The 55,260-nt window shown below is 63.2% G+C and carries 57 protein-coding genes and 1 tRNA gene (1 of these 58 cut by a window edge); 30 read left to right on the forward strand and 28 right to left on the reverse strand.

Annotated features, from left to right (window positions below; all coding sequences use genetic code 11):
• Positions 1–271: the beginning of a glutamate synthase large subunit gene (gene gltB / locus NKH04_RS05270; RefSeq protein ID WP_352918243.1), read on the reverse strand. Its footprint begins 4,460 nt before the window's first position; 271 of the gene's 4,731 nt are visible here — the first part of the coding sequence; it begins with the start codon at positions 269–271; the stop codon falls past the left edge of the window.
• A gap of 475 nt (positions 272–746) precedes the next feature.
• Here gltB and NKH04_RS05275 point away from each other — a divergent pair, with 475 nt between their 5' ends.
• Entirely contained in the window at positions 747–1,799 is a 1,053-nt protein-coding gene (locus tag NKH04_RS05275) for a threonine aldolase family protein (RefSeq protein ID WP_352767672.1), read from the forward strand.
• 90 nt (positions 1,800–1,889) lie between these two features.
• Here the strand turns inward: NKH04_RS05275 and NKH04_RS05280 are convergent, their stop codons facing one another.
• Positions 1,890–2,354 carry an Hsp20 family protein gene (locus NKH04_RS05280; RefSeq protein WP_352918245.1) on the reverse strand — a complete coding sequence of 155 codons (465 nt, stop codon included), beginning with the start codon at positions 2,352–2,354 and terminating at the stop codon, positions 1,890–1,892.
• A gap of 472 nt (positions 2,355–2,826) precedes the next feature.
• Between NKH04_RS05280 and NKH04_RS05285 the strand changes: the two genes are divergently transcribed.
• Complete coding sequence (locus tag NKH04_RS05285) at positions 2,827–3,801, forward strand: alpha/beta fold hydrolase (RefSeq protein ID WP_352918247.1); 975 nt, start codon at positions 2,827–2,829, stop codon at positions 3,799–3,801.
• Positions 3,802–3,934: 133 nt separating this feature from the next.
• The gene (locus NKH04_RS05290; RefSeq protein ID WP_352469520.1) at positions 3,935–4,393 is read left to right on the forward strand and encodes a styrene oxide isomerase; all 459 of its coding nucleotides are present in this window, start codon (positions 3,935–3,937) and stop codon (positions 4,391–4,393) included.
• 145 nt (positions 4,394–4,538) lie between these two features.
• Here the strand turns inward: NKH04_RS05290 and hisN are convergent, their stop codons facing one another.
• Together hisN and NKH04_RS05300 are read right to left on the reverse strand one after the other, a co-directional pair.
• Entirely contained in the window at positions 4,539–5,312 is a 774-nt protein-coding gene (gene hisN / locus NKH04_RS05295) for a histidinol-phosphatase (RefSeq protein WP_352564879.1), read from the reverse strand.
• A gap of 327 nt (positions 5,313–5,639) precedes the next feature.
• A complete protein-coding gene (locus tag NKH04_RS05300) occupies positions 5,640–6,581 on the reverse strand; it encodes an N-formylglutamate amidohydrolase (protein ID WP_352539364.1) in 942 nt (313 codons plus the stop codon).
• A gap of 153 nt (positions 6,582–6,734) precedes the next feature.
• Here NKH04_RS05300 and cpdR point away from each other — a divergent pair, with 153 nt between their 5' ends.
• The gene (gene cpdR, locus NKH04_RS05305) at positions 6,735–7,097 is read left to right on the forward strand and encodes a cell cycle two-component system response regulator CpdR (protein WP_006199474.1); all 363 of its coding nucleotides are present in this window, start codon (positions 6,735–6,737) and stop codon (positions 7,095–7,097) included.
• A gap of 104 nt (positions 7,098–7,201) precedes the next feature.
• Positions 7,202–7,276 (forward strand) — tRNA-Val (locus NKH04_RS05310).
• 67 nt (positions 7,277–7,343) lie between these two features.
• On the opposite strand, the gene fcl is transcribed toward NKH04_RS05310, so the two are convergent.
• Together fcl and NKH04_RS05320 are read right to left on the reverse strand one after the other, a co-directional pair.
• Positions 7,344–8,306, reverse strand: a complete 963-nt coding sequence (gene fcl, locus NKH04_RS05315; protein WP_352767123.1) for a GDP-L-fucose synthase — start codon at positions 8,304–8,306, stop codon at positions 7,344–7,346.
• 162 nt (positions 8,307–8,468) lie between these two features.
• Entirely contained in the window at positions 8,469–9,623 is a 1,155-nt protein-coding gene (locus tag NKH04_RS05320; RefSeq protein ID WP_352918248.1) for a dihydrodipicolinate synthase family protein, read from the reverse strand.
• 28 nt (positions 9,624–9,651) lie between these two features.
• Between NKH04_RS05320 and NKH04_RS05325 the strand changes: the two genes are divergently transcribed.
• The 14 genes from NKH04_RS05325 to NKH04_RS05390 all read left to right on the forward strand — a co-directional run bounded on the left by NKH04_RS05325 (position 9,652) and on the right by NKH04_RS05390 (position 24,547).
• Positions 9,652–9,909 carry a hypothetical protein gene (locus NKH04_RS05325; RefSeq protein WP_353012714.1) on the forward strand — a complete coding sequence of 86 codons (258 nt, stop codon included), beginning with the start codon at positions 9,652–9,654 and terminating at the stop codon, positions 9,907–9,909.
• Positions 9,866–10,921 carry a LacI family DNA-binding transcriptional regulator gene (locus tag NKH04_RS05330; protein WP_352448238.1) on the forward strand — a complete coding sequence of 352 codons (1,056 nt, stop codon included), beginning with the start codon at positions 9,866–9,868 and terminating at the stop codon, positions 10,919–10,921. The genes NKH04_RS05325 and NKH04_RS05330 overlap by 44 nt, the downstream gene beginning before the upstream one ends.
• Positions 10,918–11,934 (forward strand): Gfo/Idh/MocA family protein, encoded by a 1,017-nt coding sequence (locus tag NKH04_RS05335; protein ID WP_352918249.1) that lies wholly within the window; start codon positions 10,918–10,920, stop codon positions 11,932–11,934. The genes NKH04_RS05330 and NKH04_RS05335 overlap by 4 nt, the downstream gene beginning before the upstream one ends.
• Complete coding sequence (locus NKH04_RS05340; protein ID WP_352918250.1) at positions 11,931–13,532, forward strand: acyl CoA:acetate/3-ketoacid CoA transferase; 1,602 nt, start codon at positions 11,931–11,933, stop codon at positions 13,530–13,532. The genes NKH04_RS05335 and NKH04_RS05340 overlap by 4 nt, the downstream gene beginning before the upstream one ends.
• On the forward strand, positions 13,525–14,301 hold the full coding sequence (locus tag NKH04_RS05345; RefSeq protein ID WP_352918252.1) for an enoyl-CoA hydratase/isomerase family protein: 777 nt from the start codon (positions 13,525–13,527) through the stop codon (positions 14,299–14,301). The genes NKH04_RS05340 and NKH04_RS05345 overlap by 8 nt, the downstream gene beginning before the upstream one ends.
• A 15-nt stretch (positions 14,302–14,316) precedes the next feature.
• Positions 14,317–15,828 carry an aldehyde dehydrogenase family protein gene (locus tag NKH04_RS05350; RefSeq protein ID WP_352682494.1) on the forward strand — a complete coding sequence of 504 codons (1,512 nt, stop codon included), beginning with the start codon at positions 14,317–14,319 and terminating at the stop codon, positions 15,826–15,828.
• A 59-nt stretch (positions 15,829–15,887) separates the two neighbouring features.
• Positions 15,888–17,141: an ABC transporter substrate-binding protein gene (locus NKH04_RS05355; protein ID WP_352918253.1), complete on the forward strand. Its 1,254-nt coding sequence runs from the start codon at positions 15,888–15,890 to the stop codon at positions 17,139–17,141.
• A gap of 144 nt (positions 17,142–17,285) precedes the next feature.
• Positions 17,286–18,245, forward strand: a complete 960-nt coding sequence (locus NKH04_RS05360) for a carbohydrate ABC transporter permease (protein ID WP_023675368.1) — start codon at positions 17,286–17,288, stop codon at positions 18,243–18,245.
• On the forward strand, positions 18,242–19,186 hold the full coding sequence (locus NKH04_RS05365) for a carbohydrate ABC transporter permease (protein WP_023675367.1): 945 nt from the start codon (positions 18,242–18,244) through the stop codon (positions 19,184–19,186). The genes NKH04_RS05360 and NKH04_RS05365 overlap by 4 nt, the downstream gene beginning before the upstream one ends.
• A gap of 4 nt (positions 19,187–19,190) precedes the next feature.
• Positions 19,191–20,306, forward strand: coding sequence for an ABC transporter ATP-binding protein (locus tag NKH04_RS05370; RefSeq protein WP_023675366.1), 1,116 nt, complete (start codon positions 19,191–19,193; stop codon positions 20,304–20,306).
• Between the two features lie 5 nt (positions 20,307–20,311).
• Complete coding sequence (locus NKH04_RS05375; protein WP_352767108.1) at positions 20,312–21,826, forward strand: GMC oxidoreductase; 1,515 nt, start codon at positions 20,312–20,314, stop codon at positions 21,824–21,826.
• On the forward strand, positions 21,823–22,584 hold the full coding sequence (locus tag NKH04_RS05380; RefSeq protein ID WP_352767106.1) for a 3-ketoacyl-ACP reductase: 762 nt from the start codon (positions 21,823–21,825) through the stop codon (positions 22,582–22,584). Before NKH04_RS05375 ends, NKH04_RS05380 begins: the two co-directional genes overlap by 4 nt.
• Before the next feature lie 12 nt (positions 22,585–22,596).
• Complete coding sequence (locus NKH04_RS05385) at positions 22,597–24,225, forward strand: GMC family oxidoreductase (protein ID WP_352918255.1); 1,629 nt, start codon at positions 22,597–22,599, stop codon at positions 24,223–24,225.
• Positions 24,226–24,235: 10 nt separating this feature from the next.
• Positions 24,236–24,547: a Dabb family protein gene (locus NKH04_RS05390; RefSeq protein WP_352918257.1), complete on the forward strand. Its 312-nt coding sequence runs from the start codon at positions 24,236–24,238 to the stop codon at positions 24,545–24,547.
• Here the strand turns inward: NKH04_RS05390 and NKH04_RS05395 are convergent, their stop codons facing one another.
• The 13 genes from NKH04_RS05395 to NKH04_RS05455 all read right to left on the reverse strand — a co-directional run bounded on the left by NKH04_RS05395 (position 24,548) and on the right by NKH04_RS05455 (position 39,489).
• Positions 24,548–25,393: an EamA family transporter gene (locus NKH04_RS05395; RefSeq protein ID WP_352918259.1), complete on the reverse strand. Its 846-nt coding sequence runs from the start codon at positions 25,391–25,393 to the stop codon at positions 24,548–24,550.
• Positions 25,394–25,400: 7 nt separating this feature from the next.
• Positions 25,401–26,315, reverse strand: a complete 915-nt coding sequence (locus tag NKH04_RS05400) for an endonuclease/exonuclease/phosphatase family protein (protein WP_352918261.1) — start codon at positions 26,313–26,315, stop codon at positions 25,401–25,403.
• A gap of 89 nt (positions 26,316–26,404) precedes the next feature.
• On the reverse strand, positions 26,405–27,955 hold the full coding sequence (locus tag NKH04_RS05405) for a cation:proton antiporter (RefSeq protein ID WP_352918263.1): 1,551 nt from the start codon (positions 27,953–27,955) through the stop codon (positions 26,405–26,407).
• A gap of 148 nt (positions 27,956–28,103) precedes the next feature.
• Positions 28,104–29,168, reverse strand: coding sequence for an ABC transporter ATP-binding protein (locus NKH04_RS05410; protein WP_352469503.1), 1,065 nt, complete (start codon positions 29,166–29,168; stop codon positions 28,104–28,106).
• 16 nt (positions 29,169–29,184) lie between these two features.
• Positions 29,185–29,976, reverse strand: coding sequence for an ABC transporter permease (locus tag NKH04_RS05415; RefSeq protein WP_352454042.1), 792 nt, complete (start codon positions 29,974–29,976; stop codon positions 29,185–29,187).
• The gene (locus tag NKH04_RS05420; RefSeq protein ID WP_023675356.1) at positions 29,973–30,887 is read right to left on the reverse strand and encodes an ABC transporter permease; all 915 of its coding nucleotides are present in this window, start codon (positions 30,885–30,887) and stop codon (positions 29,973–29,975) included. The genes NKH04_RS05415 and NKH04_RS05420 overlap by 4 nt, the downstream gene beginning before the upstream one ends.
• Positions 30,888–30,951: 64 nt before the next feature.
• Complete coding sequence (locus tag NKH04_RS05425; RefSeq protein ID WP_352918265.1) at positions 30,952–32,058, reverse strand: ABC transporter substrate-binding protein; 1,107 nt, start codon at positions 32,056–32,058, stop codon at positions 30,952–30,954.
• 242 nt (positions 32,059–32,300) lie between these two features.
• Positions 32,301–33,473, reverse strand: coding sequence for an iron-containing alcohol dehydrogenase (locus NKH04_RS05430; protein ID WP_352469501.1), 1,173 nt, complete (start codon positions 33,471–33,473; stop codon positions 32,301–32,303).
• A 38-nt stretch (positions 33,474–33,511) separates the two neighbouring features.
• Complete coding sequence (locus tag NKH04_RS05435) at positions 33,512–33,997, reverse strand: DUF2569 domain-containing protein (RefSeq protein WP_352918267.1); 486 nt, start codon at positions 33,995–33,997, stop codon at positions 33,512–33,514.
• 42 nt (positions 33,998–34,039) lie between these two features.
• The gene (locus tag NKH04_RS05440) at positions 34,040–35,428 is read right to left on the reverse strand and encodes an aldehyde dehydrogenase family protein (protein WP_352918269.1); all 1,389 of its coding nucleotides are present in this window, start codon (positions 35,426–35,428) and stop codon (positions 34,040–34,042) included.
• 180 nt (positions 35,429–35,608) lie between these two features.
• Entirely contained in the window at positions 35,609–36,979 is a 1,371-nt protein-coding gene (locus NKH04_RS05445) for a glutamine synthetase family protein (protein ID WP_352918271.1), read from the reverse strand.
• 100 nt (positions 36,980–37,079) lie between these two features.
• Complete coding sequence (locus tag NKH04_RS05450; RefSeq protein ID WP_352539379.1) at positions 37,080–38,642, reverse strand: amino acid permease; 1,563 nt, start codon at positions 38,640–38,642, stop codon at positions 37,080–37,082.
• A gap of 22 nt (positions 38,643–38,664) precedes the next feature.
• Positions 38,665–39,489, reverse strand: a complete 825-nt coding sequence (locus NKH04_RS05455) for an N-formylglutamate amidohydrolase (protein WP_352918273.1) — start codon at positions 39,487–39,489, stop codon at positions 38,665–38,667.
• A 146-nt stretch (positions 39,490–39,635) separates the two neighbouring features.
• On the opposite strand from NKH04_RS05455, the gene NKH04_RS05460 reads away from it, so the two are divergent.
• The 3 genes from NKH04_RS05460 to NKH04_RS05470 all read left to right on the forward strand — a co-directional run bounded on the left by NKH04_RS05460 (position 39,636) and on the right by NKH04_RS05470 (position 42,319).
• A complete protein-coding gene (locus NKH04_RS05460) occupies positions 39,636–40,463 on the forward strand; it encodes a MurR/RpiR family transcriptional regulator (protein WP_352469495.1) in 828 nt (275 codons plus the stop codon).
• A 506-nt stretch (positions 40,464–40,969) separates the two neighbouring features.
• Positions 40,970–41,785 carry an SDR family oxidoreductase gene (locus tag NKH04_RS05465; protein WP_352918275.1) on the forward strand — a complete coding sequence of 272 codons (816 nt, stop codon included), beginning with the start codon at positions 40,970–40,972 and terminating at the stop codon, positions 41,783–41,785.
• A gap of 39 nt (positions 41,786–41,824) precedes the next feature.
• Positions 41,825–42,319, forward strand: coding sequence for a MaoC family dehydratase (locus NKH04_RS05470; protein WP_031211357.1), 495 nt, complete (start codon positions 41,825–41,827; stop codon positions 42,317–42,319).
• Between the two features lie 41 nt (positions 42,320–42,360).
• Here the strand turns inward: NKH04_RS05470 and NKH04_RS05475 are convergent, their stop codons facing one another.
• Positions 42,361–43,062 carry a hypothetical protein gene (locus tag NKH04_RS05475; protein ID WP_352469493.1) on the reverse strand — a complete coding sequence of 234 codons (702 nt, stop codon included), beginning with the start codon at positions 43,060–43,062 and terminating at the stop codon, positions 42,361–42,363.
• Between the two features lie 189 nt (positions 43,063–43,251).
• Between NKH04_RS05475 and NKH04_RS05480 the strand changes: the two genes are divergently transcribed.
• Entirely contained in the window at positions 43,252–43,893 is a 642-nt protein-coding gene (locus NKH04_RS05480; protein WP_352469491.1) for a TetR/AcrR family transcriptional regulator, read from the forward strand.
• A 177-nt stretch (positions 43,894–44,070) separates the two neighbouring features.
• A complete protein-coding gene (locus NKH04_RS05485; protein ID WP_352469490.1) occupies positions 44,071–44,310 on the forward strand; it encodes a DUF680 domain-containing protein in 240 nt (79 codons plus the stop codon).
• A gap of 101 nt (positions 44,311–44,411) precedes the next feature.
• Here the strand turns inward: NKH04_RS05485 and NKH04_RS05490 are convergent, their stop codons facing one another.
• Genes NKH04_RS05490 through NKH04_RS05515 form a run of 6 tightly spaced genes read right to left on the reverse strand, consistent with a single transcriptional unit; the run spans position 44,412 to position 50,219 of the window.
• Positions 44,412–44,636, reverse strand: coding sequence for a hypothetical protein (locus tag NKH04_RS05490; RefSeq protein WP_023675341.1), 225 nt, complete (start codon positions 44,634–44,636; stop codon positions 44,412–44,414).
• 53 nt (positions 44,637–44,689) lie between these two features.
• Positions 44,690–45,268, reverse strand: a complete 579-nt coding sequence (locus NKH04_RS05495; RefSeq protein ID WP_352918277.1) for a sarcosine oxidase subunit gamma — start codon at positions 45,266–45,268, stop codon at positions 44,690–44,692.
• Entirely contained in the window at positions 45,261–48,254 is a 2,994-nt protein-coding gene (locus NKH04_RS05500) for a sarcosine oxidase subunit alpha (RefSeq protein WP_352918279.1), read from the reverse strand. The genes NKH04_RS05495 and NKH04_RS05500 overlap by 8 nt, the downstream gene beginning before the upstream one ends.
• Positions 48,251–48,547: a sarcosine oxidase subunit delta gene (locus NKH04_RS05505; RefSeq protein WP_023675338.1), complete on the reverse strand. Its 297-nt coding sequence runs from the start codon at positions 48,545–48,547 to the stop codon at positions 48,251–48,253. The genes NKH04_RS05500 and NKH04_RS05505 overlap by 4 nt, the downstream gene beginning before the upstream one ends.
• Complete coding sequence (locus NKH04_RS05510) at positions 48,547–48,957, reverse strand: hypothetical protein (RefSeq protein WP_352767718.1); 411 nt, start codon at positions 48,955–48,957, stop codon at positions 48,547–48,549. Before NKH04_RS05510 ends, NKH04_RS05505 begins: the two co-directional genes overlap by 1 nt.
• Positions 48,958–48,965: 8 nt before the next feature.
• Complete coding sequence (locus tag NKH04_RS05515; RefSeq protein WP_352448264.1) at positions 48,966–50,219, reverse strand: sarcosine oxidase subunit beta; 1,254 nt, start codon at positions 50,217–50,219, stop codon at positions 48,966–48,968.
• A 199-nt stretch (positions 50,220–50,418) separates the two neighbouring features.
• Here NKH04_RS05515 and NKH04_RS05520 point away from each other — a divergent pair, with 199 nt between their 5' ends.
• The 3 genes from NKH04_RS05520 (at position 50,419) to NKH04_RS05530 (ending at position 52,153) form a co-directional block, all read left to right on the forward strand.
• The gene (locus NKH04_RS05520; protein WP_352501931.1) at positions 50,419–50,793 is read left to right on the forward strand and encodes a DUF2568 domain-containing protein; all 375 of its coding nucleotides are present in this window, start codon (positions 50,419–50,421) and stop codon (positions 50,791–50,793) included.
• A gap of 106 nt (positions 50,794–50,899) precedes the next feature.
• Complete coding sequence (locus tag NKH04_RS05525; RefSeq protein WP_352814416.1) at positions 50,900–51,658, forward strand: SDR family oxidoreductase; 759 nt, start codon at positions 50,900–50,902, stop codon at positions 51,656–51,658.
• Positions 51,659–51,766: 108 nt separating this feature from the next.
• The gene (locus NKH04_RS05530) at positions 51,767–52,153 is read left to right on the forward strand and encodes an SET domain-containing protein (protein ID WP_352454023.1); all 387 of its coding nucleotides are present in this window, start codon (positions 51,767–51,769) and stop codon (positions 52,151–52,153) included.
• 134 nt (positions 52,154–52,287) lie between these two features.
• On the opposite strand, the gene NKH04_RS05535 is transcribed toward NKH04_RS05530, so the two are convergent.
• Both NKH04_RS05535 and NKH04_RS05540 read right to left on the reverse strand, forming a co-directional pair.
• Positions 52,288–52,578: an addiction module antidote protein gene (locus NKH04_RS05535; RefSeq protein WP_352448268.1), complete on the reverse strand. Its 291-nt coding sequence runs from the start codon at positions 52,576–52,578 to the stop codon at positions 52,288–52,290.
• 1 nt (position 52,579) lies between these two features.
• Entirely contained in the window at positions 52,580–52,867 is a 288-nt protein-coding gene (locus tag NKH04_RS05540) for a type II toxin-antitoxin system RelE/ParE family toxin (RefSeq protein ID WP_352448269.1), read from the reverse strand.
• A gap of 207 nt (positions 52,868–53,074) precedes the next feature.
• On the opposite strand from NKH04_RS05540, the gene rpsU reads away from it, so the two are divergent.
• The 3 genes from rpsU to NKH04_RS05555 all read left to right on the forward strand — a co-directional run bounded on the left by rpsU (position 53,075) and on the right by NKH04_RS05555 (position 54,964).
• The gene (rpsU, locus tag NKH04_RS05545; protein WP_023675331.1) at positions 53,075–53,347 is read left to right on the forward strand and encodes a 30S ribosomal protein S21; all 273 of its coding nucleotides are present in this window, start codon (positions 53,075–53,077) and stop codon (positions 53,345–53,347) included.
• A gap of 161 nt (positions 53,348–53,508) precedes the next feature.
• Positions 53,509–54,354 carry a tetratricopeptide repeat protein gene (locus NKH04_RS05550; protein ID WP_352469482.1) on the forward strand — a complete coding sequence of 282 codons (846 nt, stop codon included), beginning with the start codon at positions 53,509–53,511 and terminating at the stop codon, positions 54,352–54,354.
• A 136-nt stretch (positions 54,355–54,490) separates the two neighbouring features.
• Positions 54,491–54,964, forward strand: coding sequence for a DUF992 domain-containing protein (locus NKH04_RS05555; protein WP_352918282.1), 474 nt, complete (start codon positions 54,491–54,493; stop codon positions 54,962–54,964).
• Positions 54,965–55,260: the final 296 nt, after the last annotated feature.

Genomic DNA, 55,260 nt, shown 5'->3' on the forward strand with positions numbered 1-55,260 from the left:
CGTCACCCATCAGCGGATCGGCGCCGACCGCGCCGCGATGCGTCAGGTTTTCGAGCACGGCAAGGCCGTCCTCGACGATCTGGTGCGACTTCACGCCCTTCATGTTGACGATGAAGCCGACGCCGCAGGCATCATGCTCGTTGCGCGGATCATAGAGGCCGTGCGCGGCATAGCCGGTGTTGGTTCGCCGAATATTGGTCAGGGACGGATTTTTGACGGCTGCCGCTGTCGTCTGCGCGGCCTTCGTCGCAGATGGCGTCATGTCCGTCATCGTCCTGTCCTCCGTTCCGTCCCCTTCGGGCGCTGGTTTCCGTCGGGAAGCGCGTGGCTCCCCTTTCAATCTGCGGCACGTCTTGCGAAATTCTTGCCGACCGTGCGGCTTTCCGCATGGTTCGCATATGGTATTCGTACAGGCCGGAGCCAGACTGTCTAGCTGTCGCTCGCGGCAATGGCCGCAGAGGCGCAATCATATGCCAATGCGGCCAGTTTTGTGCGACAAAATAAGACAGCACTACTGTCCTAAATTTTTATGACAGAAATTTTGGATGCACACAAGACCGATTCACAAATTTCTTGAAGCTTTCGCGACAGAAAATTGCGCGGAACGCCGTGTCAGCGTAACCTTCCGTCGCTGCATCTACGCTCATGCGTTTCACTGGCTTTAGCGGATTTTCGGTATCTGCCCCTTGCGGCCGGCATGCGAAAGCGGCCAAGCTCGCACCGATTTCCCCAGCATAGGCAGACGCATGATTTTCGCTTCCGACAATTGGGCAGGCGCCCATCCCCGTATCGCTGCCGGCCTGTCGGCCCATGCCGACGGCTTCTCCACCGCCTATGGCGACGGTGCCCTCGACAAGACCGTTTACCAGCGCTTCAATGAGATCTTCGAATGCGAAGTCGCGGTGTTTTTCGTCGCCACCGGCACCGCTGCCAATTCGCTGTCGCTGACTACCTATAACAAGCCAGGCGGCATTTCCTTCTGCCATCGCGAATCGCACGTCATCGAGGACGAATGCGGTGCACCGGAATATTTCACCGGCGGTTCGCGGCTTTATACAGTCGAAGGCGCACTCGGCAGGATCGATGCCGGCAATCTGGAACGGGCGGTGGACCGTTTCGCACCCGAAAACGTCCATTCCGGGCGGCCGGTTGCCGTTTCGATCACCCAGTCGACCGAAGTCGGCACCGTCTACACGCTGAACGAAATCGCCAGGATTTCGGCGATCGCAAAGCAGCATGGACTGCCGCTGCACATGGATGGGGCCCGCTTTGCCAATGCGCTCGTCGCGCTGGAAACGACGCCGGCCGAAATGACCTGGAAGCATGGCGTTGACATCCTCTCCTTCGGCGGCACCAAGAATGGCTGTTGGTGCGCCGAGGCGATCGTGCTGTTCGACCTCGAGCGAGCCAAGGAATTGGCCTTTTTGCGCAAGCGCGCGGCCCAACTGTTCTCGAAATCGCGCTTCATCGCCGCGCAATTCGATGCTTATTTCAGGGGTGGACTGTGGCTCGACACAGCACGGCACGCCAATGCGATGGCGGCACGGCTTGCCGCGGCGATAGAAGATTCCCCTTCGGCCCGGCTGGCCTGGCTGCCGCAGGCGAACGAGGTCTTCGCAGTCATGAAAAAGGCCGAGGCCGAAAGAATGCAAGCGGCAGGGGCGGCCTTCCACGACTGGCACAGGCCGCTCGGCTACGACGGCTACATTGGCGAAGACGAAGCGCTCTATCGGTTTGTCACCAGCTTCGCGACCACGCCCGACGAGGTCGACCGTTTCGGCTACCTGCTCGCCGGATAGCAAGCCTTGCCCACCAGCAAAAAGAGCGGCGCATTGCTGCACCGCCCTTTCTTCCCGGGGAGTTGGCGTCCCGGAGTTTAGCTGCCTGGCTTAGGCGGCAGTCTTGGCCTCGATCTGCTTGGCCTTGGTCGGAGCCGAGGTGATCGCGATCTTGCGCGGCTTCAGCTCTTCGGGGATGTTGCGCTTGAGGTCGACGAAGAGCAGGCCGTTCTTCAGCGCGGCGCCGACAACCTCGACGTGATCGGCAAGCTGGAAGCGGCGCTCGAAGGCTCGGCTGGCGATACCGCGATAGAGCAGTTCGGAGCCTTCGCCATTGCCTTCCTCCTTGCGCTCACCCTTGACGGTCAGCACATTGCGGTGAGCTTCGATCGAAATCTCATCTTCCGAGAAGCCGGCCACAGCCATCGAGATGCGATAGGCATCCTCGCCCGTGCGCTCGATGTTGTAAGGCGGATACGTCTGGCCTTCCGGCTGCGCAAGCGAATCGAGCATGGTGAACAACCGGTCAAAACCGACGGTCGAACGGTAGAGCGGGGAAAAATCAACGTGACGCATGGTGTGTTCTCCTGTTGAGCAACAAGGTTGCGTATGGCCGGTGCGAAACCCGTGACGGCGTTCCGGATGGGCCAGCGGCCCCGACATTGGCGACCGCATGACAAATTTGGGAAGCCGACGACGGCATTTCAAGATTTTCCCGCGCCCGAACGGGACCGGTCCCGGCCCATGTCCCGCCGATGAACGGCAGATGAACCGTGGCTTCGGCGAGCGTTCAGCCAGGCGGCATTAAAACTGTTCTCGAGATCACGAACAGGTCGCCGGAAAGGGCGACACGACGAGGCCGAACCGGGTGTAACGTCCCTTCCTCCCGGTCGACAGAGGCCGGAAGCACGCCAAGGCTGCTTCCGGCCTTACTTGTTCGCTGCCTGGCGGTCGACCTCCCCGGCGTCCCGAATTCCTTTGCTTTTGGCGCATGGGCGTTTATGCCTGACTTGCGCCCACGCCGGCACCGACACCAACCAAAAACCGCATGACCGATCTACTCCACCAGCCCCCTCTCTTCCAGGAAACTCCGGGCAATCCGCTGCCGGAAAACGCGGCCGGCGGCTTCTTCACCACGCGCGACGGCAAGAAGATCCGCTATGGGCTGTTTGCCGCGGTTGCCCGCCCGATGAAGGGCACCGTCGTCGTCCTGACCGGCCGCAACGAGTGCATCGAGAAGTATTTCGAGACCATTCGCAACCTTGCCGACCGGGGCTTTGGCGTGGCAACCCTCGACTGGCGCGGACAGGGCGCTTCCGACCGGCTGATCGGCGACCGACAGCGCGGCTTCGTCCGGAGCTTCTTCGATTACACCGGCGATCTGGAGCAGTTCTTCGAGGAGATCGTGCTGCCCGATTGCCGAGGACCCTACTACATACTAGCCCACTCGGCCGGCGCGGTGATTGCGCTGCTCGCCGCGCCCTCGATGGCGAACCGCGTGCGCCGCATGGTGCTGATCGCACCGTTCTTCACCGTGCCGGACCTGCCGGTTTCGGTAAAAACCGTCCGCCGCCTCTGTTCGCTGTTCTGCCTTCTCGGCCTTGGCCGGCTCTATGCCGCATGGGGGCCGCGGCCCAAGGAATCGGTGCCCTTCGCCATAAACAAGCTGACCAGCGACCCGGAACGCTATCGGCGCAACACGCTGATCTACGAAACCTATCCGCAGCTGGCGCTCGGCGGACCGACGATCCGCTGGCTGAAGGCGGCCACCGAGGCATCCTTGATCGTCAGCGACCCGGATTTCATGGCTAAGATCCAGGTGCCCTTGCTGATGATCGGCGCCGGCGCCGACCAGGTCGTCTCGACCAGGGCAGTCGAAGCCTATGCGAGGCGTCTGCGCGTCGGCTCGCTAGTGATGATCGACGGCGCCCGCCATGAGATCCTCCAGGAAGCCGACCTCTATCGCGAGCAGTTGCTTGCGGCATTCGATGCCTTCATCCCCGGAACCGGCGACGCTGTTTGACCGCTTTGCCGGCGCCCGCCAACAAAGCCCGCACGGGTCGCTTGTCCGGCGCAGCCCCTTATTCCCGTTAAGGCATCGAGCGCTAGGTTGCTGCCAAAGAGAATGGAGGCCATTTGCCGGGAGAAAAACGACCATGAACGCATCGAACACGCTGTCACGTCAGGGGCATCGGCTACTGCAGATTGGCGTCGCGCTGCTGCTGTTTTCGTCATTCGAAGGGTTTGCAATACCGTATCTCGCCGCACCGCGGCTCGGACTGTCCGCGCACACGCTCAGCGCCCTGGAGGGCGTTCTCTTGCTGGCTCTAGGCCTCACATGGTCTAGGCTCAATCTCGGCGCGGCGACGTCGCGGATTGCTTTCTGGCTGCTGATCTATTCGGCTTTGGCGATCCTGGCCGCCTACGTGATCGCCAGCGCCTGGGCGGCCGGCAACGAGACTATGCCGTTGGCGGCCGGAGCCTTCCACGGAAGTGCCTTTCAGGAAGCTGTGATCAAAGGTGTGGCGTATTCGTCCGCGCCGACCGGCCTCATCTCTTTCGTGCTCATTTTGTGGGGCCTGCGTCTCTCGGACGCTTGGCCTGCCGACAGCTAATGCATGTCGCGCAGCGGTTTTGCGATAACATGCATAAAACAAGCGCGTCCCATGAGTTCACTCAAACGCGACGCGCTTTGCTTTAGGACCGTACCGCGGTTTCCGTCGGATTTGCGCAAAACAGACGCGTGGGTGCACCGGATGCTCAGCCGCGCAGCGCCGCCATCGCGGCTGCGTGCAGCTCCGGTGTCGCCGCCGCCAGGATGTCGCCGCCGTTTTCCGCCGGCCCGCCTTCGAAGGTGGTGACAACGCCGCCTGCCTTCTCGATGATCGGGATCAGCGCGACGATGTCGTACGGTTTCAATCCGGGATCGGCAACGATATCGACGCTGCCCGCCGCCACCATCGCGAAGGCATAGCAGTCGGTGCCGTAACGGGCGAGCTGGACCTGTTGCTCGAACAGGTCGTAGCGCAGGCGCGCGTCTCCCTTGAACAGCGCCGGCGTGGTGGTGAACAGCGTCGCCTCGGCGAGATTCGTCGTCTTGCGCGTAGCGAGTTTTCGGGGGCCACCGGGACCTTCATAATGCGAGCCGGAGGCATTGGCGTAGAACAACTCGCCGGTGAAGGGCTGCGACATCATGCCGGCGACGGCATCGCCGTCGACCGTCAGCCCGACCAGCGTGCCCCATACCGGCAGGCCGGAAATGAAGGCGCGCGTTCCATCGATCGGATCGATCACCCAGACATGCCGGCTGGAGATGTTTTCGCTGCCATGTTCCTCGCCGAGAATGCCGTGATCGGGGTATTGCGCTGATATCAGCGCCCGGATGGCGCGCTCGGCCTCGCGGTCGGCCTCGGTGACCGGGTCGAAGCTGCCGCGCTCCTTGTTGGTGACCGCGCCCTGGTTGCGGAAGCGCGGCAAGGTCTCGGCTGCGGCGGCACGCGCAATGCGCCGCATGAACTCGATGTTGATGTCCAACTGATTCTCCCGCTCCAGCATGTTTGGAGATACCCGTTTGCCTACGGATTTATGCCGAAACAAGGGCGTTCGGAGCCTTTCGCATGGTGCCAACTGTTGCTCGAATGCAACGCCGCCGTCATGGAAATGCAGTTTCCACTTCACAGTGAATTAAAAAAGCCGGAACGCGCCTTGACATTTGTGCAGCGCACAATACGTTTGTTCTCGGACAGGGGTTCCTGTCCATGCCCTCCTTGGGCGTTTCCTCCCTAGACTTCGACCGTGTCGTGCAAACGATGCGGTCTTTTTTTACGCTGCCGCATGAGCGGCGGTACCGCGATTCCGCGGCTATTCGGCGGCCAGCGGCAGATCCATGAAATTGTGATCGGGCATCGCCATCAGTTCGGCCGAAAACCGCGCCAGATCGTCGGCCAGTGCGTCGAAACCAGCCGATCTCTGGAACGTCCGCTCATTCATGTAGAGCCCGCGATTGACCTCGATCTGCAGCGCATGCAGATGGCGCACGGGGCGGCCATAGTGCTCGGTAATGAAGCCTCCGGCATAGGGCTTGTTGTGGGCGACGCTGTAGCCCATGCCGGTGAGCAGGCCGATCGCCGTCTCGGTCAACGCCGCCGCGGCCGAGATGCCGAAACGGTCGCCGACGATGAAATCCGGCCGCAATCCGCTGTCGCCGACCCTTATGCTTGCCGGCATCGAGTGGCAGTCAATCAGCACGGCGTAGCCGAAGCGCGCATGGGTTCTGGTCAAAAGCCGTTTCAGCGTCTCGTGATAGGGCTTGTAGACCGCTTCGATGCGCGCCACGGCTTCCGCCAGCGGCAAGCGGCCGGAATAGATGTCGAGCCCCTCGCCGACCAGCTTGGGCACGGTGCCGAGCCCGCCGGCCACCCGCGCCGAGCGGATGTTGCAGAATGACGGCACCGGTTCGGCGAACATGCGCGGGTCGAGTTCCCACGGCTCCCGATTGACGTCGAGATAGGCGCGCGGGAAGTTTGCCGCCAGCATCGGCGCTCCGAGCGCGACGGCGCCGCCGAACAATTCCTCGACATAGCAGTCCTCGGAGCGGCGGATGGCGTTGCGGTCCAGCTTGGCCATAGCCATGAACCGGTCCGGATAGTAGCGGCCGCTATGCGGCGAGTTGAAGAGGAAGGGAACGCGCTGTTCGGCGCCCGATCGGATTTCGAAGGGTGGAACGACCGAAAAATCCTCGGCTGCCGTTTTCAATTTGGACGAACCCGGGAATACCAATGCATCATGATGGGAAAGTGCCACCTCGCCGCCCGCATGTCCAGCCGCCGAAGCGCCAGCCAAATCAGGATTGTGCGGCCAACGTTCACTTGATGTTTACCGTCACCTCCTCATATACAGCATGGTTAACGGGCTTGCCGCACGGCATTGTCGGTTGGGTGATTCGGACGGGACAACATGGCACGCATTCTGCTGGCGGAAGACGACGACGACATGCGCCGGTTCCTCGTCAAGGCGCTGGAGCGCGCCGGTTATCAGGTCAGCGATTTCGACAATGGCGCCAGCGCCTATGAGCGGCTGCGCGAGGAACCTTTTTCGCTGCTTTTGACCGACATCGTCATGCCCGAGATGGATGGCATCGAGCTCGCCCGACGCGCCACGGAGATCGATCCCGACCTCAAGGTGATGTTCATCACCGGCTTCGCCGCCGTCGCGCTGAACCCTGATTCCAAGGCGCCGAAAGACGCCAAGGTGCTATCGAAGCCGTTCCACCTGCGCGACCTGGTCAACGAAGTCGAAAAGATGCTGCAGGCCGCCTGACGCGCTTTTTGTCGCGTCTTGACCGACGCCGCAAGCCAGGCGTTCTTTCCCTTTTCCCGCTATTGACGTGCCGAACCAAAAATGGTGTATGCGCGGCTTCGGATGGGCGTGTAGCTCAGCGGGAGAGCACTGCATTGACATTGCAGGGGTCACAGGTTCAATCCCTGTCACGCCCACCATCCAAATAATCCCTCAATTGGCCGTCGGTATTTTTCGTCGACTGATGTTCCCGGCCAATACCGGCCCTCAGGCCGCACCGAGGCGCAGATCGCCGGTCTCGACGTGCTCCAGAAACCAGGCATAGGTCTGTTCCAATCCGCTGCGCAGCGAGTAACGCGGGCGCCAGCCGGTGGCGAACAGACGCGACACGTCCATCAGCTTGCGCGGCGTGCCGTCCGGCTTCGTCGCATCGAATGTTATTGCGGCATCGGCGCCGGCGACCGACACGATGGTGCGGGCAAGATCGGCAATGGTGATGTCTTCCCCCGAGCCGACATTGATGTGGCTCTCGCCCGAATAATTCTTCAGCAACCAGACCAGCGCGCCGGCGGCGTCGTCGACATGCAGGAATTCGCGCATCGGCGTGCCTGATCCCCACACCTCCAGGCTCTTGCGGCCGGCGCGCCTGGCCTCGTGCGCCTTGCGCATCAGAGCGGGCACGACATGGCTGGAATTGAGGTCGAAATTGTCGCCCGGGCCGTAGAGATTGGTCGGCATCGCCGAGATGTAGTCGACGCCGTACTGGCGCCGATAGGCCTGGCACAGTTTCAGCCCGGCGATCTTGGCGATCGCATACCATTCGTTGGTGGGTTCGAGCGGTCCGGTCAGCAAGGCGTCCTCGGAGATCGGCTGCGCCGCGAATTTGGGATAGATGCAGGATGAACCGAGAAACAGCAGCTTCTGCACCTCGTTGCGGAAGGCGCTGTCGATGACATTGTTCTGCATGACGAGATTGTCCTGCAGAAAATCGACGGGAAGCCTGTTGTTGGCCAGGATACCGCCGACCTTGGCCGCCGCCATCACCACTGCATCCGGCTTGCGGTCGGCCATCCAGCGCCGCACGCCGGCCTGGTCGAGAAGATCGAGCTCGGCGCGCGAGGCGGTCAGGACCTCGCAATCCTCATCGGCCAATCTGCGCAGGATAGCCGAGCCGACCATGCCGCGATGTCCGGCCACGAAAACGCGCTTGCCCTGAAGGTCGAAGGTCATCAGCTTACCCCAATGCAGAACGGCAGCTATGCCAGTTGGCCGGCGGAGCGCCGGATCGGCTTCTCTGTTGCCGGACGCATACCGCATACAGATTTGCCCAGACAAGGCAAATCGCAAAGCCACCCGAAGCAACCTTTGGATCGGACGCTGTAGCGCTCGCGATCAGACGCCCGCTACCGTGCAGAGGCTTGTCATTCTGGCAATGGCAAGCTCGGGGTCGGCCAGCAACCCTGCCTGGTCGGCAAGGCGAAAGACATCGGCATAGTGACGGATGCCGCGCGCCGATTGCATGCCGCCGACCATCGAAAAATGCTCCTGATGGCCGTTCAGCCATGCCATGAAGACGATGCCGGCCTTGTAGTATTCGGTCGGCGCCTCGAAGATCTTGCGCGACAGCGGCACTGTCGGAGCCATCAGCGCGTCGTAGCCCGCGCGGTCGCCGTCGGCCAGCTTTGCCAGCGCCGCATTGGCGACCGGCGCGATGGCATCGAAAATGCCGAGCAGCGCGTGCGAATGTCTGTCGCCGTCGCCGGCGATCAGCTCGGGGTAATTGAAATCGTCGCCGGTGAACATCAGCACGCCCTCGGGCAGCCGATCCCTGAGCGCAATCTCCTTGCCGGCATCGAGCAGCGATATCTTTATGCCTTCGACCTTGCCGGCATGGCGTTCGATGATCGCGACCAGCGTCTCCAGCGCAGTTTCGAAGTCGCTGCTGCCCCAGTAGCCTTTCAGCGCCGGGTCGAACATGTCGCCCAGCCAGTGCAGGATGACCTTGCCGGAGACCTGGGACAGGATGCGGTCGTAGACGCCGATATAGTCGTCGGGGCTTTTGGCGACCGCCGCCAGCGCCCGGCTGGCCATCACGATCGCCTTGCCGCCAAGCCCTTCGATGAAGCCGAGCTGTTCTTCATAGGCCGCGATGACATCGTCTAGCCTGCTGGCGCCCCCCGGCGCCAGATGGTCGGTGCCGGCGCCCGACGCAAGATCGGCGCCTTCGACGCTGTGCGCCTCGGCGATCGAGCGGCGGATCAATTCTTTGGCATTCGCCCAGTCGAAACCCATGCCGCGCTGAGAGGTGTCCATCGCTTCGGCGACACGGAAGCCAAGCCGCCAGAGGTGACGGCGAAACGCCATCGTCTTGTCCCAGTCGACCGCGGGCCTCGACCACGGATCGGTCATGGCGAGGGGATCGGCAACGACATGGGCGGCGGCGTAGGCGATACGCGAGAAGCGAGCGCCGGCCACAGGCTGCACCGGCTGGCCGACAAGCCGGTAGCGGACACGGCCGGCGCCTTCCCCGGGCAAGGTGATGTCCATGGCTCTCTCCCTTGCCAACGCCTATTAAATGGAACGTTCCAACAAATCAAGATATTTTGACTCCTGCCTCGTGCAGCGAAAATTGCTGCATCGCAGCAGCCGAAAGCCCTGCTTGCCGGAGAATTGCGCCACCGAGCCGCATTTTTCCCGGCTTCGCAAAAACGCGATTGACTCAAATGCGCCGCAGGGATTAGATCGTTCCAATAAAATCGCACAAGAAACCACCGGGAGGACAGATCTGGATGGCCAGCCGGGCCAAGGCAACGATACTCGACATCGCCCGTGAGGCGGGCGTGTCCAAATCGACGGTATCGCTGGTGCTGCAAGGCAGCGGGCTGATCCGGCCCGAAACCGCGCTCAAGGTGCGCAAGGCGATCGAGGACGTCGGCTATGTCTACAACCGCGGCGCCGCCAATCTGCGCAAGGCCCATTCCAACGTCATCGGCATGGTCATCAACGATCTCACCAATCCGTTTTTCGCCGAGCTCGCGGTCGGCATGGAGCGCGTCTTCCAGTCGGCCGGAGTCGTGCCTTTCATCGCCAATACGGCTGAAAACCCGGTGCGCCAGGAAGAGGTTCTGAAATCGTTGATGGAGCAGGGTGTCGCCGGGCTCGTCGTGTCGCCGGCGCGCGGCACCACGCCTGGTGCGTTCCGTCGCCTTGAGACCGCAGGCGTTCCGGTCGTCTTCGTCATGCGCCGGCTTCCCGAAAGCCGTATCCCGGTGATCACGCCCGACAATCATCGCGGCGCCTATCTCGCCACCGCCCATCTGATCGGCAAGGGCCACCGCCGGCTGGCCTTCTTCGGCGGCTCGTCCGACCTTGTCGTCTATCACGAGCGCCTGGGCGGCTTTCGCGAGGCCTGTGAAGCGCTCGGCATCGATCCGGCCGACAGGCTGGTCTTCGAGGGCGAAACCAGCCGCAAGGGCGGTATTGCCTGCCTGGAAACCGCACTTGCCATGGCCGCGCCGCCGACCGCGGCCCTTTGCTTCAACGATGCGGTCGCCTTCGGCGTCTTGCTGGCGCTGCGCAAGCGCGGCCTGGAACCCGGCGCGGACTTTGCCGTCGTCGGCTTCGACGACGTCGCCGAGGCCGAGCACTATATGCCGGCGCTGACCAGCGTCGCGGTGAACACCGCCGGCCTCGGCGAGCGCGCCGCCCATGTCGTGCTGAAGATGATCCAGTCGCGCACCACGCGCGCCGAGGATCATATCGGCGCCGTCAACCTCGTGGTCCGGGAAAGCTGCGGCCCCGATCGCAATGGAACTCGGCGTGCAGGAATGGGAGACGCGGCATGACCGTCCGATGGGGATTGATCGGCGCCAGCACGATCGCAAGACAGTTCATGATCGGCGCCATCCGCGCGCAGAAGGACGGCGAGATCGCCGCGGTGATGAGCTCCAGCCCGGAGCGCGCCGCCAATTACGCCGGTGAAAACCGCATTCCGGCGGCGGTCTCGACGCTCGACGCCCTGCTCAAATCCGATATCGACGCCGTCTACATCTCGACCACTAACGAATTGCATCTCGAACAGGCACTCGCCGCCATCGAGGCGGGAAAGCATGTGCTGTGCGAAAAGCCGCTGGCGCTGACCAGCGCCGACGCGCGCAAGATGGTCGCGGCGGCCAGGGCCGCCGGCGTTGTGCTCGGCACCAATCACCATCTGCGCAATGCCGGCTCGCATCGGGCGATGCGCGAAGCGATCGCTGGCGGCCGCATCGGCAGGCCGATCGCCGCGCGCGTCTTCCACTCTGTCTATCTGCCGGAACACCTGCAGGGCTGGCGCATCACCAGGCCGGACGCCGGCGGCGGCGTGGTGCTCGACATCACCGTCCACGATGCCGACACGCTGCGCTTCGTGCTCGGCGACGATCCGGTCGAGATCTCGGCGTTCACACAATCGGCCGGCATGGCCGCCGGCGGGCTGGAAGACGGCGCCATGTGCCTCTGGCGCTTCGCATCGGGCGTCATCGCCCAGTCGCACGAGGGCTTTACCACCAAATTCGCCGGCACCGGCTTCGAGGTGCATGGCAGCGAAGGCTCGCTGATCGCCAAGGACGTAATGACGCAGAAGCCAGTCGGCTCGGTGTTGCTTCGCACGGCACAGGGTGAGGAGGAATTGAGCTTCGACCGCGAAGACCTCTATGCCCGTTCGCTGCGCCAATACCACGCGGCGATCCGCGGCGAGGGCCAGCCTTCCGCCACCGGCGAGGACGGCGTCTGGTCGCTGACATCAGCCGAAGCGGCATTGCAGTCGGCCAGGTCTGGCAGGGCCGTTGCCATCGACCCGAAGCTCGGGAGCGCAGCGTGAGCAAGCTCGTTTCCGCGGCTGAGGCTGCCGGCCTGATCAGGGATGGCGTGGTCGTTTCCGTGTCGTCGTCGAGCGGCCTCGGCTGCCCGGATGCGGTGCTTGCCGCCATCGGCGAGCGCTTCGACGCCGACGGCCATCCCAAGGACATCACGACGCTGCACCCGATCGCCGCCGGTGACATGTACGGCATCAAGGGCATCGACCATGTAGCCAAGCCCGGCCTGTTGAAGCGCACTTTGTGCGGCTCCTATCCGTCCGGGCCTTCATCGTCGGAACCGCCGCAGATCTGGAAGATGATCGGCGACAATACGGTCGCCGCCTATAACGTGCCGTCCGGCATCCTGTTCGACATGCATCGCGAGGCCGCCGCCAAGCGCCCCGGCGTGCTGACCAAGGTCGGGCTCGATACCTTTGCCGACCCGCGCCATCAGGGTTGCGCCATGAACGCTGCCGCCAGCGAGCCGATCGTTTCGGTGCAGCAGTTCGACGGCGAGGAATGGCTCTATTTCCGCTCGATCGTACCGCAGGTCGCGATCATCCGCGCCACCACGGCGGACGAGCGCGGCAACCTTACCTATGAGCATGAGGGTGCCTATCTCGGCGGCCTCGAACAGGCGCTGGCCGCCCGCAACAATGGCGGCATCGTCATCGCGCAGGTCAAGCGCGTCGTCGAGAACGGCACGCTGAAGCCGCACGATGTGCGCGTGCCCGGCGTGCTGGTCGACCATATCGTGGTGGCGCCCGACCAGTTGCAGACGACGCTGACGCCTTACGATCCGGCCATCTCCGGCGAGATCTTCCGGCCGCTGTCGAGCTTTCGCAACGCCGAGATGAACGTCCAGAAGGTCATTGCGCGCCGCGTCGCCATGGAGCTTGCCGACGGCATGGCGGTCAATATCGGCTTCGGCATCTCGGCCAATGTGCCGCGCATCCTGCTCGAGGAAGGCCAGCACGGCAAGGTCACCTGGGTCATCGAACAGGGCGCGGTCGGCGGCGTGCCGCTGCTCGATTTCAAGTTCGGCTGCTCGTCGAACGCCGATGCCTTCATGCCTTCGCCGCACCAGTTCATCTATTTCCAGGCCGGCGGCTTCGACGCCTCGCTGCTGTCCTTCCTGCAGATCGACCGGCACGGCTCGGTCAATGTCTCGAAGCTTTCGGCGCGGCCGCATGTCACCGCCGGCGCCGGCGGCTTCGTCGACATCACCGCGCGGGCGAAGAAGATCGTCTTTTCCGGTTTCTTCAATGCCGGCGCCAAGTTGTCGCTTGCCGGTGGCGGCATCCGCATCGACCAGGAGGGCAAGGTCAAGAAGGTCGTCGGCGAGGTCGAGCATATCTCCTTCTCGGGCAAGCGTGCCGTCGCGCAGGGACAGGATATCACCTATGTCACCGAGCGCTGCGTGATGAAGCTGACGCCTGCGGGGCTGATGGTGACCGAGTTGGCGCCGGGCATCGACCTCGAGCGCGATGTGCTGGCGCAGGCCGAGATCCCGCTCGCCGTCGCCAACGACCTGAAAGTGACGCCGGATGCGCTCTACCGGGACCGGCCGATCGGCCTATCGCTCAATGGCGGCGCGTCGCTTGGAGGCGCACATGGCTGAGCGTCTGGTAACCTTTGAAACCGACGGCGCCATCGGCATTGTCACGCTGCGCCGGCCGGAGAAATTCAACGCGCTCGATATTCCGATGCTGCGGGCGCTGGAAGCGGCATTCGACGAGGCCGAGACAGCAACCGGCGTCCGCGTCGTGCTGGTCTGCGGCGAAGGCAAGGGCTTTTGCGCTGGCGGCGACGTCGAGGCTTGGGCGGAAATGAGCGCTGCCGATTTCCAGGTGCAATGGGTGCGCTACGGCCACCGCGTCTTCGACCGGCTGGCGCGGCTACGGCAGCCGACGATCGCCGTTCTTGCCGGCCATGCGCTGGGCGGCGGGCTGGAACTGGCGGCCGCTGCAGACTTCCGCGTGGCGGAAACACAGGTGAAGCTGGGGTTCCCCGAAACCTCGATCGGCGTCGTTCCCGGCTGGTCCGGCACCCAGCGCGCCGTGCGCCGCTTCGGTGCGCAGGCAGTGCGGCGGATGGCGCTCGGCGGCGAGGTGTTTCTGGCTACCGATGCGATGGCAGTGGGGATTGTCGACCGGGTGGTCGAGACCGGCAAGGCGTTCGCCGAAGCCAAGGCCTGGGCCGGCAAGATCGCCGAGCGCGGCCCGCTCGCGACCGAAGCCGCCAAGCTGATGATTGCCATCGCCGAGGGCGAAGAGAGTGCTGCCGCGACCGAAGCGCTGGCCAGCGGCTTCATCGCGCTGACAAGCGATCTCAGGACCGGCGTCGAGGCTTTCAAGGCCAAGCAGAAGCCGGCGTTCTCAAGATTTTAGGAACCTGGAAATCACATGAACGCACCCCTCAACATCGCCATGCCCGCCGAGGCAGCCGCAGCGCCGAAAAGCTACCGGCTGCTGATCGGCGGCAGGTTCGTCGACGCCCAGGACGGCCGCACGCTGGAGCGCAGCAGCCCTGGCCACGGCTTCACCGTCTCGCGCTATGCACAAGCCGGCGCGGCGGACGTGGAGGCTGCGGTACAGGCCGCGCACAGGGCCTTCGAGACCGGCCCGTGGCCGCGCATGAAGGCCGCCGAGCGCGCCGCGATCCTGCTCAAGGCTGCTGACCTGATCGAGGCGCGGCTGGACGAGATTGCCCGGCTCGACGCACTGGAATCCGGCAAGCCGATTGCGCAGGCGCGCGGCGAGATCGGCGGCGCCGTCGATATCTGGCGTTATGCCGCGGCACTTGCCCGCACGCTTCACGGCGAAAGCTACGCCAATCTCGGCGATGCCATGCTCGGCGTCGTGTTGCGCGAACCGATCGGCGTCGTCTCCATCATCACGCCGTGGAATTTCCCGTTCCTTATCGTCAGCCAGAAACTACCCTTCGCGCTCGCCGCCGGCTGCACGGCGGTGGTCAAGCCGAGCGAGATGACCTCGGCCTCGACCTTTGTGCTCGGCGAGATCCTGATGCAGGCCGGCCTGCCGGATGGCGTCGTCAACATCCTTGCCGGGTTGGGCGCCGATGTCGGCGCACCGATGGTCAGCCATCCGCTGGTCGAGATGGTGTCGTTCACCGGCTCCACCCGCGTCGGCAAGATGACCATGGCGTCTGCCGCCAACTCGCTGAAGAAAGTCGCGATGGAGCTCGGCGGCAAGAACGGCCAGATCGTCTTTCCCGATGCCGACCTCGAGGCCGCCGCCGACGCGGCGGTGTTCGGCGGCTTTTTCAATGCCGGCGAATGCTGCAATGCCGGCAGCCGGCTGATCGTCCATGAGGCGATCGCCGACGAGTTCCTCGGCGCCGTCAATGCCCTCACCGCCAAGGTGGTTGTCGGCGACCCGCTCGACGACCGCACCAAGGTCGGCGCGATGATCTCCGCCGACCATATGGCCAAGGTCACCGGCTACGTGACGGCAGCGGAAAACGGCGGCGGCCGGATCTGTAGCGGCGGCAATCAGCTTGCTTCGAGCGCCGGCCAGTATCTTGATCCGACCATCGTTCGCGATGTCACCGAAGACATGGCCATTGCACGCGAGGAAGTGTTCGGTCCGGTGCTCTCGGTGCTGACTTTTGAATCGATTGAAAGGGCGTTGCACATCGCCAACAACACGCCCTATGGTCTGTCGGCGGGCGTGTGGAGCGCCAGCATCGATACCTGCATGTCGGTGGCGCGGAATGTGCGTTCGGGAACCGTTTGGGTGAACACGTTCATGGAGGGTTACCCCGAGCTGCCTTTCGGCGGCTACAAGCAGTCCGGTCTCGGACGCGAACTCGGCAAGCGCGCCGTCGAGGATTATACCGAGGAAAAGACAATCCAGTTTCATCGCGGCCAGCGCACCGGATGGTGGGTCGGCTGAGTTGGGAAGAACCCGGCGGGCATCCGCCGGTCGTGTAAGTTCAACAAGGGAGGAAGTACATGTTGCGCAAACTGCTTATCGGGACGGCTCTCGCATCGGGCGTTGCGTTCGCGGCCCATGCCGAGGACGTCAAGGAAGTCCAGATGCTGCATTGGTGGACGTCGGGCGGCGAAGCTGCCGCTCTGAACGTGCTCAAGCAGGATCTGGCCAAGGAAGGCTTTGCCTGGAAGGACGTGCCGGTGGCCGGCGGCGGCGGCGACGCTGCCATGACCGCGCTGAAGGCGATGGTGGCAGCGGGCAACTACCCGACCGCCTCGCAGATGCTTGGCTATACCGTGCTCGATTACGCCGCAGCCGGCGTTATGGGCGACCTGACCGAGACGGCGATAAAGGAAGGCTGGGACAAGTCCGTTCCCGCGGCCCTGCAGAAATTCTCCGTCTATGACGGCAAGTGGGTCGCGGCTCCGGTCAATGTCCACTCGGTCAACTGGCTATGGATCAACAAGGCGGTGATGGACAAGATCGGCGGCACCGAGCCCAAGACCTTCGACGACTTCATTGCGTTGCTGGACAAAGCCAAGGCGGCGGGCGTCATCCCGCTCGCGCTGGGCGGCCAGAACTGGCAGGAAGCGACAATGTTCGACTCAGTCGTGCTGTCGACCGGCGGGCCTGAGTTCTACAAGAAGGCCTTCAACGACCTCGACGAGGAGTCGCTGAAGTCCGACACGATGAAGAAGTCGTTCGACAATCTCGCCAAGCTCGTCACCTATGTCGACCCGAACTTCTCGGGCCGGGACTGGAACCTCGCCACCGCCATGGTCATCAAGGGCGATGCGCTGGTGCAGGTGATGGGTGACTGGGCCAAGGGCGAATTCAACGCCGCCAAGAAGGTCCCGGGCACCGACTTCCTGTGCTACCGCTTCCCGGGCACCGACGGCAGCGTCGTCTACAACTCCGACATGTTCGGCATGTTCAACGTTCCGGAGGACCGCAAGGCCGCCCAGATCGCCCTGGCCACCGCCACGCTGTCGAAGAGCTTCCAGTCGGCCTTCAACGTCGTCAAGGGGTCTGTTCCGGCCCGCACCGACGTGCCGGACACCGATTTCGACGCTTGCGGCAAGAAGGGCATGGCCGACCTGAAGGCCGCCAATGAACGCGGCACGCTGTTCGGTTCGCTGGCGCAGGGCTATGGCGCGCCTCCCGCGGTTGCCAACGCCTACAAGGATGTCGTCTCGAAATTCGTGCACGGCCAGATCAAGACCTCGGACGAGGCCGTGACCCAACTGGTCAGCGCGATCGAAGACGCCAAGTAAGGCACCCGCCCATGTGAATGATCTCCCCGGCGCAAGCCGGGGAGATCCCCTGCGGCGATGTTTTGCGGTTGCGCCGACCGGCACGCTTTCGTGCCGCAGAGCCCGAGACAGCAGAATTCCGGACCCGCCATACGGAATGGACAGATGAGCACAGTTGCTGAAACCAGTATCACGCTGACGCCGGAGCACGATGCCCGTCCGGGCGCCACGGTGCGCTCGCGCCTTCAGGACGCGCTGCCGAAGCTCGTGCTGGCGCCGAGCTTCGCCGCCACAATCGTCTTCGTCTACGGCTTCATCCTGTGGACGATCTATCTGTCCTTCACCAATTCCAAGACCTTTCCCTCCTATGCGATCACCGGGCCACGCGCCTATCAGCGGCTATGGCGCTGGACTTTCGAAAGCGATCCGCCGTCCTCCTGGTACACGTCGATCACCAATATGGGGATTTTCGGCTTCCTCTACATTTCCATCTGCCTGGCGCTCGGCCTGTTCCTGGCGATCCTGCTCGACCAGAAGATCCGCGGCGAAGGTGTGCTGCGGCCGATCTACCTCTACCCGATGGCACTGTCGTTCATCGTCACCGGCGTTGCCTGGAAATGGTTTCTGGACCCCGGCCTCGGCCTCGAGCAGACACTGCACCAATGGGGCTGGACGAGCTTCCATTTCGACTGGATCAAGAACAAGGATTTCGTCATCTACACGGTGGTCATCGCCGGCGTCTGGCAGGCGTCGGGCTTCATCATGGCGATGTTCCTGGCCGGCCTGCGCGGCATCGACGGCGAGATCCTGAAGGCGGCGCAGATCGACGGCGCCACCACCTTCCAGCTCTACCGTCGCATCGTCATCCCGCTGCTGCGGCCGATCTTCCTGTCCGCCTTGATCGTCCTCGCGCATCTCGCCATCAAATCCTACGATCTGGTGGTCGCGCTGACCAGCGGCGGGCCGGGCGGTTCGGCCTGGCTGCCGTCCAACTTCATGTATGAGTACACCTTCAAGCGCAACGAGATGGCCGTCGGCTCGGCCAGCGCCGTGATCATGCTGATGACCATCACCGCGATCATCGTTCCCTATCTCTATTCCGAGCTTCGGGAGAAGCCGCGATGAGCGCCGTGGCCACTCCTGCTCGCCAGAGCACTGGCGGTATCAGCGCCAGGACGGTCAACCGTATTGTCATCTACGGGCTGCTGGCGCTGTTCGCGCTGTTCTATCTGATGCCGCTGTTCGTCATGCTTGTGACCTCGTTCAAGACCATGGACGAAATCCAGAACGGCAACATGCTGGCGCTGCCGCAGGAGCCGACCTTCGCACCTTGGATAAGGGCGTGGAGCGAGGTTTGCTCGGGTCTCACCTGCGTCGGCATGAAGGGTTATTTCTGGAACTCGATCAAGATGGTGGTTCCGGCCGTCATCATCTCGACCCTGCTCGGTGCGCTCAACGGCTATGTGCTGACGAAGTGGCGCTTTCGCGGGGCGACGCTGGTGTTCGGGCTGATGCTGTTTGCCTGCTTCATTCCGTTCCAGTCCGTCCTCTTGCCGATGGCAACGATCCTCGGCAGCCTCGGCCGGTTCGGCGTCAAGCTGCAGAACGCGACCGGCCTCACCTTCGGCTTCGGCAATCCGACCGTGAATCTGGTGTTCGTTCACGTCGTCTACGGCATCGGATTCACCACCCTGTTCTTCCGCAATTATTACGAAGCGTTTCCGAACGAACTGGTGAAGGCGGCGCAGATCGACGGCGCCAGCTTCTTCCAGATCTTCCGGCGCATCATGCTGCCCAACTCGCTGCCGATCATCGTGGTGACGGTGATCTACCAGTTCACCAACATCTGGAACGACTTCCTCTTCGCTTCCGCCTATGCCGGCTCAGGCGACGTGATGCCGATGACGGTGGCGCTGAACAATGTCGTCAACACCTCGACCGGCGTCGTCGAATACAACGTCAACATGGCGGCGGCGATGATCGCCGCGCTGCCGACGCTCCTCGTATACGTGCTCGCCGGCCGCTATTTCGTGCGCGGCCTGATGGCCGGCGCCGTCAAAGGATAATCGCATGGCTTTTCTGGAAATTGACGGGCTGAAGAAGCGTTTCGGAGCGGTCGAGATCCTGAAAGGCATCGACCTCGACCTGGAAAAGGGCGGCTTCCTCGTGCTGGTCGGGCCTTCCGGTTGCGGCAAGTCCACGCTGCTCAACACTATTGCCGGCCTGGAAACCATCACCGAAGGGGAAATCCGCGTCGACGGACGCACGATCAACGATCTCCACCCCTCCAAGCGCGACATCGCCATGGTCTTCCAGAGCTACGCGCTCTATCCGAACATGACGGTTGCCGGCAATATCGCCTTCGGCATGGAGATGCGCGGCGTGCCGGCCGGCGAGCGCCAGAAGGCAATCGACAAGGTGGCGAAGGTCCTGCAGATCGGCCATCTGCTGAAGCGCAAGCCAAGCCAGCTCTCCGGCGGCCAGCGCCAGCGCGTTGCCATGGGCCGGGCGCTGGTGCGTGATCCAAAGCTGTTCCTGTTCGACGAGCCTTTGTCCAATCTCGATGCCAAGCTGCGTGTCGACATGCGCATCGAGATCAAGCGCCTGCATGCCACCACCGGCACCACCATCGTCTACGTCACCCACGACCAGATCGAGGCGATGACGCTGGCCACCAAGATCGCGGTGATGCGCGACGGCGAGGTGCAGCAGTTCGGCACGCCAGCCGAAATCTATAACAATCCGGTCAACCTGTTTGTTGCCGACTTCATGGGCTCGCCGGCGATGAACCTGATCCCGGCGACGATCGGCAGCAACGGCAGCGGCTTCTCCGTCGTCATGGAGCGCGAGGCGCGCCAGCCGATCTCGCTGCCGCTGGGCAATGCGCCGGCCGGCCTGTCGGCATTCCAGGGAAAACCGATCATCTTCGGCGTCCGCCCGGAAGCACTGACCGATCCCGAGGGTGCCGAACGCAACGCCTCGAACATCGCCCGCGCCGACTGTCACATCGAGGTCATCGAGCCGGCCGGCTCGGATACGTTCGCGGTCACCAATCTCGGCGGCAAGGCGGTGGTGGCGCGGCTGCGCGCCGATGCCAAAATCCAGCCCGGCACGGTCACGCCGCTCGCCTTCAACCTGACCAAGGCGGTGTTCTTCGATCCGGCGACCGAGAAACGCATCGTCTAACGGCCATGACAAATCCCGACATCGTCATCATCGGCTCCGGTATAGGCGGCGCCACGATCGCCTCCGGCCTTGCCGGCGGTGGCGCCTCGATCCTGATGCTGGAGCGTGGCGAACCACTGCCGGCAACGCCGCACACACGCGACACCCACGCAATCTTCGTCGATGGTCATTATCGGCCGAAGGAGATGTGGCTCGAGGCCGGCGGAGCGCCTTTCAACCCGGGCAATTACTACTATGTCGGCGGCAATTCGAAATTCTACGGCGCGGTGCTGATCCGCTACCGCAGGGAAGACTTTTCGGAGATGGAGCACTATGGCGGCGTCTCGCCGGCCTGGCCGTTTTCCTACGAGGAATTCGAGCCCTGGTATTCCAGGGCCGAGCAACTTTTCCGCGTGCGCGGTGCACTCGGCGAAGACCCGACCGAGCCGTTCCACTCTACGCCCTACCCTTTCGGGCCGGTACCAGACGAGCCGTCGATCGCGCGTGCGCGCGCCGAGTTGAAGAGCCTAGGCCTGCATCCGGCATCGCTGCCGCTCGGCGTCGACATCGAAGCCTGGCTGAAAGACGGCAGCACGCCGTGGGACGCGTTTCCCAACACCGGGACCGGCAAGGTCGACGCCCAAACGGGACCGCTGGCCGCCGCCCTTGCCGACCAGAAGATCAAGCTCGAGACCGGCGCCCATGTCGAATATCTCGAGGCATCGCCGGATGCGAGGACAATCATCGCCGTCCATTATCGACAGAACGGTACGCTGAAGAAAGTCGCGCCGAAGCTGGTCATCCTGTCGGCCGGCGCAGTCAATTCCGCCGCCATCCTGCTGCGCTCGCCCACCCCTCAGGGCAGAGGCGGTGGCAAAGGCCTGGCCAACCGTTCCGACCAGGTCGGCCGCAACTTCATGAACCACAATTCGAGCGCCATGCTGGCGATCGATCCGCGCCGCAGGAACAAGTCCGTCTACCAGAAGACGCTGATGCTGAACGATTATTATCTGTCCGACGGCAAGGGCGGCAAACCGCTCGGCAACGTCCAGCTTCTAGGCAAGATCGACGGCAACATCCTCAAGGCCAATGTCAGGCGCGCGCCCAAATTCGCGCTGGATTTCATGGCCGGCCACGCCGTCGACTGGTATCTGATGTGCGAGGACCTGCCCGATCCCGAGAGCCGCATCATGGTCGACGGCAAGGACATCGTCATGCAGTGGCGGCGCTCCAACATGCAGTCGCTCGACGGACTGACCAAGGTGATGCGCGAGAATTTCCGCGCCTGCGGCTATCCGATCGTCCTGTCACGGCCGTTTGACAAGCGCACGCCCTCACATCAGTGCGGCACGGTGAAGATGGGCAACGATCCAGCGACCTCGCCGCTGGATCCGTTCTGCCGCTCCTTCGACCACAGCAATTTGTTCGTCGTCGATGCTGGCTTCCTGCCGAATTCGGCCGCCGTCAATCCGGCGCTGTCGATCGCCGCACAGGCGCTGCGCGTCGCCGATCATATCCGCAAGACGGAGCTTGCAACATGAGCCGCCCGGCAGCGATCGTCACCGGCGGCGCGCGCGGCATCGGCCTTGCCTGTGCCGAGGCGCTGGCCAGCGCCGGCTTCGATATTCTGGTCGCCGACCTTGCTGACGAAGCCGCAGACGGGCTCGCCGCCGACATCACCGGGCGCGGCGCGAAATTCGCCTATGTCAGCGGCGACATCGCCGACCTCGACGGCCACGCAGCGCTGATTGATGCCGCGACAAGCGCCTTCGGCCGCATCGACTGCCTGGTCAACAATGCCGGCATCGGCACTGTCCTGCGCGGCGATCTGCTCGAGCTCAAGCCGGAAAATTTCGACCGGGTGCTCGGCATCAATCTGCGCGGCACCGTATTCCTCAGCCAGGCCGTCGCCAAAGCGATGCTCGGCCTGCCAAGCGATGGTGCGAGATCGATCATCACCATCACTTCGGTCAGCGCCGCCATGGCCTCGCCGGAACGTTCCGATTACTGCATCTCCAAGGCTGGGCTTTCGATGTGGGTGAAGAACCTGGCACTGCGGCTCGCCGCCGAAAATATCGCCGTGTTCGAGGTGCGCCCGGGCATCATCCGCACCGACATGACCGCCGGTGTGACCGCCAAATATGACGGGCTGATCGACGGCGGGCTGGTGCCGGCGATGCGCTGGGGCGAGAGCGAAGATATCGGTGCCGCCGTGGCGGCGCTCGCCGGCGGCAAGTTCGGCTTTTCGACCGGCTCGGTCATCAATATCGACGGCGCGCTGTCGGTGCCGAGGCTATGAACAGGTGATGCCATGACCGACTACATAATCGTCGGCGCCGGCCCGGCCGGGTGCGTACTCGCCAACCGGCTGAGCGAAGATCCGTCGCATCAGGTGCTGCTGCTCGAAGCCGGCGGCAAGGACTGGCATCCGTTGATCCACATGCCGGCCGGTTTCGCCAAGATGACCAAGGGCATCGCCGCCTGGGGCTGGTCGACGGTGCCGCAAAAGCACATGCAGGACCGTGTCTTCCGATACACGCAGGCCAAGGTGATCGGTGGCGGCTCTTCGATCAACGCCCAGATCTACACGCGCGGCAACGCCCGCGACTACGACGCCTGGGAGAAGGAAGAAGGCCTTGCCGGCTGGGGCTATCGCGACGTGCTGCCCTATTTCAAGCGCGCGGAGAACAACCAGCGTTATGCCAACGATTTCCACGGCGACCAAGGCCCGCTCGGCGTATCGAACCCGATCGCGCCGCTGCCGATCTGCGAGGCCTATTTCCGTGCCGGACAGGAGATGGGCATCCCCTTCAATCCCGACTTCAACGGGGTAGCCCAGGAGGGCGTCGGTTATTATCAGCTGACGCAGAAGGACGCGAAGCGCTCCTCCGCCTCTGTCGCCTATCTCCGGCCGATCCGCGAGCGAAAGAATCTCACCGTCAGGACCGGCGTTCTGGTGACGCGCATCGTCGTCGACAAGGGCCGCGCCGTCGGCGTCGAGATCGTCGACAGGCCGGGCGGCCAGCCAACGATCCTGCGCGCCGAGCGCGAGGTGATCGTCTCGTCCGGCGCCATCGGCTCGCCGAAGCTTTTGCTGCAGTCGGGCATCGGCCCGGCCGACCATCTGAAGGCGGTCGGCGTGACACCGGTGCACGATCTGCCCGGCGTCGGCTCCAACCTGCAGGATCATCTCGACCTGTTCGTCATCGCCGAATGCACCGGCGATCACACCTACGACAACTACGCCAAGCTGCACTGGACGGCGTGGGCCGGGCTGCAGTATCTGCTCCTGAAGAAAGGCCCGGTAGCCTCCAGCCTGTTCGAGACCGGCGGCTTCTGGTACGCCGATCCGACCGCCGCCTCTCCCGATATCCAGCTGCATCTCGGCCTCGGCTCCGGCATCGAGGCCGGCGTCGAGAAGCTGAACAATCCGGGCGTGACACTGAACTCGGCGTTCCTGCGCCCGCGCTCGCGCGGCACCGTGCGGCTGAACAGTGCCGATCCGGCCGACCGCCCGCTGATCGATCCGAATTATTGGTCCGATTCCTATGACCGCGACATGTCGATCAAGGGGTTGAGGCTGGCGCGCGAGATCATGCGGCAGAAGGCGCTGGCCCCCTTTGTGCTGCGCGAGGTACTGCCGGGACCCGACCTGCAGAGCGGCGACGAGCTGTTCGACTACGCTTGCCGCAGTTCCAAGACCGACCACCACCCGGTCGGCACCTGCCGCATGGGCCACGATGCGATGAGCGTGGTAACGCCAGATCTCAGGCTGCGCGGTATCGAGGGCCTGCGCGTCTGCGACGCCTCGGTGATGCCGCGCATCCCCTCCTCCAACACCAATGCCCCGACGATCATGATTGGCGAAAAAGGCGCCGATCTGATCCTTGGCCGCGAGCCGCTGCCGCCGGCGGTGTTTTCCACCAACCGAGCGGCATGAGGGACAAAGAATGATCAGGCACTGTGTCTTCGTCAGATTTCGCAACGATGTCGCCGACGCCGAGCGCGCGGCAATCCATGCCGATCTCGAAGCGTTGCGGGCGGTGATCGACGGCATGGGCAAGGTCGAATTCAGCGCCAATACCAGCCCGGAACCCTTCGCCCGCGGCTTCACGCACGGCTTCACCATCGACTTTCGCGACCCTGCGGCACGCGATGCCTATCTGGAGCATGAAGCGCATCAGCGAGCCGGCGCAAAACTGGTCGCGGCGCTCGAAGGCGGCCCCGACGGGCTGATGGTGTTTGATCTGGAGATCGCGTGACTATCCCATTCTCAGCGCAACGACGCCGGCAACGATGCTAAGCACCGCGGCACCTCGCCATGCCGTCATCTTCTCGCCGAGCGCGAACACCGAGATCATCATGGCGAACAGGATCGATGTTTCGCGCAGCGACGCCACCGAGGCGATCGGCGCCTTGGTCATCGCCCACATCACGATCCAGTAGGCGCCGCCGCTGAGCACGCCGGTATAGGTTCCGGCCTTCCAGTCGCGCGCCAGCACCGGCAGCGCCTGTGGGCCGCGAAAGACGACGCATAGCACCAGCGCCCACAGCGCATCGCAGACGAACAGCCAGGCGGCATAACTCGACGCGGTGGCGGCCAGCCGCGCGCCGCTGCCGTCCGACAGCGTGTAGCTGGCGATGAAGATCGATGTGCCCAACGCGAAACCGACGGCGCGCAGGTTCAATTTCTCCAGATGCGCGCCGCCGCGAAACGACAGCACCAGCGTGCCCGCCGACAACAAGAGGATGCCGAGAATGGCGAGCGGCGCCGGCATCTCGGCAACCACCACAACGCCCCCCAAAGCGGCCAGCAATGGCGCGGTGCCGCGCGCCAGCGGATAGGTCTGGGCGAAATCGCCGGTCTTGTAGGCGCCGATCAGGAACGTCCTGTAGCCCATGTGGAAGACAACCGAGGCGAGGATGTATGGCCACACTTCCGGCTTCGGCACCTCGACGAAAGGCAACGTCACCAGCGCAGCGGCACCCATGCCGAGCGTCATCAGTGTGATCGACAGGAAACGGTCGAGGTGGACCTTGACCAGCGCGTTCCAGATCGCATGCATGGAAGCGGCGGCGAGCACCGCGAAAAAGACAAACAGGCTCATCGGCGGTTCATCCGCCGCCCGTCCCGATGACGATCGGCGTCTCCAGGTCGATATCGACCCAGAGCGGAAAATGGTCGGAAGCGATTTGGCCGATATCGGCGCTGACCGAGCGCACGCGCCCGGCAAACATGCCGCCGACGAAGCAATGGTCGAGCCGGCGCTTTGCCAGCCTGCCATCGATAGTCTTCACATGGGTGTGGAAATCCGCTGTCGGTTCCATTGCGACGGCGGCGGCATCGACAAAACCGTCGAGATAGGCGGCACCGCGATGATAGGGCGCGCTGCCGATAAGGCGCCGGTACTCGGCGCTGTCCGGCTCCATGTTGAAGTCGCCCAACCAGATCGCCGCTACGGGGTTTTCTGGCTCCTGTTCGCCATTGCTCCAGTTGCGCGCCGGCTCGTCGTCAGCGCCGCTCCATGGACCGCCCTGGGACGGCGCACGGCGATGCTCGGCGAGCAAATAGTCGATCTGCTCCAGCCGCTCCTCGGCCGCGATATGCGCCAGATGCAACGACAGCACCCGCACCGGACCGGCAGGGGTGCGGATCATGCATTCGAGTGCGGCATTGCGGGTGTTGAGCGGCCGCAGCGTGCGCCTGAGCGGCAGCGTATGCAGCCGCGACCAGACGATCGGAAGCTTCGACAGAACCATGGTGCCGAATTGCCGCCGCCGGTTGACGATGCGGCCTACACGCCGGTGGCTGGCATCCATGTCGAAGGCCGGCCCGTAGACCCAATGGTAGTCGGGCAGAAATTGCGAAAGAAGTTCCGGCTGGTCGTCCTCGTTGCTGCGCAACCAGTGCCGTTCCACCTCCTGCAAGGCGATGATGTCGGCGCCGGCCACGACCTTGGCGCAACGCGCCAGGTCGTAGCGGCCATCGCTGCCGAAGCCATACTGGATGTTATAGCTGACCAGCTTCATTGCTTATTCGGCTCAGTTTCCTGCTGGCAGTAGCCGTTCGCTGACAGCCTTGCAATGTGCAGCCGGGCGGAGGGAGCTTGGGCCAGATGCTAAGTGGTCAGCGGCTGGAACCGACCGGGCGGGGATGCTGCCAGTTCCGACCAGTCGATTTCTTCCTCAAGGCGGTGGTAGGCTTCGTCGCCGATCGTTCCGTCGATGCGCAAACGCTCCAGCGCATCGCGCTGGCTCTTGATGGCGTAGAGACGCAATCTGTCATACTCGGTCGCCGCCTGGGCATCCTCGGGGTTTTCGGCGATGGCGCGCTGGGCGGCATATTGCTCTCGCACCGCCCCGGCCGCGCTCGATGTCTTGCCGCTGAGCACGTCCAGCGCCGCCTGCATGATGGCGACGCGCGCCTGCGCCACCTCCCGGTCGACCGTCCGGTCGAGGTCGAGATTGAGCAGAAGCAGCAACGGTTTCAGGCTGACGCCTTGCAGCACCAACGTGCCGAGCACGACCGTGAAAGCGGCGAGCACGATCGGATCACGGCCCGGAAAGTCGGCCGGCAAGGCGAAGGCTGCCGCAAGCGTCACCAGACCACGCATGCCGCACCAGCCGATGAGCACGCCGCCGCGGAATGTCGGTGCGTCCTTCCGCCTGTCCTCGTCGCCCAGACGGGCCAGCGCTCTGAGGATCGCGCCGCAGCCCAGAACCCAGACGAGCCGTGATACGATGACGACGGCCAGCACAGCCAGGGCAAAGACGAACGCCTCGCTTTGTCCTTGCTCGGCAAGTCGCCCGACGATGGACCGCGCTTGCAGGCCCATCAGAACGAAGGCCAGCACGTTGAGCACGAACACCGCCGTCTCCCAGACCGAGTAGGAGCTGACACGATTCCTTGCCGGCATGCGGCGCGGCGATGTACGTGCGATCGTCATGGCATAGACGACGATCGTGATGATGGCGGAAAGCCCTATCCTGTCGGCCAGGATCCAGACGCCGAAGGTTGAGGCGAATTGCACCACGGTGCCGCTCGCCGGGTCGTCGATGCGGCCGAGTATGGCGAGAGACAACCGGCCGAGCACATAGCCTGCGGCAAGGCTGCCGACCGTCGACAGCAGGATCATTGGAACGGCACTGCTCAACAGGATGGAGCCGGCGGCTGCGGAAACCGACATCCTGTAGATCAACAGCGCCGTGGCGTCGTTGAGCAGGCTCTCGCCTTCCAGGATGGCGGTGATGCGGTGCGGCACCTTGAACTGTCCGAGCACGGCCGCCGCCGCCACCGCATCGGGCGGCGCCACGATCGCGCCGAGCGCTATGGCCGCGGCAATGGGCAGGTCTGCCATCGTCCAGCCGACCAGCGCGACCGTCACGGTGGTGAAGATGACGGCGCCAAGCGCCAGCAGGATGAGCGAAACCTTGTAGCGGTTGAGATCGCGCAGCGACGTGTCATAGGCCGCGTCGAGCAGAACCGGCGCGATGAACAGAGCGAGCGCCAGCCCCGGGTCGATCTCGATGGTCGGGGCAAACGGCAGGAAGGCGATGCCGGCGCCGGCCAGCGCCAGCAATGACGGATAGGGAATCTGCAGACGCCGCGACAGCGCGGTCAGGGCGACCGCGATGAGAAGCAGGACAAGGGTGAGTTCAAAAAGCGCCATGCCTTATCGTAGCGGTGAAGCCGGTCGATTGGCACTGCAAAAACGACGACGGCTTTGGCTGTTCGTGAATGGTGAATGGCTGCGTGCAGAGCAATTTCGGCGCGTAAAGCGCATTCTTACTATTCACTGTTCACTATTCACTCTTCTCCTAATGCAGCACCAGCATGTCGCCCGACGAGAACGAAATCTCGGCCTTTTCGCCGACGGCCGGCGGCGGTGTGGCCGGACTGTTGAACGTGTCGAGCGAGACCGTGCTGCCGCCGATGCCGACGCGAACCCGGATGACCGAGCCGAGGAAATGCACCTCGGCGATTTCGCCCCAAAGGCTGGAATCGCGACCGGGGTGTCGGCCGAGCGAGATCGCCTCGGGCCGCAACGCCAGCGACAGCGTGTCGCCGGATTTCGAGCCGTTGAGCTTGCCCTTGAGCGAGACCTCTTGCGAGTTGACGCGCACCTTGCCCGAAGCGGCGTCGGTGACCGTGCCTTCGAGCACGTTCAGCGTGCCGACGAAATTGGCGACGAATTTGGTTGCCGGCCGGTTGTAGATCTCGAACGGCGTGCCGACCTGCTCGGCCTTGCCGCCATACATGACGGCGATGCGGTCGGAGATCGACAGCGCCTCTTCCTGGTCGTGGGTGACGAAGATGGTGGTGATGCCGAGCTTCTTCTGGATCGAGCGGATTTCCTCGCGCAGCGACACGCGCACCTTGGCGTCGAGCGCCGACAGCGGCTCGTCGAGCAGCAGCAGTTTCGGCTTGGGCGCAATCGCCCGCGCCAGCGCGATGCGCTGCTGCTGGCCGCCGGACAGTTGGTAGGGATAGCGGTCGCCCATCTGCGGCAGCTTGATGATGTCGAGCATCTCGGCAACGCGCCTGTCGGCATCGGCCTTCGGCATACCGGCGACCTTCAGCCCGAAGCCGATATTCTGCGCCACGGTGAGGTTCGGAAACAGCGCATAGGCCTGGAACACCATGCCGATGTTGCGCTGGTTGGGCTTGAGCCGGGTGACGTCCTTGCCGGCCACGACGATCTTGCCGGCGGATGGCTCTTCGAAACCGGCGACCATGCGCAGCACCGTCGTCTTGCCGCAGCCCGACGGTCCGAGAAAGGAGACGAATTCGCCCGGCTCGACGTCGAGGTTGAAATCCTGCACCACAATGGCGGCGCCGAAGGATTTCTGCACATGCTGGATTGAGAGGAATGGCTCGGCCATGGCTTTTTCCTTCGGGTCAGTTCGGACGGTTCGCCGATCGCGGCGCGAAGCGCGACAGGATCTGGATCAGCGACATGCAGCCCCAGGTAATGGCAAAGGCGATGATGGCAAGCGCCGCCGGCTCATAGGCGCGATTGGCGCCGACGTTCTGCAGATAGGGTCCGAAAGCAGGCCGGTTGAGCAGGCTGGCCATGGTGAATTCGCCGATGACGATGGCGAAGGTCAGGAAGGCGCCCGACAGCACCGCGATCAGCACGTTGGGCAGGATGACCCGAGTGATGATCGTGCCCCAGCCGGCGCCCAGAATCTGTGCCGCCTCGGTCAGTGTTCGTACATCGATGGTGCGAAGCCCGGTATCGACGGCGCGATACATATAAGGCAGCGCCAGCGTCGCATAACCGATGACCAGCAAGGCATTGGCTCCTGTCTCGCTGGCCAGGAACGGCAGCGGTGAGTTCGACCCGTACATTCTGATGTAGCCGAAGACGATAACGATGGCCGGAATGACCAGCGGCAGCAGCGTGATGAACTCGACGACGGGCCTGATCTGCGGCAGCCGCAGACGAATCCAGTACGCCGCCGGCACCACCACCAGCACGCCAAGGACGATGGTGAAGATGGCTGCGACCACCGAATAGATGAAGGTCGCCTGGAAGCGGGGATCGCCGAGCACGACCTGATAGGCATCGAAGGAATACGCGCCGCGCCGCATGCGCATGGAGAATTCCACGGTCGCGATCAGCGGAATGAAGAAATAGGCCGCGCCCAGCGCGAAGACGATCCAGGCCCAGAATCTGCCGGACTTCATTTGAGCCACCTCTCAGAGCGCGTCCGGAACCAGATGTAGAAGACATTGGCCAGCCCAGTGATGACGATCATGCCGAAGGCGATGGCGTAGCCGAGATGGGCATTGTGCAGCACGTCACCGCGGATCTGCGCGTAGAGCAGGATAGGGACGATGTTAAGCGAGGAGCCGGTCAGAGCGTAAGCGGTGGCGATGGCACCGAAGGCGTTGGCGAACAAGAGGATGACGGTGCCGAGGAAACTTGGCCAGATCACCGGAATGACGACCATGCGCCAGAACTGCGCCTGGGTCGCGCCAAGCGTTGCCGCCGCTTCGCCCCATTCCTTCTTCAGCCCATCGATCGCCGGCACGATGATCACCACCATCAGCGGGATCTGGAAATAGACATAGGTCAGCGTCAGGCCCCAGAACGACAGGATGTTGAAACCATGGGCATAAATGTTGAAGCCGACCAAGACGTTGAGCAGCACCGTGGCGAGCCCGAGCCGGCCGAGCGTCGCGAGAAAGGCGAAGGCCAGCGGCACGCCGGCAAAATTGGAGGCCACGCCGGAAAAGGTCAGTGTCGCCGAGCGTATCCACTCCGGCAGCCCGCCGCGCACGATGGCGATGGCAATGGCAAGTCCCGCGAAAGCACCGATCAGCGACGAGGCGAGGCTGACCTTGATTGAGATCCAGTAGGCGGCAACGATCGACGGCTGCGCCAAGGCCGCTATGTTTTCGAAAGTGAATTCGCCGGCATCGTTCCGGAATGCGCCCAGCATCAGATAGAGCGTCGGCAGGATCAAGAACATGATGGCGAAGATGAAGAAAGGCGCAACGCCAAGCCATTGCGTCGGCAGCCGCATGCTGCGGGCGTCGGCAGGAGGCGCGGTCTTCCCGGCAACAGCGTGATCGGACAACGAGATATCGGTCATGCGCCGGCTACCGTCCTGGAGGTATGCCGGGCGGCGATCTAAGCCGCCCGGCTGATCTCAAGTCTTACTTGACGTTGGCGCCGACGACGGCATCCCAGTTCTTGGTGATGGCTTCCTTGGCCTTGCCCTGCTCGTCGAGCGTCGGGAACACCGCGGCTGCATAGGACTCGGCCGGCGGCAGCTTGGCCATCACGTCAGCCGGGAGCTTGCCATTCTTGGCGAGGTCGTTGAAGCGGATCGGGTGACAATAGCCCTTCAGCCAGCCGATCTGGCCTTCGTCGGAATAGAGATATTCCAGCCACAGCTTGGCAGCATTCGGGTGCGGCGCATAGGCGCTGATCGCCTGAACATAGACGCCGGCGACGACACCGGTCTTCGGCACGACGACGTCGACCGGCGGATTGCCCTTCAGCGTATCACGGCCGGCAAGCGCGTTATAATCCCAGGTCACCAGGATTGGCGTCTGGCCTTGAGCAAGCGTCGCGGGCTTGCCGATGACCGGCACGAAATTGCCGGCGGCGTTGAGCTTCTTGAAGAAGTCGAGACCAGCCGCGCCGGCGGCTTCGCCGGCAGCCGCACCGCCGGAAAGGCCGGCGGCATAGACTGCCTGGATGGCCTGGTTCGAAGCACGCGGGTCGCCGGCGAGCGCCACGGTATTGGCGAATTCCGGCTTCAGCAGATCGGCCCAGTCGGCCGGCGCTTCCTTGACCAGGTCCTTGTTCACCAGAAACGAAAGCACGCCGTAGTAGTCGCCGGTCCAAAAGCCTTCGGCATCCTTGGCGCTGTCCGGGATCGAGTCCCAGGTTGATACTTTATAAGCCTGGATCAGGCCATCCTTCTTGGCGGTCGGGCCGAAGCTCAGGCCGACGTCGATGACGTCGGGCGCTTGCGGGCCCTTGTTGTCCTTGTTGGCCTTGATCGCCTCGACCTCGTCGCCGGAGCCGGCATCGGGGTTGAGCTCGTTGACGGTGATCCCCGGATATTTTGCCTTGAAGCCGTCGATGACCGCGCCGTAGCCGCACCAGTCATGCGGCAGCGCGATGGTGGTGAGCTGGCCTTCAGCCTTGGCTGCGGCGACCAGTTCATCCATGGACTGGGCCGACGAGATGGCAGAGGTCGCCATCAGGGCGACGGCCGAAAGGGAAAGCAGTTTTCCCGTGAATTTGAACATGTGTTCTCTCCGTTGAACTGACGCCGTTGGACGCCTGCGATGCGGTATCGTTTTCGTGTGACAGCCAGATGAAAGCTTTGTGAAAGCGATGCCCCGCAGTATGAAAAAGTAAACTCTTTTTAACCGGCTGTAGCAATCGCTTCGCGATTCTTTTTCCGGCTAACTAGTTTCGATCTTGCCTTTCATCTTTCCCCCTTTCCTTTGCCTCTTTTCCCAAGTCGATTTCCGATGCGAAAATTGTCTCAGACGGTGCCGGCGATGGCGTTTTCGAGCAGCGTCAGCGCCGCCTTCTTGGTCAGCTTGACCGGGTTGCCGCCGGCGGTCGGATCGACCACCGCCATGTCGGCAATCAGGCCCTTGCGCTTCTTGTCCATGTCGAGCCCCTTGATCAGGCCGGGCAGCGCATGCGGCACCTTGAGCTCCTTGCGCAGCTTGATGATCGCCTTGGCAAAACCGTCGAAGCCGCCCTTGATGCCGCAATAGGCGGCAAGCCGGGCGATGCGCGGCTCGATCGCCTCGCGGTTGAAGGCCAGCACGTAGGGCATGAACACGGCGTTGGTCATGCCGTGGTGGCTATCGTAGAGCGCGCCGATCGGATGCGACAGCGAATGAATCGCTCCGAGCCCTTTCTGGAAGGCGGCCGCTCCCATGGCAGCGGCGCTCATCATGTTGGCGCGGGCGACCAGATCCTTGCCGTTGGCATAGGCTTTCGGCAGGTTTTCGAAGACCAGCCTTATGCCTTCCACGGCGATGCCGTCGGCCATCGGGTGATAGCCCGGCGCGCAATAGGCTTCGAGACAGTGAGCGAGCGCATCCATGCCGGTGCCGGCGGTGATGAAGCCCGGCATACCGACCGACAGCTCCGGATCGGCAATGACGATCGCCGGCAAGAGCTTTGGATGGAAGATGACCTTCTTGGTATGGGTCGCTTCATTGGTGATGACGCCGGCGCGGCCGACTTCCGAGCCGGTGCCGGCGGTGGTCGGCACGGCGATGATCGGCGCGATCGCATCGGCATCGGCGCGTGTCCACCAGTCGCCGACGTCCTCGAAATCCCAGACCGGCCGGGTCTGCCCGGCCTGGAAGGCGATCAGCTTGCCGAGGTCGAGCGCCGAGCCGCCGCCAAAGGCAATGACGCCGTCATGCTTGCCCTTCTTGAACACGGCAATGCCGGCGGTCAGGTTGGAATCCACCGGGTTCGGCTTGACCTCGGAAAATACGCCATAGGGCACCTTGGCGTCGTCGAGGATCTTCAGCGTCGAGGCCACCACCGGCAGCCTGGCCAGTCCCGGATCGGTGACGAACAGCGGCCGCTTGATGCCGGTCGCCGCCAGCACCTCCGGCAGCTCCTTGATGCGTCCGGCGCCGAAGCGGACGGTCGTCGGGTAATTCCATTTGGAAACGAGTTTTGTCATTTCGACCTTCTTGACTGCTTTCGTGCTCTCGGATGTCGTCAATTCACAAAGGTATTGGCCACACGGTCTGACCGCATCATGTACGGAATCCAGATGGCTGCGGCCCAGACGGAACGGTAAATTCCGCGCATCGTTTCGCTGTCGAACGCATCAGCCAAGGTTGGAAAGCTCTCGCGAAAAACCAGATGCGCAGCCCATGGGTCGAGGATGACATATACCGGCATCGCGACTGCCCAAATCATGTACCAGCCCGGGAATATCTCCCAGCGCTTGAACATGAAGAACAATAACAGGACCGGGGCTGTAAGGCTTAGAACGCCTGCTGTCACCAGTTCGGCAACGAGCAGCGCACCTTGAGAAAAACTGAAGGCCTGCCAGTCGAAGCCGAGATAGTCGGTATTGTGCAGTTGTACCAACCCCAGTATCGGCGTGAGCATCAACCCGAGCATCGGCAGGACAAGCCATCCGCCGATACCCTCGGGACGCTCACCATCTGGCAGCGCCGATTGTTGTGTATCCGCCATTACTCCCCCTCAACAGCGATCGCATGCCTGTCGATCGCCACCTTAGATCACCTCGCGCAGATGGTATGATTTCGGCCTGGTCAGATTATCGTAGCCGATGGCCGACAGTGCCGCGCCCTTGCCGGTGTCCTTGACGCCGGTCCAGACCAGCGCCGGGTCGAGATAGTCGCAGCGGTTCATGAACACGGTGCCGGTCTCGACACGATCGCCGATCGCCGCCGCATGCTCAATGTCGCGCGTCCAGATCGAGGCCGTCAGCCCATAGGGGCTGTCGTTCATCAGCGCGATCGCCTCCTCGTCGTTGCGCACCTTCATGATGCCGACGATCGGGCCAAAGCTTTCCTCGCGCATGACGCTCATCTGGTGGTCGACCTGGGTCAGCACTTCCGGCGCCAGATAGGGCGAACCTTGCCTGTCGTTGGCCACCTTCATATCGATGTGCGCCCTGGCGCCCTTGCGCAACGCCTCGGCCTTCTGCTCGCGGATCAGGTCGGCGAAGCGCGCCTGCGCCATCGGCCCCATGGTGGTCGCCTGGTCGAGCGGATTGCCGACGACGTAGTTCCTGGTCTCGGCAATGAAGCCCTCGACGAATTCATCGTAGACCGTCTCATGCACATAGACGCGCTCGATGCCGCAGCAGCACTGGCCGGAATTGTAGAAAGCGCCGTCGACCAGATTGGCAACGGCATGGTCCATCTTTGCGTCCGGCAGCACATAGGCCGGATCCTTGCCGCCGAGTTCGAGGCCGAGCGTCATGAAGGTGCCCGCCACCGCCTTCTCGATGGCGCGGCCGCCGGCGACCGAGCCGGTGAAGTTGACATGGTCGATCTTGCCGGAGCCGAGCAGCCTTTCGGTCTGCGCGTGGTTCAGGACGAGGTTCTGGAACAGGCCCTTGGGCAGGCCGGCCTTATCAAACGCCTGCTGAAACCGCTCGCCGACCAACAATGTCTGTGCCGCATGCTTGAGGATGACAGCGCTGCCCGCCATCAGCGCCGGCACGATGGTGTTGACGGCGGTGAGATAGGGATAGTTCCACGGCGCGATCACCATGACCACGCCGAGTGGCACCTTCTTCACATAGCGGCGAAAGCCGTCCTTCGGATTGGAGGCCATGACCGGCTTCAGGGCCGCCTCGGCGATCTCGACCATGTAGCTGACGCGTTCCCTGACGCCGCCGAACTCGCCGCCATAGCGCACCGGCCGGCCCATCTGCCAGGCGATCTCCGGCACGATCTCGTCGGTCATGGCGACCAGCGCTTCCAGCATGGCAAGCATGTATTTGCCGCGCTCGATGACCGGCGTCTCAGCCCACTTCTCCTGCGCCGCCTTGGCACGTTCGACCGCGGCACCGATCGCCTGGTCGGTGGCAAGAGGCCGTTCGGCATAGATCGAACCGTCGACGGGGGATTTTATCTTGACCGTTTCGGTCATGCCTTGGGTCCTCGCATTCTACAATAATGTCGTTGGTTAGCGCCGCCCCTCATCCGCCTGCCGGCACCTTTTCCCGTATACTGACGGGGAGAAGGGACAAGCTCAGCGCCGGGCCCCCTCTCCCCCGTTCTTCACGGGAGAGGCTGAGGGTGAGGAGCGGCGCCAACGTTGCCAGATTATTCAATACCGCTCGAACCCCCTGTGCAGTTCCCAGTCCGTAATCCGGCGGTCGTACTCGAACTGTTCCCAGTGTGCCGTGTGGACGTAATGTTCCAGCACATCGTCGCCGAGCGCCTGCCTCAGCATTTTCGATTCCGCCAGCGTCGCGGTGGCGTCGCGCAATGTCTTTGGAATTTCAGGCAGCTGCGAGGCCTGGTAGGCATCACCGACGAAGGGCTTCTGCAGTTCAAGCTTTTCATCGATGCCGGCAAGCCCGGCCGCGATCAGCGCGGCGAAAGCCAGATAGGGGTTCAAATCGGCGCCGCCGATGCGGCATTCCATGCGGATGCCCTTGGTGCCCTCGCCGCAAAGACGGAAACCGGCGGTGCGGTTGTCCTCGCTCCACATGATCTTGGTCGGCGCAAAGGTGCCGGCCTGGAAGCGCTTGTAGGAGTTGATGTAGGGCGCCAGGAACCAGGTGAATTCCTTGGCATATTTGAGCTGCCCGGCCGCCCATTGCTGGCCGAGCGCCGACAGCGTCCACTCGGCATTTTTGTCGTAGAACAACGGCGTCTTGCCGTCGGCGCTCCACAGCGAATTATGGATGTGGCTGGAATTGCCGGCGAGCCCGTAATTGTACTTGGCCATGAACGAGATCGCCTTGCCTTCGGACTCGGCGATTTCCTTGGCGCCGTTCTTCAGGATGACGTGGCGGTCGGCCATGTCGAGCGCCTCGGCGTAGCGGACATTAATCTCTTCCTGGCCTGGCCCCCACTCGCCCTTCGAATTCTCGATCGGGATGCCGGCCGCCTCCATCTCGTTGCGCAGCCGGCGCATGACGCCTTCTTCCTTGGTGGTGATGCCGATCTGGTAGTCGCCGATATAGGGCGATGCCGTCTCGAGGCCCTGCCAGTGCTTCTTGCGGGCGGAATCGTAGGTTTCGCTGAACAGATAGAATTCGAGCTCGGAAGCGAAATAGCCGATATAGCCGCGATCCTGCAGCCGCTTGACCTGCTTCTTCAGCATGGCGCGCGGCGAATGCGCCAGGTCATCATGGGTATGGTGGTCGAGCACGTCGCAGATCACCAGCGCCGTCTTCTCCAGCCACGGAACGCGCCGCAGCGTCGCAAGGTCCGGCTTCATGACGAAATCGCCATAACCCTTCGACCAGCTCGCCGCCTTGTAGCCGGGCACCGGTTCCATATCGATGTCTGCGGCCAAGAGATAGTTGCAGCCATGCGTCTCGTCATGCGCGGAATCGACGAAATAGCGGGCCAGGAACCGCTTTCCCGCGAGCCGCCCCTGCATGTCGACGATGCAGGCCAGCACCGTGTCGACCTCGCCGCCGGAGACCGCTTGCTTCAACTGATCGAACGAGAAATTTCCGGCCATTCCTTTGGCACTCCAGCGCTTGTCGTTTCGGGTTTGTCACTTTGAAAAGGAAACGGAAACCCATGGCCGGCACGATGCCGGCCATGCTCATCAGAGAGCGTCAGGCGCCGGCCTCGCCGACAGCTATCTCGGCTGCCTTGATCGCCGCCTGGCGCTTCGCGATCTGGTCGCCGATGGGCGGACCCTGGAAGCGGCGGTTCTCGAAACCGAACCAAAGCACCGCGGTCAGCACGATGAAGCCCAGGGTGATATAGAGCACCTTGTCGTTCGGCGGCTGGATGGCGATGTAGAAGATGATCGCCATGCCGATGATCGACAGGATGCAAAACAGCTTGAACAGGCCGGCGCCGAGATTCCATGGGCCGGGATTCGGCCATTTCGCCGTTCCGAAAGCCGTCATGCCGAGCGCGATCGGAATGGTGAAGGACAGGAACAGGAACACCAGCGTCGAATTGACGACGATGGTGTAGATGTTGGTGCCGCCGATCGAAATGAACTGGGCAAGAAAGACATAGATGATCTCGAGGATCGCAGCGGTCCAGATGGCATTGACCGGCGTGCGCCAGGTTGGGCTGACTTTGGCGAGCCCGGCCGAACCGACCGGCATGCCGCCGTCGCGAGAGAACGCAAACAGCATGCGCGAGGCCGAGGTCACCGTGGCGAGGCCGCAGAGGAACTGCGAGATCAGGATTGCCAGATAGAGAAGTTCTTTCAGCCAGCCCGGTAGGATTGCATCCATTGTCGAGAAGAATACGCTCCAACCCTGCTTGGCGCCTGCCGCCAGGTCCGGAATTGCCAGAACGATCGCGCAGACCATCGCCCAGCCGATCAGCGACGACCAGAGCACGGACGAAATGATCGCCCGCGGAACGGAATGCGCTGCCTTCAGCGTTTCTTCCGAAGTATGCGCCGACGCATCATATCCGGTGATGGTGTAGACCGGCAGCAGCAGGCAGAGCAGGAACAGGTAGCTCATGGAATCCGACTGTGGGAAGACACCGCCGCCGGCATCACCCGAATAGTTGGTGAAGGTCCACAGCCGCGTGATGTCGATTGCGGGCGCAAACACTAGGCAGGCAATGATCAGCACAGCTGTTGCGCCAAGGATCAGGAAGCCGGAAGCGTCAGTCAGCATGGCGGTCAGCTTGATGCCGAAGTGATTACAGAGCGCCTGGATCGCGGTGATGACGGCGACAAATCCGACAATCTCGCCCGGAGTACCGGTAATGCCGAACCAGCTCCCGAACGTTCCAACGAAGAAGAAAGCAGTACCGATGTTGATGGCGCCGAGCACGGTGATCAGGCCGAGCAGATTGAGCCATGCGGTGAGCCAGCCAGTGAAACGGTTCCCTAGGATGGATGCCCAGTGATAGAGGCCGCCGGCGGTCGGAAATGCAGAGGCGATCTGGGCCATGGCGAGCGCGAAAAATCCCGAAACCATGCACCCGACGATCCAGCCGATGCCAGCGCCGGCGCCACCGATGGACGACGTCGCCTGCGCGAAGGAATTGATGCCGCCTGAGAGGATGCAGATGATCGAGAACGAGATCGCGAAATTCGAGAAGCGGCTCATGCTTCGCGACAGTTCCTGAGCATAGCCCATTCCGTGGAGAACTTTCAGGTCCTCCTTCTTGTCAACTTCGCTGTAACCCGGTGCTACCATTTTAAAGTCCCCTTTTGGTTTCTTAGCTGGCCGATTGAACTGACTTTCCGACTGCGCTTGGTCTGGAGGCCTTGGCCGCTTCGGGCTCCAGATTGAGAAAAATACCTGCGAGCAGATCCGCCCATTTCCGCTGCCCGGCTGCGCCGGCGATCTCGTCGTTGCGGATTTCAATCATTGCGCAGGCCAGCCCGCGCGAGCGCGCATGGCGTTCCAGCGTGAAATAGACCCGGTCGGCCGGCGAATAGGGTTCGTTGACGCCGACGCTGACGCCGGCAAGCCGCTTCAGTGTCGCGATCAGCGGCGCCGCCAGCCGGCGATCCTCGTCGTGGATGATGCCGATGTGCCAGGGCCGGCTTTTGCCTTTGTAGAGCGGCGTGAAGGAATGGATCGAGACCAGCCTGGTCTCCCGCCCGGCCGCCAGGCGCTCGTCGATGACCGTTGCGATCCGCTCGTGAAACGGTCGCCACGCCAGCGCGATGCGCGCCTCCCGCTGGTCGGCCGAAAGTCCCTGGTTGGCCGGGACCACGGTTTTTTCGCTGGCGCTGACCGTCACTATCAGGTCCGGCGCGTCGAGCGGGCGGTTGCAGTCGATGATGAGCCGCGAGATGCAGGTCTCGACCAGCGTCGCATCGAGCGCCTCGGCCATGCGGCGCGCCACCGGCAAGGCGCCGGGATCCCAGGCGATGTGGCGGGAAAGTTCCTCGGCGGCAAGGCCGAGCGTTCCGAATTCCGGTGGAAGGAAATTGGAGGCGTGGTCGCAGGTCAGCACGAAAGGGCTTGATCCGCCGGGGTTCGTCACCCTTACGGTTTCAGGCGATGCAAGGCTGGCGGGCCGTGCTGTCTCCATTGTCTGCTGTCCCCGGGGAGCGCTGTATCGTATGTTACGTATTTTGCCTCATTGCGTCCCTGCGGATGATTTCATACAGTTTGGCCGGCTTTGTCAAACGCGATTTCGATAATGCGCTAACGGCACGGCCAGGGTGGGGAAAAAGCATGGTTTCGAGCATTGCCGAACTGATCTCCGACCGTATCGGCACCATGCCGGCCGGCGAGCGGCGCGCAGCGCAAGCGCTGATCGCCAGCTATCCGCTGATCGGGCTGAAGACAGTCGCCGAATTCTCGGCTACGGCCGGCGTATCATCGCCGACGATCCTGCGTTTCGTCGCCCGGCTCGGCTTCCAGAACTATCCGGAATTCCAGTCGGCGCTGCAAGACGAGCTGGCGGCACAATTGCAGTCGCCGGCTTCGCGCACGCTCAATCCCCCCTCGCAGGGCAGCAGCGCCGTGTCGCCGATGCTGGAGGCGACCCTCGACAACATGCGCGAGACATTCCGGCATCTCTCGGACAAACAGCTTGCCGACATCGTCGCCAAGCTAGCCGACCGGCGCGGCAAGACATTCCTGATCGGCGGCCGCTTCACCGACCCGCTGGCGCGCTACATGGCCGCCCACCTCGCCATCATCCAGCCCAACGTTTTTCACCTCGGCGGGCAGGAAAGCGTCTGGCGCGACCGACTGATCGACATGGGCAAGCGCGACGTGCTGGTGATCTTCGACATCAGGCGCTACCAGGACAGCTTGGTCCGTTTCGCCGAGACGGCCAACCAGCGCGGCGTGCAGATCGTGCTGTTTACCGACCAGTGGCTGTCGCCGATCGCCCGCTTCGCCCGCCATGTCATCGCCGGGCGCACCGCCGTGCCTTCGGCCTGGGACTCATCCGCCGCGCTTTTCGTCGTTGCCGAAGCCCTGATCGGCGCGGTCACAAGGCAGCTCGAAGCCGACGGCGCCAAACGCATCCGCGAACTGGAAAGCCTGCGGTAGAGCTCCTCCGGAAAGGCACGCCTTTCGCTTCGGTCTAGTCCACTAGAAAACTGATCATCTGCAGGATCAGGATCAGCAAAAGGACGCCAAAGACAGTCGCAACCACCGCTGCCAGCAGGACGGTGCGTTGTTTCTTACCCATGGCTTTCCCCCCGACAGCATAGTCCCCGTCCACGACTGCGAATATCAGTCCCGCCCCACTGCTCGGCCACCTCCCAACTCCCCAAGACCCGCCTGCGGCTTGGGCGGAGGAGTAATGACGACTGGTTCACGTGCGAAATGAACCGCTTACCAAGGTGCTCGCTAACGGGCACGGCCGCATCATTCATCCGACCCATGTCACGGCCGAATGACCACCTTGCATTTCGGGCTTAACCATTCAGCCGCTAAGCGTGCCCCACTCCAGCTACTTTACCCATGGCAAGCATGATCGAAGTTCGGCTAACCTTGTCGACGTGAAGCCGCTTCCTTGAACCAAAGCGCGGTGAACTGCGCGGAGGAATTCGATGAGCTATCTGGACGAGCTGTTCTCAGTCGCCGGCAAGACGGCGCTGGTCACCGGCGCCGCGACCGGCATCGGCCGCATGGCGGCGACCGCTCTGGTCATGGCCGGCGCCTCGGTGATGATTGCCTCGCGCAAGGGCGAGGACTGCGCCAAGGTTGCCGGCGAGTTGAACGGACTTGGCGCATCCGGCCGGGCGGAAGGTTTTGCCGGCGACGTCTCCAGCGAGGCCGGCATTGCGGCGCTTGTGGCCGAGGTCAGGGCGCGGACCGAGCGGCTGCATATCCTGGTCAACAATGCCGGCATCTCCTGGGGCGCGCCGCTGGAAAGCTTTCCCTACCATGCCTGGGCCAAGGTGTTCGGCGTCAACGTCACCGCGGTTTTCCACCTGACGCGCGAATTGCTGCCTCTGCTCGACGCCGCCGCCAGCGATGCCGACCCGGCCCGGGTGATCAACCTCGGATCGGTGATGGGCACGCAGCCGTTGGCCGAAGATGCCTACTCCTACTCGGCCTCGAAGGCCGCGGTTCACCACCTGACGCGCATCCTGGCGATCGAGTTCGCCGCCCGCCGCATCACCGTCAACGCCTTTGCGCCTGGCCCTTTCCAGAGCCGGATGACGGCCTTCGCCACCGGCACCGAAGACCAGGCAAGACATATCGGCAACCACGTTCCGATCGGCCGCATCGGCGCACCGGATGACATTGCTGGCGCAACGCTCTATTTGTGCAGCCGGGCCGGCAGCTATGTCACCGGCGCCATCCTGCCGATCGATGGCGGGCAGTCGGTGCAACACGGGCTGACATTGTTCAAGGAATGAGACGCACGCCATCCGGCGAGTGAAATGCCGGGGGTGAAGATGGAGGACATCAGCGTGGAACCGATCAGTCTCGATGTGCTTCTGGCCAACGTCGGCAAGGAAGTCGGCGTGTCGCCATGGCGGGTCGTCACCCAGCGCATGATCGACCAGTTCGCCGATGCCACCGACGACCATCAGTTCATCCATTGCGATCCGGAACGCGCCAGCCGCGAAACGCCGTTCGGCGGCACCATCGCGCATGGCTTCCTGTCGCTTTCGCTGTTGTCGGCGATGACCTTCGAAACCATGCCGCCGCTGGAAAACAGCAAGATGGGCGTCAATCATGGCTTCGATTCGCTGCGCTTCCTGGCGCCGGTGAAGACCGGCTCGCGCATCCGCACCCGTTTCGTGCTGGCCGACGTCAAGGTCAGGCCGTCGGGGTGGGTGCAGACGGCGCACGACGTGACGATCGAGATCGAGGGCTCGAAGAAACCGGCGCTGACCGCGCGCTGGCTGACGCTGACGCTGATCGAACGCCAGCCGGAAGCGGTCTGACTCTCGTCGGGCTGAGAAGCCCGAATCTATCTGTGCCAAATCTATTTGGCTTCGGCCGCGACGTACTTCATGTGGCGACTGACCTGCAGCGCAATGTAGACGACCAGTGAACAACCGATAGGGAACACGATCTCGTTGAGGCCGGTTGCGATCGCCTGCGGCATTGCGAGAGCAGCGTCGTTCGCCGCGGCCGTCTCGATGGTCAGCACCGTGATGCCGCCGCCGAATACCGCGCCTATCAGGGCGCCTGCCAGCGCGAAATGGAGCGGACGCGGTTCTTCCTTCGATGCCAGCGACGCCAGTGCCCAGCCGAGCAGCCCGTATTCGATCGCCCGCAGCACACCGAGCGTCGTGAGCGACAGGATGGCCGGCTTTGCCGCCGCGTCCAGCGCGCTGACCATAACCTTTTGCGTCCCTTTGGCGATGCCCATCGCCAGTGGCGCCGAAATCGCACCGATCAGGCCACCGAGCGAGGCTCGCACCTTGGTGAGCGCCGTGCCGAGGCTGACGCCGGCGCAGACGAAGAACGACCAGGTCACGCCTTGCGCCAGTTCGATCAGAACCTGCGTCGTCGCCGGGTAGGCACCTGCCGCAAATCTGACGGTCAGAATGAGAGCTTCCATGGCGAAGCCGAGCGCGATCGCCAGCCATGCGACCATGACGACGCGCCTGAGCGCCATCCTGGCGCGATGAGAAAGCGGGTCCACGTCCGGCACGCCGGACGAAAGCTCAGTTCCGGTCATAACGGCCTCCCGAAACGAAATTTTTGCAGAGCCGCGAATTAGTCTTTGTCTGTAACAGTCCGATGTTGCCGGCTTTATTGCCTGGTTACATCGTTTTGTGAGGTCAAGCCTCTGCTTCACACCGCCCTTGCCCGACGCCGTACAGCGTATATATGCTGCATCCAGCATCAGTCATAAGGCAGTAGAAAGTTGCAGCTAAGCGTCCAGGAGCGCCGCGAAAAACAAAAGGCCGAACTGCGTTCCGAACTTGTCGACGCCGCGCACAAGCTTGTCCAGGAAGAAGGCTATGACGGCCTCACCATCCGCAAGCTCGCCAAGCGCGTCGGCTATGCGCCGATGTCGGTCTATTCCTATTTCGCCGACAAGCAGGACATCCTGTTCGCGCTGGCCGAGGATGCCTTCGAGACCCTGGCCAGGCGCATCGCAAATCATACGGCCGACGACCCGATCGAGGCGCTCAAGGCGGTGCTTGTCGAATACGCCGCCTTCGGGCTGGAAAATCCCAACGAGTACCGCACCGTCTTCATGACCGAAAAAGTCAAGCCGCCGACCGGCAAGACCTTTGCCGAGATGGAAGGCGGCAACCCGGCGATGAAAGTGCTGATCGAGAGGGTCGAAGCCTGCGTTGCCGCCGGCAGGCTCAAAGGCGATCCACGCGCCATCGCCACCATGCTGTGGGCGGTCGGCCACGGCGCCATCTCGCTGCTGATCACCTTCCCGTTCTACCCGTTCGGCGACCAGACGACGTTCATCACACGGATCGGCGACATCATGCTCGAAGCCATCGCCGCGCACGAGATTGCGCCGCTCACGCCGCCCGTCAACTGCTGAAGAGCGGCGCTCCTCCCGATCTGCAGGATCTTCTCCGAACGATCCGCGCCACAGCGCCGAGCGTTCGGCAATTCTCCGTACGCGTACGATTCTGCTTGAACATCGGGAGTCCAGGGCGTATCTGTACGCAATACCGTACAAGTACGAGAAATTCAATAGCTGAACCGGAGACCGACGATGAAGAAGGCAATCCTCACGCTCGCCGCCCTGCTGGCGCTCTCTAGCGCCGCATTTGCCGGCAGCAGTCAGACAGGCAAGCAAGAAGCGGCCTGCATCGACACCAAGGCTGATGTGAAGCTCGATTGCGCGCCGACCGGATCGCTTGAAAAGGCGGACGCCGCGGCCCACAAGGCCGGCAGCAAGGGCCCGAGGCTCGGCATCGGCATCGACCCGTGGATCGTGCCAAGCAGCTTCTGAGCCGACGGGCGACAACACGCGGTGATGAACCGAAAGGGCGGCAGCAATTACCGGCCGCCCATCGTGCTGCCTCAGCCCTGCTTTTTGTCACCCCGCGCAGATCACTTCTTGCGCTTCTGTCCCACCACGCTTTTGGGCTTGCCGGGTCTTGCCGGTGCGCCGGGAATGGCCGTTCCGGTGATCGACACCGGATCGCTGGCCGGGAATGTATCCTCGAGGCCTTCCTCGAGTTCCTCTTCGATATCCGTCCCAGTGCGCTGCTCGTCTTCGAAAGAGCGCACGGCCGGCGTCTTGACCGGCGACTTCGGCGCGGAGTTCGGCGGCATTTGCGTTCTCCCTCGGCTCGCCGTCGCAGAACGGGCGGGCGCGGCGAACATGCCTATGCTGCCGCGTCGCGCGCCGCCTCCGACAGAAAAGTAAAGACATAATCGGAAAAGGAACGCCAGCATTCGACGCGGAACGCGTCGGCCGCCGTGCGCAACAGCACGATTTCGACCTTGCCGAGAATGGTATGCGACGCCGCCCCGACCGGAAAGACGTCGAGCGACAGATCCTGCGGGCAGCCGGCATTGATCGTCGCCGCGGCAGCCGGACCGGTAACCGATATGGCGACGTTGCGGTGCGAGATGCCGACCGCCGAATGCAGTACGGAAATGCTGGCGCAGTCGGCGAGCGGATCTTTTCCGCTCTCGTCGATGACCAGCCATTCGTCCGGCCCGAGCCACAAGGCCGTGCGTCCGGCCTTTGCCGCCGAGGTTTTCGGCCTTTGCGGCAGGACGACGCCGAGCGCTTTCGAAAGTGCCGCAATCGAGGCTTCCGGCGCGCGCAGCGATATGCGCTCGGCCTGCGGCAGCACGGCAAGTGTAACGCCGGCGGCGGAAAGCGACTGGCCGGCGAGAGCTGGACGGCGTTCGACTGAGGGTCCGGCGGCGTCGGTTTTCAAAGCGGCTTTAGCCATTGAGGCGCTCCCCCTTCTCGTCGAAGAACACCATGCCGGTGACCTCCACCTCGATCACCCCGTCCGGCATCGGCACATAGAGCGTCTCGCCCGTGCGATCGCGGCCGCCGGCGACCAGCCCCAGCGCGATCGAGCGGCCGCAATTTTGCGACCAATAGCTCGAGGTGACATGGCCAATCATCTTCATCGGGATTGCCTGCTTCGGGTCCGCAACGATCTGCGCGCCCTCCTCCAGCACCACCTTGGGATCCCTCGTCTTCAGGCCGACAAGCTGCTTGCGGCCCTTGGCAACCAGGTCCGGCCGCGCCATGCCGCGAATGCCGACGAAATCGGTCTTCTTCTTGCCGACGGCCCAGTCGAGCCCGGCATCGTTCGGCGTCACCGTCCCGTCGGTATCCTGGCCGACGATGATGTAGCCCTTTTCGGCGCGCAGCACATGCATCGACTCGGTGCCGTAGGCACAGGCTCCGTGCTTCTGGCCCTCGGCCCATAGCGCTTCCCAGACCGCCTCGCCATAATCGGCCGGCACGTTGACCTCGAAGCCGCGTTCACCGCTGAACGACATGCGAAACAGCCTTGTCGGCACGCCGCAGATCCTGCCTTCGCGCACCGACATATGCGGCAGCGCCTCATCCGACATGTCGATGCCCTCGACCAGCGGCGCAATGATGTCGCGAGACTTCGGTCCCTGCACGGCAATCACCGCCCACTGCTCGGTGATCGAGGTCAGCCAGACGTTGAGATGCGGGAACTCGGTCTGGAGATAGTCTTCCATATGGTTCATGACCCGCGGCGCGCCGCCGGTCGTCGTCGTCACATGGAAACGGTCGGGTGCAAGCCTGCCGACGACACCGTCGTCATAGATGAAGCCGTCCTCGCGCAGCATGATGCCGTACCGGCAGCGGCCGGGCTCGAGCTTCTCCCATGGATTGGTGTAGAGCAGTTCCATGAATTTGGCCGCATCCGGCCCGACCACCTCGATCTTGCCCAGCGTCGAGGCGTCAAACAGGCCGGCCGTCTTGCGCACCGTCACGCATTCGCGGTCGACGGCGGCATGTATGTCCTCGCCCGGCTTCGGGAAATACCAGGCGCGCTTCCACTGGCCGACATCCTCGAATACAGCGCCCTGGCGCTCGGCCCAGGGATGGATCGCCGTCTTGCGGGTCGGGTCGAACAGGGGACCCCGCGCGTGGCCGACGATCGAGCCGAATGTCACCGGCGTATAGGGCGCGCGGAACGTCGTCAGCCCGACCTGCGGGATCGGCTTGCCCAACGTCTCGGCGGCAATCGCCAGGCCGTGCATGTTGGAGGTCTTGCCCTGGTCGGTCGCCATGCCATTGGTGGTGAAGCGCTTGACGTGCTCGATCGAGCGCATGCCCTCATGCACTGCCTGGCGGATGTCCTTGGCGGTGACGTCGTTCTGGAAGTCGACAAAGGCCTTGACCGTCGTATCCGATCCGGCACCGGGTGCTGCACCCAGCATGCCGCGCGACCAGCTCTCGCCGGCGTCGACCTTCGGCTTGGAGCCCTTGGCCGGCCTGCTGCCGGCGTCCTTGGCCGCCTTGGCGCCCGCTGCATAGGCCTCGTCGATCGTCGCCGACAGCCCGTCGGTACCGTTGCAGGCGCCGACCGAGACGCAGTCCTGCGCATAAATTCCGGGCACGAAGCGCTTGGTCTCGTCATTGAAGGCGACCTTGCCGCGCGATTGCGAGAACAGATGCACCGATGGCGTCCAGCCGGCCGACATCAGAATCGCGTCAACCGGGATGGTGCGCTCGCCGCCGCCATTCTTCGGCTGCACGGTCATCGACGACACCCGCAATTTGCCGCCGGCGCGGATCACCGCGCGGCCGAAATTGACCTCGATGCCGAGCGCCCTCGCCTCGTCGATCGCCGGCCCGGTCGGGTTGTCGCGCAGGTCGACGATCGCCGCCACGTTGATGCCGGCCTTTTTCAGGTCGATCGCCGCCGCATAGGCGGAATCGTTCGCCGTATAGACGCCGATATTCCTGCCGACGGCGACGCCGTAATGGTTGAGATAGGTGCGCGCCGCCGACGCCAGCATGATGCCCGGCCGGTCGTTGTCGGCAAACACCATGTGGCGCTCGATGGCGCCGGTCGCCAGTACCACGCGTTTAGCGCGAACCTGCCACAGCCGCTCGCGCGGCAGGTCGCGGCCGGGGTTCTGCAGATGGTCGCTGACGCGCTCGACCAGCCCGACGAAATTCTGCGCGTAATAGCCGAAGGCCGTGGTACGCGGCAGCACGCGGACATTGTCCATCGCGCTCAACTTGGCGAGAGCCGATTGCGCCCAGGAAAAACCGTCCTGGCCTTCGATCTTCGCGCCGCTCTCGAAGCGCAGGCTGCCGCCGAATTCCGCCTGCTCGTCGGCAAGGATGACGCGCGCGCCGGTCTCGGCCGCGGCCAATGCCGCGGCGATGCCCGCGGCACCGCCGCCAAGCACCAGCACCTCGCAATGGGCGAAGCGCGCCGAATAGTGGTCGGGATCCGGCTGGTCAGGAGCGACGCCAAGACCGGCGGCGGCGCGGATCTTGGGTTCGTAGAGGTTTTTCCACGCAGCCTTCGGCCACATGAAGGTCTTGTAGTAGAAGCCGGCCGAAAGCATCGGCGAGGCAATACTGCTGACGGCACCGACGTCGAAAGCGAGCGACGGCCAGCGGTTCTGCGACTGTGCGGTCAATCCGTCATAGAGCTCCTGCACCGTGGCACGCACGTTCGGCGTCTTGCGTGCCGCGTCGCGCTTGATCTCGACCAGCGCGTTCGGCTCTTCGGCGCCGGCCGACAGCAAGCCGCGCGGCCGGTGGTACTTGAACGAGCGGCCGACGAGATGGACGCCGTTTGCAAGCAGCGCCGAGGCCAACGTATCGCCCTCGATGCCGGTATAGGGGCGGCCGTCGAAGCTGAAGCCAGCTATCTTTGCCTGTTTGAGCCGCCCGGCGCCGGCAATGCGGAACGTGGCGCTCATTTGGCGGCTCCCGGCAGCTTTACGGGCTTCGGCTCGCCGGCCTTGTAGGTCATCAGGAACCTGTCGCTGACGGTGTCGCGCACGGCGTTGAAGAACCGCGCGCAGCCATGCATGTGCCGCCAGCGCTCATAGATGATCCCCTTGGGGTTTGAGCGGATGAAAAAGAACTTTTCAAAATCGTCGTCGCTCTCGCTGGCGATGTTTGGGGAACGCGCGATATGCGCCTCGCCGGCGTTGCGGAATTCGAGCTCCGGACGCTCTTCCTCGCAATAGGGGCAGCGGATGAGAAGCATCAATCGACTTTCTTGGATTTAGTCGACCCATCATGTGCAGAGCCGTCATGTCTGCCACGATTGGTCACAACATTTTCTTCGGCAGGGCGGTCTTCGACGAGCAATCCTACCGCCCGCAAATTCACTTTGGCTCGATCGACATCAGCCTGCGTTCGTGGTCCAGAGAAGGTTCTTCGGGAACCGATATCCAGAAACGCGTTTTCGAGTATTTTCGGTATGGCAAACGCCCATACGCAGAAAAAAGTAGGTACGCCCACAATTACAAACATGGCCAACATGACGGGATCGACCCCGTTGGCCTCATACCCGACTATTCGAACCAAAATCTCCCTGACCACTAACAGCATGAAGAGCACCGTGGCGCCCACGAGGGCCAATCCGAAAAGCATGGTGTGAGTCTTGCGCGTCATTGCGGCCTTCAGTGCGCCACCGCCGCCGCCGCCGCCTCGTCGATGAGGCGGCCGGTGCGGAAGCGCTCGATGGTGAAGGGCGCGTTGATCGGGTGCGGATCGTCCCTGGCGATCGTATGGGCAAAGACATGGCCCGAACCCGGCGTCGCCTTGAAACCGCCCGTGCCCCAGCCGCAATTGACATACAGGCCGGGCACCGGCGTCTTGGCCAGGATCGGCGAACGGTCAGGCGTCACGTCGACGATGCCGCCCCATGAGCGCAGCATCTTCATGCGCGTGAAGATCGGGAACATCTCGCAGATGGCGTCCAGCGTATGCTGCAAAATGTGCAGGCCGCCGGTCTGCGAATAGGAGACATATTGGTCGGTGCCGGCGCCGATGACCAGCTCGCCCTTGTCGGACTGCGAGATATAGGCATGCACGGTGTTCGACATCACCACGCAAGGCACCACCGGCTTGACCGGCTCCGACACCAGCGCCTGCAGCGGATAGCTTTCCAGCGGCATGCGCACGCCGGCCATGTTCATGATCACCGATGAGTGCCCGGCGGCAACCACGCCGACCTTCCTGGCGCCGATGAAGCCGCGCGTCGTCTCGACGCCGGTGACCGCGCCGTTCGGCGCCCGTTTGACGCCGGTGACCTCGCAATTCTGGATGATGTGGACGCCGCGCGCCGAGGCGCCGCGCGCATAGCCCCAGGCGACGGCATCGTGGCGCGCCGTGCCGCCACGGCGCTGCAGGGAGGCGCCCATCACCGGATAGCGCGCATTGCGCGAAATGTTGAGCGGCGGGCAGAATTCCTTGGCCTGCTCCGGCGTCAGCCATTCATTGTCGATGCCGTTCAGCCGGTTGGCGTGGACGTGCCGCTTCAGCACCTGGATGTCGTGGATGTTGTGGGCGAGCATCATGACGCCGCGCGGCGAATACATGACGTTGTAGTTGAGTTCCTGGCTGAGCCCGTCCCACAGCTTCAGCGCATGGTCGTAGATGCCGGCGCTTTCGTCATAGAGATAATTGGAACGGATGATGGTGGTGTTGCGGCCGGTATTGCCGCCGCCGAGCCAGCCTTTTTCCAATACCGCGACGTTGGTGACGCCGTGCACGGTGGCGAGATAATAGGCGGTGGCCAGGCCGTGGCCACCGGCGCCGACGATGATGACGTCGTACTCCTTCTTCGGCTCCGGTGAGGACCATTGTTCCTCCCAGCCCTTGTGACCGCGCATGGCCTCGCGGGCGATGGCGAATACCGAGTATTTCTTCAACGTCGCAGGCCTCGCAAATGACGGCCGGGCATTCACTCGAACGCCGGCGCGCGAGCTGTATCACTAGCGAAACGGCGCTGCCAGCCTTGCACTGTTTGCGACGGCGCTTGCCGTTTTGCGCCGTGGTGAAAAAGCCGCATGCGGGCTGGTTGATGCAATTGCCATCCATCACTATCCGTCGCCTGGCGATCGGAGGATTATGGCGGTGGCTAACGTCTGGTGGAATCTGACATTGCGCTTCATGCTGGAACTCGCCGCTTTGCTCGGCCTCGGCATGGCGGGCTGGAGCCTCTCAGCGGGCATGTGGCGCTGGACCCTTGCCGCGGCATTGCCGTTCGTTGCCGCCGCGCTCTGGGGTACGTTCGCGGTGCCGAACGATCCGAGCCGGTCGGGGCGGGCGCCGGTTCCGGTGCCGGGCGGTTTGCGGCTGGTGCTCGAACTCGCCGTCCTGTTCGGCGGCGCTGCCGGATTCCACCTGGCCGGTTACACGACAGCCGGCATTGCCGTCGCCCTTCTGATCGCCGTCAGCTACGCATTTTCGCTCGATCGGCTCGGCTGGCTGCTTAGGCAATAGTCCAGGCCGACACCACCTCGCAGGTATCGGGTGGTCCGCACCGCCCCGATTTGCGACCAAGCATCCAATTGCCGGCCAGAACCGGCGCCAAAAAAGGATGCAGAAAATGTTCGCACTCGCCAACAAGGTCGCCATCGTCACTGGCGCCAGTTCCGGCATCGGCCGCGCCACGGCAAAGCTCTTTGCCGAGGAAGGCGCCAAGGTGGTCGTCGCGGCCCGCCGCCAGGCGGAACTCGATGCGCTGGTTGCCGAAATCGAAGACGCCGAGGGCACCGCCATTGCGCTTGCCGGCGACGTCCGCGACGAGGCCTACGCGAAAGTCCTGGTCGACCTGGCGGTCGAGAAATTCGGCGGGCTCGACATCGCCTTCAACAATGCCGGCTCGGTCGGCAGGATGGGGCCGGTCTCTGAGCTGTCGCTGGAGGGCTGGCGCGAGACGCTCGATACCAATCTGACCAGCGCCTTTCTCGGCGCGAAATACCAGGTGCCGGCGATGGTCGAACGCGGCGGCGGCTCGTTGATCTTCACCTCAACCTTCGTCGGCTACACGGTCGGCATGCCCGGCATGACCAGCTATGCCGCGAGCAAGGCCGGACTGATCGGATTGACGCAGGTGCTGGCCGCCGAATTTGGCGCCAAGGGCGTCCGGGTCAACGCGCTGCTGCCGGGCGGCACCGACACGCCTTCGGCGACATTCAACACACCTGAATCGCGGGCGTTCGTCGAAAACCTGCATGCCTTGAAGCGCGTCGCCGAGCCAGAGGAGATCGCCCGCTCGGCGCTTTACCTGGCTTCCGATGCATCGAGCTTCACCACCGGCACGGCACTGTTCGCCGACGGCGGTGTCTCGATCACCCGCACGTGAAGCGTTTCGCGGTTGGCGTCGGCCCGCCAGCCGCAATGCCGGAAAACCGGTCTTGCTTTTCCCGGCGATTTGACGATTCCGTCTTCTCCTCGAAAACGGGTTGGAAACATGCTGCTGATCAGGACCTATATCGCTGCAAGCGCAATCGAAGGCGTCGGCGTGTTCGCCGCCGAGCCGATCCGGAAAGGGGCGCAGATCTGGCGGCTCGATCCGGACTTCGACCGGCTGATCCCGATGGAAAGATACGAGACGGCGCCGCCGCACCTCAAGGAATTGCTCGACAGATATGCCTATCCCAGTCCGGACCGGCCGGGCTTCATGGTCTATGAGGTCGACAATGGCCGCTTCATGAACCACGCCGACAAGCCGAACACCGACTTTTCGCAATATGGCGGGGCCACCGCGACCCGCGACATCGCCGCCGGCGAGGAAATAACCTGCGACTACGGCGAGTTCTTCGAGGGTTTCGAGCAGCTCCACCTGGCCACGGCGTAGCGGCGCCTATCTGGCCCAAGGCGAATTTTGTTCTTGCTTTGTGCCGGCAGCTATGCTACTAATATCGGTATGATGCTGATTCACACCAAGGACCCGTCTCTGAGGCGGGTTTTTCGTTTCGGGATTCGGCGGCCTCAAGCTTCGGTCTTTTCGGCGGTGAGTTTCACCCCTAAGGCCTTCACCACGCCAAGCAATGTCGAGAGGCGCGGGTCGCCATCGGGGCTCAGTGCCTTGTACAGGGCCTCCCGGGTGACGCCGGCATCTTTCGCCACCTTGGACATGCCACGCGCGCGGGCAACTATGCCGAGAGCATTCGCGATATAGCCGGTATCGCCCGTGGCAAAGGCGTCGGCAAGAAGTTCGGCCTGGGCCTCCGCGCGGCCGAGATGTTCGGCAGGATCAAAAGGCAAGGTCTCGTGGGGCATTTCAGATCTCCTTGGCCATTTCAATGGCCTTCCTGATATCGCGCTTCTGCGAGGACTTGTCGCCGCCGCAGAGCAGGATAACGAGCGCGCTGCCGCGCTTGACGAAGTACAGTCGGTAACCGGGACCGTAGTCTATCCGAAGCTCGCCGATGCCATCGAAGAACTTCACGTCTCCCATCAGTCCGGACTGGATACGTGCCACGCGGATCGCAATCCGCTCGGCCGCCCGCATATCGTTTAGACCCTTGAGCCAGTCCCGGAACTCGGCGGTTTGCTCAACGATGGTCACTCGTGAACTATAGTTCACAGATTGAAAAAATCAAGCCGCCATGTGGGACTGTCGTGCCCGCCCGGACGGCACCGCCTCTCAATCGGCTGTGGACAGAGCCCCTTGATTCTGCTATCAGCCGCCCCAATTCGTGGTGTAACGCGCCGCGGAGGCTTGCGGCTATGGCCGCTTGCCTGTTGATTTCAAACCCGAAAGACAGGATTGCACGTGCAGGTACTCGTCCGCGACAACAATGTTGATCAGGCGCTTCGCGCGCTCAAGAAAAAGATGCAGCGCGAAGGCATCTTCCGCGAAATGAAGATGCGCGGACATTACGAAAAGCCCTCCGAGAAGCGCGCCCGTGAAAAGGCGGAAGCCGTGCGCCGTGCCCGCAAGCTGGCCCGCAAGCGCGCCCAGCGCGAAGGCCTGCTGCCGATGACGCCGCGTCCGGTCGCGGCCGGTGCTGCCGGTGCCGGTGCTCCGCGTCCGCCGCGGTTCTGACGTCAATTTTTCGTCCTTTTCCAAGGATATCCAAGGTGGCGCGATGCGGAATCGCCGCCACCTTTTTGTTGTGAGTTCGACCCGGTCCGAGAGGACCGGTTGGGAGAGATGCCGGTTCGGAGGGGGAACGGACCAGACGGCGCAGTAAGGACAGGGCAGACATGGACGCAATCACCGTAGAGCGCAGAACCGCGTGGCGCGGCCTCGCCCTGACGGCAGCCCTGCTTTCCGGGATGGCGCTTGCCAGCTGCCAGAGTGTTCCGACCGGCGAGTTCAACAACATCGACAAGGCGCAAGGCTCGAGCGAGAACATCTCCTCGCTGTCGGCGGTGATCCAGCGCAACCCCCAGGATCCGGAAGCCTACAATGTGCGCGGCTCGGCCTATGGCCGCGGCGGCCAGTACCAGGCGGCGCTGAAGGACTTCAACACCGCCATCCAGCTCAATCCGAATTTTTACCAGGCCTATTCGAACCGTGCGCTCATCCAGCGCTTCCTCGGCGATCAGGCGAGCGCGCTCGCCGACTACAATCGCTCGATCCAGATCAATTCCAACTATGACGCCGCCTATATCGGCCGCGGCAATCTCTACCGCAGGGCGGGCCGGGTCCAGGAAGCCTTCAACGATTTCCAGAAAGCCATCCAGCTCGACACGACCGATGCGCGCGCCTATCACAATCGCGGCCTGATCTACCAGAGTCAGGGCCAGCACGCCTTTGCCATCGAGGATTTCTCGACCGCCATTTCGTTGGCGCCGGACGCCTCCGAGCCTTACAACGGGCGCGGCCTCTCCTACCTTGCCATGAACGACGAGGACAATGCCTTCGCCGACTTCAACATGGCGATCAAGCTCGACGGCAAGAATGCTGAGGCCTGGTCCAACCAGGCGTTGATCTACGAGCGGCGCGGCGACAAGGTCAGGGCCGCGAAATCCTACCGCGAGGCCGTGCACCTCAATCCGACCTACCAGCCGGCCAAGGACGGCCTGGCCCGCACCAGTGCCGGCTGAGCGGCCGGTTAATCGGGCCTCCGTTTCCGCACTCCGACAACCCTGCGTTTAGCTTCGCCTTGCTGGCGCCAAGTTTTCGGCGGAACGCTCGGCGTGCTCAGCCGTTTGTACAAGGCAATTTCGAAAGGACCCTGCCATGATCAAGAAACTCGCTTGTGCCGCTGCTCTCGCCACGACCGTCGTTGCCGCTCCCGCCAGCGCCAGCAAACTCCAGCTCGGCGTGCTCGACTGCACCATCGACGGCGGCACGGCCTATCTCGTCACTTCCAACAAGGGTGTTTCCTGTATCTTTCGTCCGCATCGTGGCGGCCCCTCTGAAGTCTATACCGGTGTGATTTCCAAGCTCGGCGTCGATGTCGGCCGGACGCATCAGGGCCAGCTGGTATGGGCGGTTCTGGCGGCGACCCGCAACCACGATGAAGGCGACCTTGCCGGCAGCTACTATGGCGTGAACGCCGAGGCCAGCGTGGTCACCGGTGGCGGCGCCAATCTCCTGGTCGGCGGCCTCGACAGCGCCTTTTCGCTGCAGCCGCTCAGTGTCCAGGCACAGACCGGCGTCAACCTGGCGGTCGCCGTCACCTCGCTCGACCTGATCCACTCGTTCAAATAACGGCGCAGCATGGCTCCCGAGCGGCGGGGAGCGTAGGTGTCGGCCTGCGAATAGCTGCCGAAGGCTCATAGATTCCGGCAGGCCCACTCCGCAGAGGACGGGCCGCCCTGATGTTCAAAGTTGGGGCGCTCGAAGATCACGGCATGGCAACTGTGTTCATGCCGTTACCGTGACCGAAGATTGCGGCGATCCAATATTGCTTGTCTTCGGTCTGACCAGAATCTCAACGCCTCGTGATCGTCCCCCATCGCACAATTTTGAAATCCGCCACGTCAACGGCGATCAAGACCGCTTGA

Source organism: Mesorhizobium sp. M1365, assembly GCF_040317865.1.
Taxonomy (GTDB): Bacteria; Pseudomonadota; Alphaproteobacteria; order Rhizobiales; family Rhizobiaceae; genus Mesorhizobium.

Bases quoted from the DNA above. Each gene is read 5' to 3' on its own strand.
- NKH04_RS05400 (WP_352918261.1), bottom strand. From the start codon at position 26,315: ATGAAGCTGGTCAGCTATAACATCCAGTATGGCTTCGGCAGCGATGGC.
- NKH04_RS05555 (WP_352918282.1), top strand. From the start codon at position 54,491: ATGATCAAGAAACTCGCTTGTGCCGCTGCTCTCGCCACGACCGTCGTT.
- NKH04_RS05370 (WP_023675366.1), top strand. From the start codon at position 19,191: ATGGCTTTTCTGGAAATTGACGGGCTGAAGAAGCGTTTCGGAGCGGTC.
- NKH04_RS05285 (WP_352918247.1), top strand. From the start codon at position 2,827: ATGACCGATCTACTCCACCAGCCCCCTCTCTTCCAGGAAACTCCGGGC.
- NKH04_RS05450 (WP_352539379.1), bottom strand. From the start codon at position 38,642: ATGGTAGCACCGGGTTACAGCGAAGTTGACAAGAAGGAGGACCTGAAA.
- NKH04_RS05275 (WP_352767672.1), top strand. From the start codon at position 747: ATGATTTTCGCTTCCGACAATTGGGCAGGCGCCCATCCCCGTATCGCT.
- NKH04_RS05345 (WP_352918252.1), top strand. From the start codon at position 13,525: ATGGCTGAGCGTCTGGTAACCTTTGAAACCGACGGCGCCATCGGCATT.
- NKH04_RS05535 (WP_352448268.1), bottom strand. From the start codon at position 52,578: ATGCCCCACGAGACCTTGCCTTTTGATCCTGCCGAACATCTCGGCCGC.
- NKH04_RS05390 (WP_352918257.1), top strand. From the start codon at position 24,236: ATGATCAGGCACTGTGTCTTCGTCAGATTTCGCAACGATGTCGCCGAC.
- NKH04_RS05350 (WP_352682494.1), top strand. From the start codon at position 14,317: ATGAACGCACCCCTCAACATCGCCATGCCCGCCGAGGCAGCCGCAGCG.
- NKH04_RS05420 (WP_023675356.1), bottom strand. From the start codon at position 30,887: ATGACCGATATCTCGTTGTCCGATCACGCTGTTGCCGGGAAGACCGCG.
- NKH04_RS05360 (WP_023675368.1), top strand. From the start codon at position 17,286: ATGAGCACAGTTGCTGAAACCAGTATCACGCTGACGCCGGAGCACGAT.
- NKH04_RS05430 (WP_352469501.1), bottom strand. From the start codon at position 33,473: ATGACAAAACTCGTTTCCAAATGGAATTACCCGACGACCGTCCGCTTC.
- NKH04_RS05410 (WP_352469503.1), bottom strand. From the start codon at position 29,168: ATGGCCGAGCCATTCCTCTCAATCCAGCATGTGCAGAAATCCTTCGGC.
- NKH04_RS05280 (WP_352918245.1), bottom strand. From the start codon at position 2,354: ATGCGTCACGTTGATTTTTCCCCGCTCTACCGTTCGACCGTCGGTTTT.
- NKH04_RS05505 (WP_023675338.1), bottom strand. From the start codon at position 48,547: ATGCTTCTCATCCGCTGCCCCTATTGCGAGGAAGAGCGTCCGGAGCTC.
- NKH04_RS05415 (WP_352454042.1), bottom strand. From the start codon at position 29,976: ATGAAGTCCGGCAGATTCTGGGCCTGGATCGTCTTCGCGCTGGGCGCG.
- NKH04_RS05365 (WP_023675367.1), top strand. From the start codon at position 18,242: ATGAGCGCCGTGGCCACTCCTGCTCGCCAGAGCACTGGCGGTATCAGC.
- NKH04_RS05500 (WP_352918279.1), bottom strand. From the start codon at position 48,254: ATGAGCGCCACGTTCCGCATTGCCGGCGCCGGGCGGCTCAAACAGGCA.
- NKH04_RS05425 (WP_352918265.1), bottom strand. From the start codon at position 32,058: ATGTTCAAATTCACGGGAAAACTGCTTTCCCTTTCGGCCGTCGCCCTG.
- NKH04_RS05475 (WP_352469493.1), bottom strand. From the start codon at position 43,062: ATGACCGGAACTGAGCTTTCGTCCGGCGTGCCGGACGTGGACCCGCTT.
- NKH04_RS05520 (WP_352501931.1), top strand. From the start codon at position 50,419: ATGGCGGTGGCTAACGTCTGGTGGAATCTGACATTGCGCTTCATGCTG.
- NKH04_RS05525 (WP_352814416.1), top strand. From the start codon at position 50,900: ATGTTCGCACTCGCCAACAAGGTCGCCATCGTCACTGGCGCCAGTTCC.
- NKH04_RS05325 (WP_353012714.1), top strand. From the start codon at position 9,652: ATGGAACGTTCCAACAAATCAAGATATTTTGACTCCTGCCTCGTGCAG.
- NKH04_RS05485 (WP_352469490.1), top strand. From the start codon at position 44,071: ATGAAGAAGGCAATCCTCACGCTCGCCGCCCTGCTGGCGCTCTCTAGC.
- NKH04_RS05330 (WP_352448238.1), top strand. From the start codon at position 9,866: ATGGCCAGCCGGGCCAAGGCAACGATACTCGACATCGCCCGTGAGGCG.
- NKH04_RS05380 (WP_352767106.1), top strand. From the start codon at position 21,823: ATGAGCCGCCCGGCAGCGATCGTCACCGGCGGCGCGCGCGGCATCGGC.
- NKH04_RS05395 (WP_352918259.1), bottom strand. From the start codon at position 25,393: ATGAGCCTGTTTGTCTTTTTCGCGGTGCTCGCCGCCGCTTCCATGCAT.
- NKH04_RS05385 (WP_352918255.1), top strand. From the start codon at position 22,597: ATGACCGACTACATAATCGTCGGCGCCGGCCCGGCCGGGTGCGTACTC.
- NKH04_RS05460 (WP_352469495.1), top strand. From the start codon at position 39,636: ATGGTTTCGAGCATTGCCGAACTGATCTCCGACCGTATCGGCACCATG.
- NKH04_RS05530 (WP_352454023.1), top strand. From the start codon at position 51,767: ATGCTGCTGATCAGGACCTATATCGCTGCAAGCGCAATCGAAGGCGTC.
- NKH04_RS05355 (WP_352918253.1), top strand. From the start codon at position 15,888: ATGTTGCGCAAACTGCTTATCGGGACGGCTCTCGCATCGGGCGTTGCG.
- NKH04_RS05375 (WP_352767108.1), top strand. From the start codon at position 20,312: ATGACAAATCCCGACATCGTCATCATCGGCTCCGGTATAGGCGGCGCC.
- NKH04_RS05470 (WP_031211357.1), top strand. From the start codon at position 41,825: ATGGAGGACATCAGCGTGGAACCGATCAGTCTCGATGTGCTTCTGGCC.
- NKH04_RS05335 (WP_352918249.1), top strand. From the start codon at position 10,918: ATGACCGTCCGATGGGGATTGATCGGCGCCAGCACGATCGCAAGACAG.
- NKH04_RS05495 (WP_352918277.1), bottom strand. From the start codon at position 45,268: ATGGCTAAAGCCGCTTTGAAAACCGACGCCGCCGGACCCTCAGTCGAA.
- NKH04_RS05445 (WP_352918271.1), bottom strand. From the start codon at position 36,979: ATGGCCGGAAATTTCTCGTTCGATCAGTTGAAGCAAGCGGTCTCCGGC.
- NKH04_RS05550 (WP_352469482.1), top strand. From the start codon at position 53,509: ATGGACGCAATCACCGTAGAGCGCAGAACCGCGTGGCGCGGCCTCGCC.
- NKH04_RS05490 (WP_023675341.1), bottom strand. From the start codon at position 44,636: ATGCCGCCGAACTCCGCGCCGAAGTCGCCGGTCAAGACGCCGGCCGTG.
- NKH04_RS05440 (WP_352918269.1), bottom strand. From the start codon at position 35,428: ATGACCGAAACGGTCAAGATAAAATCCCCCGTCGACGGTTCGATCTAT.
- NKH04_RS05510 (WP_352767718.1), bottom strand. From the start codon at position 48,957: ATGACGCGCAAGACTCACACCATGCTTTTCGGATTGGCCCTCGTGGGC.
- NKH04_RS05465 (WP_352918275.1), top strand. From the start codon at position 40,970: ATGAGCTATCTGGACGAGCTGTTCTCAGTCGCCGGCAAGACGGCGCTG.
- NKH04_RS05455 (WP_352918273.1), bottom strand. From the start codon at position 39,489: ATGGAGACAGCACGGCCCGCCAGCCTTGCATCGCCTGAAACCGTAAGG.
- NKH04_RS05435 (WP_352918267.1), bottom strand. From the start codon at position 33,997: ATGGCGGATACACAACAATCGGCGCTGCCAGATGGTGAGCGTCCCGAG.
- cpdR (WP_006199474.1), top strand. From the start codon at position 6,735: ATGGCACGCATTCTGCTGGCGGAAGACGACGACGACATGCGCCGGTTC.
- fcl (WP_352767123.1), bottom strand. From the start codon at position 8,306: ATGACCTTCGACCTTCAGGGCAAGCGCGTTTTCGTGGCCGGACATCGC.
- NKH04_RS05405 (WP_352918263.1), bottom strand. From the start codon at position 27,955: ATGGCGCTTTTTGAACTCACCCTTGTCCTGCTTCTCATCGCGGTCGCC.
- NKH04_RS05290 (WP_352469520.1), top strand. From the start codon at position 3,935: ATGAACGCATCGAACACGCTGTCACGTCAGGGGCATCGGCTACTGCAG.
- NKH04_RS05320 (WP_352918248.1), bottom strand. From the start codon at position 9,623: ATGGACATCACCTTGCCCGGGGAAGGCGCCGGCCGTGTCCGCTACCGG.